General features: G+C 72.8%; 47 protein-coding genes and 2 pseudogenes (2 of these 49 running past the window's edge). 17 read left to right on the top strand and 32 right to left on the bottom strand.

Features of this window, described 5'->3' with window-relative positions:
• Positions 1 to 146, bottom strand: the 5' portion of a protein-coding gene (locus tag NE235_RS29210) for an aminotransferase class V-fold PLP-dependent enzyme (protein ID WP_308206174.1). The gene continues 1,015 nt to the left of window position 1, outside the view; only the first 146 of its 1,161 coding nucleotides appear in the window; it begins with the start codon at positions 144 to 146; its stop codon lies off the left edge, out of view.
• A gap of 52 nt (positions 147 to 198) precedes the next feature.
• On the opposite strand from NE235_RS29210, the gene NE235_RS29205 reads away from it, so the two are divergent.
• On the top strand, positions 199 to 1,272 hold the full coding sequence (locus NE235_RS29205) for a CapA family protein (RefSeq protein ID WP_252808488.1): 1,074 nt from the start codon (positions 199 to 201) through the stop codon (positions 1,270 to 1,272).
• On the opposite strand, the gene NE235_RS29200 is transcribed toward NE235_RS29205, so the two are convergent.
• On the bottom strand, positions 1,273 to 2,565 hold the full coding sequence (locus tag NE235_RS29200) for a GH1 family beta-glucosidase (RefSeq protein ID WP_252808487.1): 1,293 nt from the start codon (positions 2,563 to 2,565) through the stop codon (positions 1,273 to 1,275).
• An 80-nt stretch (positions 2,566 to 2,645) separates the two neighbouring features.
• Here NE235_RS29200 and NE235_RS29195 point away from each other — a divergent pair, with 80 nt between their 5' ends.
• Positions 2,646 to 3,269 (top strand): TetR/AcrR family transcriptional regulator, encoded by a 624-nt coding sequence (locus tag NE235_RS29195; protein WP_252808486.1) that lies wholly within the window; start codon positions 2,646 to 2,648, stop codon positions 3,267 to 3,269.
• A gap of 60 nt (positions 3,270 to 3,329) precedes the next feature.
• Here NE235_RS29195 and NE235_RS29190 read toward each other — a convergent pair whose 3' ends face one another.
• The 13 genes from NE235_RS29190 to NE235_RS29130 form a co-directional block, all read right to left on the bottom strand.
• On the bottom strand, positions 3,330 to 3,908 hold the full coding sequence (locus NE235_RS29190; protein ID WP_252808485.1) for a biotin transporter BioY: 579 nt from the start codon (positions 3,906 to 3,908) through the stop codon (positions 3,330 to 3,332).
• Between the two features lie 116 nt (positions 3,909 to 4,024).
• Positions 4,025 to 5,662 carry an ABC-F family ATP-binding cassette domain-containing protein gene (locus tag NE235_RS29185; RefSeq protein ID WP_252808484.1) on the bottom strand — a complete coding sequence of 546 codons (1,638 nt, stop codon included), beginning with the start codon at positions 5,660 to 5,662 and terminating at the stop codon, positions 4,025 to 4,027.
• A gap of 386 nt (positions 5,663 to 6,048) precedes the next feature.
• Entirely contained in the window at positions 6,049 to 6,654 is a 606-nt protein-coding gene (locus NE235_RS29180) for a response regulator transcription factor (protein WP_252808483.1), read from the bottom strand.
• Between the two features lie 32 nt (positions 6,655 to 6,686).
• A complete protein-coding gene (locus NE235_RS29175) occupies positions 6,687 to 7,844 on the bottom strand; it encodes a sensor histidine kinase (RefSeq protein WP_252808482.1) in 1,158 nt (385 codons plus the stop codon).
• Positions 7,844 to 8,587, bottom strand: coding sequence for an ABC transporter permease (locus NE235_RS29170; RefSeq protein WP_252808481.1), 744 nt, complete (start codon positions 8,585 to 8,587; stop codon positions 7,844 to 7,846). The genes NE235_RS29175 and NE235_RS29170 overlap by 1 nt, the downstream gene beginning before the upstream one ends.
• A 29-nt stretch (positions 8,588 to 8,616) precedes the next feature.
• On the bottom strand, positions 8,617 to 9,498 hold the full coding sequence (locus tag NE235_RS29165; protein WP_252808480.1) for an ABC transporter ATP-binding protein: 882 nt from the start codon (positions 9,496 to 9,498) through the stop codon (positions 8,617 to 8,619).
• A gap of 97 nt (positions 9,499 to 9,595) precedes the next feature.
• Complete coding sequence (locus tag NE235_RS29160) at positions 9,596 to 10,261, bottom strand: response regulator transcription factor (protein WP_252808479.1); 666 nt, start codon at positions 10,259 to 10,261, stop codon at positions 9,596 to 9,598.
• Positions 10,258 to 11,409 (bottom strand): sensor histidine kinase, encoded by a 1,152-nt coding sequence (locus NE235_RS29155; protein WP_252808478.1) that lies wholly within the window; start codon positions 11,407 to 11,409, stop codon positions 10,258 to 10,260. The genes NE235_RS29160 and NE235_RS29155 overlap by 4 nt, the downstream gene beginning before the upstream one ends.
• A 339-nt stretch (positions 11,410 to 11,748) precedes the next feature.
• Positions 11,749 to 12,336: a septal ring lytic transglycosylase RlpA family protein gene (locus NE235_RS37790; RefSeq protein ID WP_308206173.1), complete on the bottom strand. Its 588-nt coding sequence runs from the start codon at positions 12,334 to 12,336 to the stop codon at positions 11,749 to 11,751.
• A gap of 166 nt (positions 12,337 to 12,502) precedes the next feature.
• On the bottom strand, positions 12,503 to 13,642 hold the full coding sequence (locus NE235_RS29145) for a ferritin-like domain-containing protein (protein WP_252808477.1): 1,140 nt from the start codon (positions 13,640 to 13,642) through the stop codon (positions 12,503 to 12,505).
• Positions 13,643 to 13,731: 89 nt separating this feature from the next.
• Positions 13,732 to 14,598 carry an NAD(P)-dependent oxidoreductase gene (locus NE235_RS29140; protein WP_252808476.1) on the bottom strand — a complete coding sequence of 289 codons (867 nt, stop codon included), beginning with the start codon at positions 14,596 to 14,598 and terminating at the stop codon, positions 13,732 to 13,734.
• 64 nt (positions 14,599 to 14,662) lie between these two features.
• Positions 14,663 to 15,391 (bottom strand): IclR family transcriptional regulator, encoded by a 729-nt coding sequence (locus tag NE235_RS29135; RefSeq protein WP_308206175.1) that lies wholly within the window; start codon positions 15,389 to 15,391, stop codon positions 14,663 to 14,665.
• Between the two features lie 1,328 nt (positions 15,392 to 16,719).
• Positions 16,720 to 17,205: a hypothetical protein gene (locus tag NE235_RS29130; protein ID WP_252808505.1), complete on the bottom strand. Its 486-nt coding sequence runs from the start codon at positions 17,203 to 17,205 to the stop codon at positions 16,720 to 16,722.
• Between the two features lie 243 nt (positions 17,206 to 17,448).
• Between NE235_RS29130 and NE235_RS29125 the strand changes: the two genes are divergently transcribed.
• Complete coding sequence (locus NE235_RS29125; protein ID WP_308206172.1) at positions 17,449 to 17,796, top strand: TFIIB-type zinc ribbon-containing protein; 348 nt, start codon at positions 17,449 to 17,451, stop codon at positions 17,794 to 17,796.
• Here the strand turns inward: NE235_RS29125 and cydC are convergent.
• From cydC to NE235_RS29095, 6 genes and pseudogenes are all read right to left on the bottom strand, one after another.
• Positions 17,774 to 19,477: pseudogene (cydC, locus tag NE235_RS29120) on the bottom strand (thiol reductant ABC exporter subunit CydC); the annotation flags it as partial. The gene NE235_RS29125 and the pseudogene cydC sit on opposite strands and share 23 nt — an antisense overlap.
• Before the next feature lie 80 nt (positions 19,478 to 19,557).
• Entirely contained in the window at positions 19,558 to 19,950 is a 393-nt protein-coding gene (locus tag NE235_RS29115) for an ATP-binding cassette domain-containing protein (RefSeq protein ID WP_252808500.1), read from the bottom strand.
• 337 nt (positions 19,951 to 20,287) lie between these two features.
• A pseudogene (locus NE235_RS29110) lies at positions 20,288 to 20,797 on the bottom strand (ABC transporter transmembrane domain-containing protein); the annotation flags it as partial.
• A 149-nt stretch (positions 20,798 to 20,946) separates the two neighbouring features.
• Positions 20,947 to 21,894: a cytochrome d ubiquinol oxidase subunit II gene (locus tag NE235_RS29105; RefSeq protein ID WP_252808474.1), complete on the bottom strand. Its 948-nt coding sequence runs from the start codon at positions 21,892 to 21,894 to the stop codon at positions 20,947 to 20,949.
• A gap of 14 nt (positions 21,895 to 21,908) precedes the next feature.
• Positions 21,909 to 23,075 carry a cytochrome ubiquinol oxidase subunit I gene (locus NE235_RS29100; protein ID WP_252808473.1) on the bottom strand — a complete coding sequence of 389 codons (1,167 nt, stop codon included), beginning with the start codon at positions 23,073 to 23,075 and terminating at the stop codon, positions 21,909 to 21,911.
• Between the two features lie 210 nt (positions 23,076 to 23,285).
• On the bottom strand, positions 23,286 to 23,960 hold the full coding sequence (locus tag NE235_RS29095) for a response regulator (RefSeq protein WP_252808472.1): 675 nt from the start codon (positions 23,958 to 23,960) through the stop codon (positions 23,286 to 23,288).
• A 123-nt stretch (positions 23,961 to 24,083) separates the two neighbouring features.
• Here NE235_RS29095 and NE235_RS29090 point away from each other — a divergent pair, with 123 nt between their 5' ends.
• The 5 genes from NE235_RS29090 (at position 24,084) to NE235_RS29070 (ending at position 32,111) form a co-directional block, all read left to right on the top strand.
• The gene (locus tag NE235_RS29090; RefSeq protein ID WP_252808471.1) at positions 24,084 to 24,482 is read left to right on the top strand and encodes a VOC family protein; all 399 of its coding nucleotides are present in this window, start codon (positions 24,084 to 24,086) and stop codon (positions 24,480 to 24,482) included.
• Between the two features lie 184 nt (positions 24,483 to 24,666).
• Positions 24,667 to 26,607 (top strand): substrate-binding and VWA domain-containing protein, encoded by a 1,941-nt coding sequence (locus NE235_RS29085; protein WP_252808470.1) that lies wholly within the window; start codon positions 24,667 to 24,669, stop codon positions 26,605 to 26,607.
• Positions 26,608 to 26,769: 162 nt separating this feature from the next.
• Entirely contained in the window at positions 26,770 to 28,509 is a 1,740-nt protein-coding gene (locus NE235_RS29080) for a fatty acyl-AMP ligase (RefSeq protein ID WP_308206171.1), read from the top strand.
• Positions 28,510 to 28,521: 12 nt separating this feature from the next.
• On the top strand, positions 28,522 to 31,074 hold the full coding sequence (locus NE235_RS29075) for an MMPL family transporter (protein ID WP_252808469.1): 2,553 nt from the start codon (positions 28,522 to 28,524) through the stop codon (positions 31,072 to 31,074).
• Between the two features lie 2 nt (positions 31,075 to 31,076).
• A complete protein-coding gene (locus tag NE235_RS29070) occupies positions 31,077 to 32,111 on the top strand; it encodes an alpha/beta hydrolase (protein ID WP_252808468.1) in 1,035 nt (344 codons plus the stop codon).
• A gap of 48 nt (positions 32,112 to 32,159) precedes the next feature.
• On the opposite strand, the gene NE235_RS29065 is transcribed toward NE235_RS29070, so the two are convergent.
• From NE235_RS29065 to NE235_RS29055, 3 genes are all read right to left on the bottom strand, one after another.
• The gene (locus tag NE235_RS29065; protein ID WP_252808467.1) at positions 32,160 to 32,702 is read right to left on the bottom strand and encodes a DUF4240 domain-containing protein; all 543 of its coding nucleotides are present in this window, start codon (positions 32,700 to 32,702) and stop codon (positions 32,160 to 32,162) included.
• Between the two features lie 190 nt (positions 32,703 to 32,892).
• Complete coding sequence (locus NE235_RS29060; protein WP_252808466.1) at positions 32,893 to 33,162, bottom strand: hypothetical protein; 270 nt, start codon at positions 33,160 to 33,162, stop codon at positions 32,893 to 32,895.
• Positions 33,159 to 33,455 (bottom strand): hypothetical protein, encoded by a 297-nt coding sequence (locus NE235_RS29055; RefSeq protein WP_252808465.1) that lies wholly within the window; start codon positions 33,453 to 33,455, stop codon positions 33,159 to 33,161. The genes NE235_RS29060 and NE235_RS29055 overlap by 4 nt, the downstream gene beginning before the upstream one ends.
• 128 nt (positions 33,456 to 33,583) lie before the next feature.
• Between NE235_RS29055 and NE235_RS29050 the strand changes: the two genes are divergently transcribed.
• A complete protein-coding gene (locus NE235_RS29050) occupies positions 33,584 to 34,825 on the top strand; it encodes a helix-turn-helix domain-containing protein (RefSeq protein WP_252808464.1) in 1,242 nt (413 codons plus the stop codon).
• A gap of 141 nt (positions 34,826 to 34,966) precedes the next feature.
• Positions 34,967 to 36,415 (top strand): sialidase family protein, encoded by a 1,449-nt coding sequence (locus NE235_RS29045; RefSeq protein WP_252808463.1) that lies wholly within the window; start codon positions 34,967 to 34,969, stop codon positions 36,413 to 36,415.
• A gap of 159 nt (positions 36,416 to 36,574) precedes the next feature.
• Here the strand turns inward: NE235_RS29045 and NE235_RS29040 are convergent, their stop codons facing one another.
• From NE235_RS29040 to NE235_RS29025, 4 genes are all read right to left on the bottom strand, one after another.
• Positions 36,575 to 37,357 (bottom strand): thioesterase II family protein, encoded by a 783-nt coding sequence (locus NE235_RS29040; RefSeq protein WP_252808462.1) that lies wholly within the window; start codon positions 37,355 to 37,357, stop codon positions 36,575 to 36,577.
• A gap of 134 nt (positions 37,358 to 37,491) precedes the next feature.
• Positions 37,492 to 37,659, bottom strand: a complete 168-nt coding sequence (locus tag NE235_RS29035; protein ID WP_252808461.1) for a hypothetical protein — start codon at positions 37,657 to 37,659, stop codon at positions 37,492 to 37,494.
• Positions 37,656 to 38,936, bottom strand: coding sequence for a glycosyltransferase (locus NE235_RS29030; protein WP_252808460.1), 1,281 nt, complete (start codon positions 38,934 to 38,936; stop codon positions 37,656 to 37,658). Before NE235_RS29030 ends, NE235_RS29035 begins: the two co-directional genes overlap by 4 nt.
• Positions 38,933 to 40,501, bottom strand: coding sequence for an MFS transporter (locus tag NE235_RS29025; protein WP_252808459.1), 1,569 nt, complete (start codon positions 40,499 to 40,501; stop codon positions 38,933 to 38,935). The genes NE235_RS29030 and NE235_RS29025 overlap by 4 nt, the downstream gene beginning before the upstream one ends.
• A gap of 166 nt (positions 40,502 to 40,667) precedes the next feature.
• Between NE235_RS29025 and NE235_RS29020 the strand changes: the two genes are divergently transcribed.
• A complete protein-coding gene (locus NE235_RS29020) occupies positions 40,668 to 47,288 on the top strand; it encodes a type I polyketide synthase (protein ID WP_252808458.1) in 6,621 nt (2,206 codons plus the stop codon).
• Positions 47,289 to 47,299: 11 nt separating this feature from the next.
• Positions 47,300 to 48,613, top strand: a complete 1,314-nt coding sequence (gene ccrA, locus NE235_RS29015) for a crotonyl-CoA carboxylase/reductase (RefSeq protein ID WP_252808457.1) — start codon at positions 47,300 to 47,302, stop codon at positions 48,611 to 48,613.
• Positions 48,614 to 48,689: 76 nt separating this feature from the next.
• On the opposite strand, the gene NE235_RS29010 is transcribed toward ccrA, so the two are convergent.
• Positions 48,690 to 49,568, bottom strand: coding sequence for an SDR family oxidoreductase (locus tag NE235_RS29010; RefSeq protein ID WP_252808456.1), 879 nt, complete (start codon positions 49,566 to 49,568; stop codon positions 48,690 to 48,692).
• A 77-nt stretch (positions 49,569 to 49,645) separates the two neighbouring features.
• Here NE235_RS29010 and NE235_RS29005 point away from each other — a divergent pair, with 77 nt between their 5' ends.
• A complete protein-coding gene (locus NE235_RS29005; protein ID WP_252808455.1) occupies positions 49,646 to 50,113 on the top strand; it encodes a MerR family transcriptional regulator in 468 nt (155 codons plus the stop codon).
• Positions 50,114 to 50,153: 40 nt separating this feature from the next.
• On the opposite strand, the gene NE235_RS29000 is transcribed toward NE235_RS29005, so the two are convergent.
• From NE235_RS29000 to NE235_RS28990, 3 genes are all read right to left on the bottom strand, one after another.
• Positions 50,154 to 51,059: an NADP-dependent oxidoreductase gene (locus NE235_RS29000; RefSeq protein WP_252808454.1), complete on the bottom strand. Its 906-nt coding sequence runs from the start codon at positions 51,057 to 51,059 to the stop codon at positions 50,154 to 50,156.
• A 420-nt stretch (positions 51,060 to 51,479) separates the two neighbouring features.
• Positions 51,480 to 51,911, bottom strand: coding sequence for an Rrf2 family transcriptional regulator (locus NE235_RS28995; RefSeq protein ID WP_252808453.1), 432 nt, complete (start codon positions 51,909 to 51,911; stop codon positions 51,480 to 51,482).
• A 420-nt stretch (positions 51,912 to 52,331) separates the two neighbouring features.
• Positions 52,332 to 53,366, bottom strand: coding sequence for a LacI family DNA-binding transcriptional regulator (locus NE235_RS28990; protein ID WP_252808452.1), 1,035 nt, complete (start codon positions 53,364 to 53,366; stop codon positions 52,332 to 52,334).
• 284 nt (positions 53,367 to 53,650) lie between these two features.
• Here NE235_RS28990 and NE235_RS28985 point away from each other — a divergent pair, with 284 nt between their 5' ends.
• The 4 genes in view from NE235_RS28985 to NE235_RS28970 are tightly spaced (at most 34 nt apart) and all read left to right on the top strand, a layout consistent with a single transcriptional unit that may run on beyond the window.
• Positions 53,651 to 54,571, top strand: coding sequence for a nitrilase family protein (locus NE235_RS28985; protein ID WP_252808451.1), 921 nt, complete (start codon positions 53,651 to 53,653; stop codon positions 54,569 to 54,571).
• 12 nt (positions 54,572 to 54,583) lie between these two features.
• Positions 54,584 to 55,786 (top strand): hypothetical protein, encoded by a 1,203-nt coding sequence (locus NE235_RS28980; protein WP_252808450.1) that lies wholly within the window; start codon positions 54,584 to 54,586, stop codon positions 55,784 to 55,786.
• A gap of 34 nt (positions 55,787 to 55,820) precedes the next feature.
• Positions 55,821 to 57,212, top strand: a complete 1,392-nt coding sequence (locus NE235_RS28975; protein ID WP_252808449.1) for an amidase — start codon at positions 55,821 to 55,823, stop codon at positions 57,210 to 57,212.
• On the top strand, positions 57,202 to 57,671 hold the beginning of the coding sequence (locus NE235_RS28970; protein ID WP_252808448.1) for an alpha/beta fold hydrolase. It continues 562 nt past the right edge of the window; the window shows 470 of its 1,032 coding nt (coding positions 1–470); the start codon lies at positions 57,202 to 57,204; its stop codon lies beyond the right edge, outside the window. Before NE235_RS28975 ends, NE235_RS28970 begins: the two co-directional genes overlap by 11 nt.

The following is a 57,671-nucleotide window of genomic DNA, read 5'->3' as shown; positions in this document are numbered from 1 at the left end:
CCGGCGAGGGCCTCGCGGTCGAGGTGGTCGCGCATCGTGTCGAGGACGACCCGTGGGGGGAGGGCCGATCCGGCGGCGTTCAGGTGCACCATCTCCCGGCAGCCGGGGGTCTCGGCGCGGATGCCCGCGATGTCGAGCAAGATCACTCCATTTATCCGTAATGCGGGAAATATGCCATCCTGGTGATCTTTCCCGGAGATGGTGGGTGTGATGCGGCGGATGATGCTGGCGGCCGCGATGGCCGGTGTCGCGGCCACCGCGGCGGCCTGCGGCGGAGGCGGAGGCGGAGCGGCGAAGAGCCCGCCCCGCGCCACGTCGTCCGGGCGGGCTCCGGGCGGCGCCGCGGACGGGCCGATCACGGTGGCGTTCGCCGGGGACGTTCACTTCAACGGGCGGCTCGCCCGGCGCCTGGCCGACCCGGCCACCGCCCTCGGCCCGACCATCCCCGAGCTGAAGCGCGCCGACCTCGCGATGGTCAACCTGGAGACGGCCGTCACCACGCGGGGGACGAAGGCGCCGAAGCAGTTCACCTTCCGTGCGCCGCCGAGCGCGTTCGGCGCGCTGCGGTCCGCCGGCGTCGACGTGGTGACCATGGCCAACAACCACGCCATGGACTACGGAACGGTCGGCCTGCGCGACTCGCTCGCCGCCATCAGGAAATCGGGCTTCCCCACCGTCGGCATCGGCGCGAACGCCGCCCGGGCCTTCCGCCCGTACTACGTGACGGTCAAGGGGAACCGCCTCGCGATCATCGGGGCCACGCAGGTCCTGGACGACAACCTCATCACCGCCTGGACGGCCACCGCCAAGAAGGGCGGCCTGGCCTCGGCCAAGGACGTCCCGCGCCTGGTCGGGGAGGTACGCGCGGCACGGCGCCACGCCGACACCGTCATCGTCTACCTGCACTGGGGGCAGGAGAAGAACCCCTGCCCACTGTCCCGCCAGAAGGCGCTGGCCCGCGCGCTCGTCCAGGCCGGCGCCGACGTGATCGTCGGCGGGCACGCCCACATCCCCCTCGGCGGCGGGTACCTGAAGGGCCGGTACGTCGACTACGGCATCGGCAACTACTTCTTCACCGCCCCCGGCCGCAACGACCCCGACTCCGGCATCCTCGAGCTCACCCTGCGCAAGCGGAAGGTCCTGCGGGCCGAGTGGAAGCCGGTGTACATCACGAAGGGCGTACCGCGGCTCCTGCAGGGCACGCCGGCGACCCAGGCGCACGCGAAGTGGGAACGGCTGCGCCGATGCACAGACCTCAAGGCCACGCCCTGATCACGGCGTGGCCGCCGCGATGAGGTCGCGGTACCACGCGTACGACGCGCGGGGCGTGCGCCGCTGGGTGGCGTAGTCGACGTGGACGAGGCCGAAGCGCGGCCCGTAGCCTTCGGCCCACTCGAAATTGTCGAGCAGTGACCAGACGTAGTACCCGCGCACGTCGACGCCGTCGTTCATCGCCGCCTGCACGGCCCCGACGTGCGCGGTCAGGAAGCCGATGCGAGCGGAGTCGTCGAGCGACTCGTCGTAGGAGCAGCCGCTCTCGGTGATGTACACCGGCGGCAGCGCGGCGCCGTACCGGTCGCGCAGGTCGACCAGGAGCCGGTGCAGCCCGTCGGGGACGACCGGCCAGCCCATTCCCGTCGTCGGGTACCCGGTCAGGTCCCGCATCGTGAACGGAAGCGCGTCACCGGCCGGGGCGGTGACCCCGGTCGGGTGGTAGTAGTTCACGCCGAGCGCGTCGATCGGCGCGGCGATCAGCTCGAGGTCGCCGTCGCGGACGTGGGCCAGGTCCAGGCCGAGGTCAGGGTAGCGGCCGCGCAGGATCGGGTCGGTGAACTGCCAGTTCAGCAGGTCGTCGAAAGCGGCGGCGGCCGTGGCGTCCTCGGCGGTGTCACCGAGCGGCCAGGCCGGGGTGTGGTGGTTGGCGATCCCGATCCGCCGGGCGCCGGCGGCGCGCAGGGCGGCGGTGGCGAGCCCGTGGCCGAGGAGCTGGTGGTGGGCGGTGGGCAGCGCGCCGAGCATCAGGGTCTTCCCCGGAGCGTAGATCCCGAAGGCGTAGCCGTACGCCATCACGACCATCGGCTCGTTCAGCGTGATCCACAGGTCGACGCGGTCGGCGAGCCGGTCGGCGACGAGCGCGGCGTACTCGGCGAACCGGTGGGCCGTGTCGCGGTTCATCCAGCCGCCGGCGTCCTCCAGGGGCTGCGGCAGGTCCCAGTGGTACAGCGTGGGCACGGCCGCGATCCCGCGTTCGGCGAGGCCGTCGATGAGGCGGTCGTAGAAGTCCAGTCCCTTGGGGTTGGCCGCGCCGTCCCCGGCCGGCTGGACGCGGGGCCAGGCGATGGAGAAGCGGTATGCCCGGGCGCCCAGGTCGGCGACGAGGTCGAGGTCCTCGGCCCAGCGGTGGTAGTGGTCGCAGGCGACGTCGGCGCTGTGCCCGTCGCGTACGCGGCCGGGCTGCCGGCAGAAGGTGTCCCACGTGGACGGGCCCCGGCCGTCCTCCTCCGTCGCGCCCTCGATCTGGTACGCCGAGGTCGCGACGCCCCACTGGAAGTCAGGAGGGAACACGGCCCACCTCCACCGAAAACGTGAATAGGTCTCGGATGTTACGCGCCGAGATCTCCGTCAGAAAAGGCATGATTGGACGTGTGACGACGGATAGCTCGGCGCTGCGCCGCCGACCTGCGCAACGACGGAGTACCGAACGCGTCCAGCGCATGCTCGACGCGTGTGCGGAGATCCTCGACGAGTCCGGGTACGACGGCCTGTCCACCACCAAGATCGCCCAGCGGGCCGAGGTCGCGATCGGCTCGGTCTACCAGTTCTTCCCCGACAAGAAGGCGATCGCGCAGCAGCTCGCGCTCCGCAACCTGGACATGTTCGGCGAGCGGGTGGGCCGGGCGCTCGCCGAGCGGGACTACGCGCACTGGTACGACGCCGTCGGCACGGTCATCGAGATCTTCGTCGACCTGCACCGTACGGTCCCGGGCTTCCGGGTACTCCGCTTCGGGGACATCGCCGACGTTCACCTGCTGGACGTCGCGGCCGAGAACAACGCCGTCGTCGCGGACCGGCTGAAGACGCTCCTCGTCTCGGTGTTCGACCTGCCCGACGACGGGGACTTCGCCCGCGCGCTCGCCGTCTCCGTCGAGGCGGCCGACGCGGTGCTCAAGCTCGCCTTCCGCAACGACCCGAACGGCGATCCGGCGCTGCTCGCCGAGGTCGAGCGGCTGATCCACGGGTACCTGGCCGACCACCTCGGCGACCGATGACAGGGCGAGGGCCCGGCCCCCTCGGAAGGGGAACCGGGCCCTCGACGCCTGCGGTGCGCGTCAGCGGCGGAGGAGCCGCCACGCGCCGGGCAGCAGGCCCGCGGCGAGCGCGGTCTTGATCGCGTCGCCCACCAGGAACGGCCGGACGCCCATCGAGAGGGCGCTGCCCAGGCCGCTGTGCGTCCAGGCCATCAGCCACGGCACCCCGGCGGCGTAGATCACCGCGAGGCCGAGGGCCATCGTGCCCGCGGTCCGCACCGGCGACCGGTCACCGCCCCGGGCGGCCAGGGCGCCCACGACCGCGCCCGCCAGCATGAAGCCGATGACGTAGCCGAACGACGCCATCCGCCAGCCCGACGCGCCGTCGGCGAACCACGGCACGCCCACCATGCCCGCGAGGGCGTACAGCGCCATCGACAGGGCGCCACGGCGGAAGCCGAGCGCCGCACCCGACAGCAGGACCGCGAACGTCTGACCGGTCACCGGCACCGGCGTTCCCGGAATCGGCACGCTGACCTGCGCGGCCAGTCCGACGAAGACCGCCGCGCCCACGACGAGCGCGACGTCGCGGACCAGCCGGCCCGGCACCAGGTCACCGAGGACGGCCGGACGGGCCACCACAGCCTGCGAGTTGGACACCTAGAACCTCCCTTTCAAGGGTTATCGCGCTCATTGTCCCTTCCAAGGTCGATGATGAGCGCGCGGCGGCCCCGCCAAAAGATGGCCCCCCGGCTTTGTAACGGCGCGGTCTGGCCTCATTCCTCCTCGGGCGCGCCGGTCTCCAGCAGCCGGCCCTCCGCCAGGCGCAGCCACCGGTCCACCCCGATCTCGGCGAGGAACCGTTCGTCGTGGCTGACCACGACGAAGGCGCCCTCGTAGGCGTCGAGCGCGCTCTCCAGCCGGCCGATGCTCACGAGGTCGAGGTTGTTGGTCGGCTCGTCCAGCAGCAGCAACTGCGGCGCCGGCTCGGCGAACAGGACACAGGCGAGCGTGGCGCGCAGCCGTTCCCCACCGGACAGCACCCCGACCGGGAGCTGCCCGCGCGCACCCCGGAACAGGAAGCGCGCCAGGAGGTGCATCCGCTGCGACTCCGGCATCCCCGGCGCGTACGCGGCGAGGTTCTCCGCCACGGTGCGCTCCGGATCCAGCAGGTCGAGCCGCTGGGACAGGTACGCGACCCGGCCGTCGGCCCGCCGGGTCGTGCCGCCGTCCGGCCGCAGCTCGCCGTGGATCAGGCGCAGCAGCGTCGACTTTCCGCCGCCGTTCGGCCCGGTCAGCGCGATCCGCTCGGGACCCCGGATGACGAGGTCGACGCCGTCCCCGGCGAAGACCGCGCGCTCGCCGTGGCGGATCTGCATCCGCTCGCCGGTGAACACCGTGCGCCCGGCCGGAACGTTCGTCCCGGGCAGCTCCAGCGTGATCTTCTGGTCGTCGCGCAGGGCCCGGCTCGCCTCGTCGAGCCGGGCCCTGGCGTCGGCGACCCGCGCGGCGTGCGTCTCGTCCGCCCGGCCCGCCGACTCCTGCGCACGCCGCTTCCGCGCACCGGCGAGGATCTTGGGCAGCCCGGCGTTCTGCACGTTCCGCGCGGCGTTGGAGGCCCGGCGTTCGGCGCGCTCCCGCGCCTGCTGCATCTCCCGCCTCTCCCGCTTGACCTCCTGCTCGGCGCTGCGGATGTTCCGCTCGGCGACCTCGCGCTCGGCGCGTACGGCCTCTTCGTAGGCGGTGAAGTTCCCGCCGTAGAAACGGACCTCGCCACGGTCGAGCTCGGCGATGCGGTCCATGTGGTCGAGCAGCGCCCGGTCGTGGCCGACCACCAGCAGGCAGCCCTTCCAGTCGTCCAGGACCGCGTGCAACCTGCGGCGCGCGTCGAGGTCGAGGTTGTTGGTCGGCTCGTCGAGCAGTAGCACGTCGGGCCGCTTCAGCAGCTGCGCGGCGAGCCCGAGCGAGACGATCTGGCCGCCGCTGAGCGTGCGCAGGCACCGGGCCAGGTCGACGTCCCCGAGGCCGAGCCGGTCGAGCTGCGCCCGGGTGCGCTCCTCGATGTCCCAGTCGTCACCGACGATCGCGAAGTTCTCCTCGCTCGCGTCGCCGGCCTCGATGGCGTCGATCGCACGGATCACCGGCGCGACCTCCAGGACCTCCGCCACGGTCAGGTCACCGGTGAGCGGCAGCGTCTGCGGGAGGTACCCGACCACCCCCTCGACGGACACGGTGCCGCCGCCGGGCCGGTGCTCTCCGGCGATCAGCTTGAGCAGGGTGCTCTTCCCGGCGCCGTTCGGCGCGACGAGGCCCGTACGGCCACCGCCCACGGAGAAGGACAGGTCCTGGAAGACGGGCGTGCCGTCGGGCCAGGAGAAGGACAGGTTCGAGCAGACGACGAAAGCGTCGGACATGACAGAGCCCTCAGGTTCGAGCGCGGGGACACGACACCCGCAAAGGATTGGTGAGAACGACCGAATGGCCACGTCGGCGGCGCTCCGCGCGCCGGTGGCCGTCACATCCGGGTATCAGCCGGAGATGTCGTCGTCACCGATCACATCTGTCTCCCTGGTCCGGGGCTACTCGGCCCTCACCCTACCAGCGACCGCGGCAGCGCCCCTGGCATGAACTGGCGGTGTCTCGTCCAGGACGGCGCCGTCGGGGAGGTCAGTAGGTCGGCTGGACCCAGAGTTCGTACTGGCCACCGCCGAGCGGATCGCAGTGCCAGCCGACCCAGCGGTGCTGCGGGAAGCCCGCGTTGCCGGCGTCCGCGGTTCACGCCGTCAAGGGAAAGGTCGATCTAGAGCCAGCCCTGGCGCTGGGCGGCGCGGACGGCCTCGATGCGGTTGCGGGCGCCGGTCTTGCGGATCGCCGCGGACAGGTAGTTGCGGACCGTCCCCTCCGACAGGTGCAGCTTCCGCGCCACGTCGCCGATGGTGGAGCCGTCGGCGGCCGCGGTCAGCGCCTCGCGTTCGCGGGGGGACAGAGGGTTCGGGCCGGCGCTCAGCGCGGCGGCGGCGAGCGCCGGGTCGATGACGCGTTCACCCGCCAGCACCCGCCGGATCGCGGCCGCCAGTTCGCGGGCCGGGCTGTCCTTGACCAGGAAGGCCGACGCGCCCGCCTCCATGGCGCTGCGCAGGTAGCCCGGGCGGCCGAACGTCGTCAGGATGATCACCCGGCAGTCCGGCAGGGTCCTGCGCAGTTCGGCGGCCGTGTCGATGCCGTTCCGGCGGGGCATCTCGATGTCGAGCAGCGCCACGTCGGGACGCGTCCGCTCGGCCACGACCAGGGCCTCCTCGCCGTCGGCGGCCTCGCCGACCACTTCGATGTCCTCCTCCAGGCCGAGCAGGGTGGCGAGCGCGCCGCGGACCATGCCCTGGTCCTCGGCCAGAAGTACGCGAATCATGCGGTGATCCTCTTCGACATCCGATGACGTTGTCACGCCGCCGGCGTCGGCGCGTTGAGCGGGGCGCGCACGACCAGCCGGTAACCGCCGTCCGGGCCGGGGCCGGACTCGACCGACCCGCCGGCCTGCGCGACCCGCTCGCCGAGCCCGGTGAGGCCGTTGCCGCCGACGCCCGGGGGGTTCTCGTTCGCCACCGGGCCCGCCCCGTCGTCGGTGATCTCGAGGACGGCTCCGGTGCCGAGGCGGGTGACCGAGATGCCGGCGGTACGGGCGCGGGAGTGCCGGACGATGTTGGTGACGCCCTCGCGGACGGCCCAGGCGAACAGGTCGTCGACCGCGTCCGGCAGGGGCGTCCCGGAGGTGCTGATCGCCGGCTCGATGTCGGCGGCGACCAGCACCTCGCGGGCGTTGTCGAGTTCCTCGGCGAGGTCGCGCCGCCGGTAGCCGCTGACCGCGGCCCGTACGTCCGTCAGCGCCTGCCGGGCGACGGTCTCGATGTCCTTCATCTCGTCCAGGCTCTTGGCCGGGTCGCGGTCGGCGATGCGCACCGCGACCTCGCTTTTCAAGACGATGAGCGACAGCGTGTGGCCGAGGAGGTCGTGCAGGTCACGGGCGATGCGCAGTCGTTCCTCGTTCGCGGCCAGCCGGGCGACCTCGCTGCGCGCCTCCTGCAGCTGCGCGATGAGTATCCGGCTGCCGCGGAAGCTCAGCATGATCAGGCTGATGGTGAACGTCTGGAAGGTCAGCAGGAACGTCGTGCCGCCGGAGACGTGGGTGACTTCGCACAGCGCGAAGGTCAGCGCGGTCGCGGCGAGGACGCCGCGCATCGCCCACGCGGGCGGCAGCGTCATCGCGTACGCGACGCCCAGGTAGATCGGCATGCCCGCCCACTCCTGGCCGAACAGGAGCGGGTAGCCGGCCGCCATCGCCGTGACGATTCCGAGCAGGACCCACGTGCGGCGCGTCGTGGTCCCGGACCAGACCCGGTTGCCGACGGCCAGTACGAGGAAGGCGGCCACGAAGCTCAGGAGCGCGGCGGCCGACAGCACGACGCGGGCCGTGGAGCGTTCGTGGCTCACGTCGGCCAGCGGCCAGACGAGCAGGTAGACCAGGCCGAGGGAGATCCCGACGAGACGGCGCCGGCGGGACGGGCTCGTCCCACCGGCGCCTTCGGGGAAGAAGGGGTTCATCAGGACCGAACCGTAGCGCGGCGGTAGGCCGCGACGGCCAGAATCCCGAGGACCAGGGCCCAGCCGGCGAGGACGAGACCGTCGGAGGCGGCCGGGACGTGCCCGCCCGCGGCGCTCCAGCCGAGCCGGGCGAACCGGTTGGACGGCAGCCAGTGGGAGACGGTGCGCAGCGCCGTGGGCAGCGAGTCGACCGGCATCCACAGCCCGCCGAGGATCGACAGGCCGAAGTAGCAGGCCAGGGTGACCGGGTGCGCGGCGTCGGCGCCGACCAGCGAGCCGATCAGGGTGCCGAGCGCGGCGAACGGCAGCGTGCCGAGCCACATGAGGCCGATCATGGCGGCCCACTCGCCGGGCGACAGGTGGACGTGCTGGGTGAGCACGCCCGCGAGCCCGACCAGGATGATCGCCGGGAGCGCCAGGAACATCGACGCGAGCGTCTTGACCACGATCACCGCCCAGGGGCGCAGCGGCGTCACCTGGAGCTGCCGCAGCCAGCCGCTCTGGCGTTCGCCGGCGAGCCGGGCGCCCGTCGTGGTGAGCGCGGCGCCGACCGCGCCGAAGGAGGCCATCGACACGAGGAGGTACGTCCGGGCGTCCAGGCCGGTGCCACCGACCGTGCCGGGGCCCTTGCCGAAGGTGTTGGACCAGAGGAGGTAGAAGACGACGGGGATGGCCATGGTGAAGAAGACGAAGCGCCGGTCACGGAACATGCGCCGGATCTCAACGCCCAGGTAGCGAAGCATCGCAGCTGTCCTTTCGAGGTCCGGGGTGGTCAGCGGTCGTGGGTGAGGGAGAGGAAGGCGTCCTCGAGGTCGGCGCCCTTGACCTCCAGGTCGGCGACCCGGAGGCCCGTCGCGTACAGCGCCCGGACGGTGGCGTCCGGGTCGGTGGTGTGCAGGCGCGCGGTCGAGCCGCGGACGTCGACCGCGCCGACGCCCGGCAGCGCGTCCAGGCCCGCCGTGGGCTGGTCGCCGATCGTGAACCGGACGGTGCCGGTCCCGACCGCCGCCTTGATCTCCTGAGGGGTGCCGTCCGCGACGACCCGGCCCCGGGCGATGACGATGACCCGGTCGGCGTTCTCGTCGGCCTCTTCCAGGTAGTGGGTGGCGAACAGGACGGTCCGCCCGGAGGCTGCGTACTCCCGCATCCTCGCCCAGAACGACCGGCGGGACTCGACGTCCATCGCCGCGGTGGGCTCGTCCAGCACCAGGAGCCGGGGCGCGCCGGCGATGGCGGTCGCGAACCGCACCCGCTGTGCCTGCCCGCCGGAGAGCCGGTCCGCCCGGCGCCCGGCGAGGTCGGTCAGGTTCGCCAGGGTGAGGATCTCCTCCAGCGGCATCGGGTCGGGGTACAGGCCGCGGACGAAGGAGACGACCTCGCGGACGGTCATCCCGGGGACGAGGGCGCCGTCCTGCAGCATCGCGCCGACCCGGCCCTGCTTGACCGCGGCGTCGGGGGTGTCGCCGAAGACGCGGATCTCGCCCGCCGACGGCCGGGTGAGGCCGAGCAGCATCCCGATCGAGGTGGACTTGCCGGCTCCGTTCGGGCCGAGCAGCGCGACGGTACTGCCGGCGTCGATGGTGAGATCCAGCTCCTCGACGGCGCGGACGGATCCGTAGCTCTTGGCGACCCCGGTGAAGGCGATGGCGTTCATGCCAAGAACGTTAGGTTCAGGCTGGTCAGCGCCCTAGTGTGGCCGATCCTGGGTTCGCGATGACTTTTGTCATCACCGATCCGGTGTCATCGGCCATTCAGGGCCGGGGCCGTACGAGTCCCTGGTCGTAGGCGAAGATCACCAACTGCACGCGGTCGCGGGCGTGCAGCTTCGTCATGATCCGGTGGACGTAGGTCTTGGCGGTGGCGGGGCTGAGGTGCAGTTTGGCGGCGATCTCCTCGTTCGTCAGGCCGTACGCGATCTGCAGTAGGACCTCCCGCTCGCGTTCGCTCAGCACATCGAGGTCCTTGCCGCCCGGCTCCGGGTGCTGTGGCTGCGCGACGAGCTCTTTGATCACCCGGCGGGTCAGGCCGCGGCCCAGCAGCGCGTCTCCCGAGGCGACCACCCGGATCGCCTCCAGGAGGTCGTCGGGGTCGGTGTCCTTGAGGAGGAACCCGGCGGCTCCCGCCCGCAGCGCCCCGAAGATGTACTCGTCGTGCTCGAACGTCGTGAGGATCAGGACGTGCACGTCGGGCAGCGTCGGATCGGAGGTGATCCGGCGGGTGGCCTCGATGCCGTCCATGCCCGGCATCCGGATGTCCATGAGGACGACGTCCGGCACGGTGGCGCGGGCCAGCTCGATGGCGCGGATCCCGTTGGCCGCCTCGGCCACGACGTGCATGTCGTCGGTCGAGTCGATGAGCATACGGAACCCGGCCCGTACGGTCGTCTGGTCGTCGGCCAGCAGGACGCGGATCGTCATGCGGATGTCTCCTTCAGCGGCAGACGGGCGTGGACGCGGAAGCCGCCGCCCGGAAGCGCCGTGGTGGTCAGGCGGCCGCCGGTGGCGGTGACGCGTTCGCGCATCCCCTGCAGGCCGATTCCGCCGCCCTCGCTCGGCGTCGCCGGAGCGCCGTCGTTGACGACGGACACGTCCAGGTGACCGTTCGCGGAGGCGATCGCGACGACGACCTTGGTGACGTCCTTCGCGTGCCGGGAGACGTTGGTCAGGGCCTCCTGGACGATCCGGTAGACCGTGAACCCGATGATCGCCGGGACCTGCCGGTCGTCGAGGTAGGACTTGTACGTCACCGGCATGCCCCCGAGCCGGGCCTGTTCGATCAGCGCGCCGAGGTCCTCGATCCCGTGCTCGGGGTTCTTGAGCGGCTCGGTGCCCTCGCGGAGCAGGCTCAGCGTGCTGCGGATCTCCCCGAGGGCCGCGTTGCTGGCCCCGCGGATCTGGTCCATCGCGTCCCGGCAGGCGTCCGGGTTGCGCTCGACGATCCGGGAGCTCACCGATGACAGGATGTTGATCGACATCAGCGCGTGACCGACGATGTCGTGCAGTTCCCGCGCGATGCGCACCCGCTCCTCCGCGACTCTGCGCCGCGCCTCCTCGTCGTGTTCCCGCTCGGCGCGCGCGGCCCGCTCCTCGACATCGCGGACGTAGATCCGCTGGCTGCGCACCCAGGCGCCCGCGAGGACGGCGAAGACCACCCAGCCGAGGTCGCGGACGTTGTGCAGGGTGTAGGAGGGGATCCGTTCGCTCAGCTCGGAGACGGTGAACCCGACGAGTATCGTGCCGGCCGCCGCGGCCAGCGCCGTGGCGCGGCCGCGGTAGCGACCGGCCGCGTACAGGGCGACGACGGTGGCCGGAGTGATCGGGTAGGCGCGCTGCAGCAGCATCGCCCGTACGGCCGCCACCACGAGGACGCCGGCGAGTGTCGCCAGGGGGAGGCGCTTCTTGGCGAGCAGCAGGGTCGCGTTCACCGCGGTGAGGGGGATTACGATGGCCGACTCGCGTGCTCCGTAAACCAACGGAATGGACACGGCGAAGACCCCGGCCGACAAGATGATGTCGGCCAGAGTGACGGACTTTCCGGCCCGCACCGTGGATCCGCTCACAGCCACATTCCGATCATCGGTCGATACATGTCCCGTCAACCCCAAAACACGGCAAAGCCGCAGGTCAACCGGGGGTGTACGGGGAAGTGTCAACCGAGGGTGGACGGAATGCCGTGTCCCTCTCACATAGCGTAGCTAGTGCAAGACCACGGACCACCTTGTACGGCCGGACCGTCGTGATGAATTGGGGGATTCAACGGGGGACACGACGTGACGGCCGGATCCGCAGGCCTTGGATCTGTACCCGTCCAGGCTGCGAAGGTGAACGCCCGCGATGAGTGCTTCTTTGGGGGAAGGGGCCTGTCGCGGGCGTTCACATGTCCGGGATCCGTCAGGCGGCCGGCATCAGACGGCCAGTACCTCGTACCGCACCGGGATCACCCCGGAGAGCATCCCGCCGATGGCCCGCATCGCCGCCGCGGACAGGTCGAGGCACCGGCCGGGGACGAAGGGTCCGCGGTCGTTGACCCGGACGATGACGGAGCGGGTGTTCCGCAGGTTGGTCACCCGGACCCGCGACCCCATCGGCAGCGTACGGTGCGCCGCCGTGAGCGCCTCGGGATCGTACGGTGCGCCGCTCGCGGTCGCCGTGCCCGTCTCGTAGAACGACGCGTCGCACCTGCCGCCGCCCACGACCTCGGTCCTCGGTGCCGGGCGGGCCGATCCCCGGGCCGCCCGGTGCCGTACGGGCCGGGCCCGGACCGGGACGCGGCGGAGCGCACGGGCGGCTCGTGCGGGGAGCTTCGGCGGGGCCGCGGGAACGACCGCCGCCCCGCCGTCCGCCCGCGGCGCGGACCGCCCGGATCCGATCAGGGCCGCGACGGTCGCGGCGGTCGCGACCAGCGTCGCGGCGGCCGGCCCGGCGGCCGCGAGGAGACCGGTGCGAAGGCGTGAGAATCGGTGAACCTGGCGATGCCGGCCGGAACCACCCACAGAGCGTCCTTCGGTAGGGAACAGGACATCGGGCGCCGGCCGGAACCCGGCCACGCGCCCGACCGCGCGCGGAACACCGAGGCTCCGCGCGCGAGTTCCCGACGATAGGCCGCGACCGACCGTGATCGTGGGTGACTCGCCGCTTTCGGCAGGGGTTCCGCCGGGGCTACCCGGCGGCGCCCTCCCCGGCCGCGCCGTCCTGCTCGGCGGCGCCCTCGGCGATCGCCGCGTGCACCTCCGCGCGGCGTTCGGCCAGCTCCTGCTCGTGTCTGGCCCGATCGAGGTCCTCGGCGATCTGCTCGTCCTGCCGCATCAGCTGGACGAGGTCGCCCTTGGCGGCGTCGAGCACGCCCATGTCGGCGTACGCCTTCTGCACCTTGTCGCCCCACAGGCCGATGTCGCGGACGCACGGGACGATCCGGCTGAACAGCAGCGACTGGTAGAGCTGGTAGATCGGGCCGTTGTCGACGTAGGCCATGCACTCCTTGACCGGCATGCCGAGGGTCTCGAAGATCTCCTTGCCCTTGAAACGGTCGCGCATCAGGTAGCAGCCCTCGACGACGAACTCCTCGCGCTCCGCCCGCTCCTTCTCGGTGAGCTCGGCGTAGTAGTCCTTCAGCGCCAGCCGGCCGAACGCGACGTGCCGCGCCTCGTCCTGCATGACGTACGCGAGGAGCTGCTTGACCAGCGGGTTGGTCGACATGTCGCGGTACAGGCCGAAGGACGCCAGGGCGAGGCCCTCGATCAGCACCTGCATGCCGAGATAGGGCAGGTCCCAGCGGCCGTCGGTGAGCGACTCCTCCAGCAGCTTCGCCAGATCCTGGTTGATCGGGTAGTACATGCCGAGCTTCTCGTCGACGAACTTCTTGTACAGCTCGACGTGCCGGGCCTCGTCCATGACCTGGGTCGCGGCGTAGAACTTCGAGTCCAGGTCGGGCACGGACTCGACGATCCGCGCCGAGACGGTCAGCGCGCCCTGCTCACCGTGCAGGAACTGGCTGAACAGCCACGCGCCCTGGTGCCGGCCGAACTCGTCGCGCGCCTTCTGGGGCATCCGCTCCCAGATGTCCGACCCGGTCAGCGGGTTGAACTCATCGGGGAACCCGGCGACGTTGTTGACGTCGACGGGGAGGTCCCAGTCGATGCGCTTCTGGGCGTCCCACTGCTTGTCCTTGCCCTTCTGGTAGAGGGCCAGCAGGCGGTCCCGGCCGTCCTCGTACTCCCAGGTGAACCTTGCCGCGCCTGCGGCGGGCACGTCCCAGGTGCCGTCGGGAACGGGGCTCGTGTAGCGGTCGCGCGTCGTCATCGGGGGAACCTCCCGAGGAACCCAGGGGATCGGCTTTACATTTGTTGGTAGCACGTAAAGCACGCCCCGGGAAGGTCATACCCCGAGATTCACTCCGAACCGGACGCGCGGGCGGCGTAGTAGACGGCGGCCATGTCCTCGTCGCCGTGACCGAGCTCGACCGCCCGCCGCAGCTGGTCCCGTACGGCCTCGGCGACCCGGGGCTGCGCACCCGCCGCCCGGCCGGCGGCCGCGACCAGGCCCGCGTCCTTGGCGGCGCCGACCGCCTTGAAGCTCGCCGGGAGCTCCCCGGACAGGATCGCCTTGCCCTTCAGCTGGGCGTACTGCGAGTCGAGCGACCCGCCCGCGATCGTCTCGAGGAACAGCCGCGGATCCAGCCCGAACGCCTCCGCCAGGGCGATCGCCTCCCCGGTGGCCGTGGTCAGCGCGAGCACCCAGCTGTTGAGGACGAGCTTCAGCCGGGACGCCTCGGTGCCCTCGCCCACCCGGACCGTACGGGAGCCGATCGCGTCGAAGACCCGGTCGGCGCGCTCGTCCCGGGCCCCGGCGGCAAGGACGGTGAGCGCCGCGTCCTCCGCGGGCTTGCGGGTGCCCAGCACGGGACAGTCGATGAAACGGACGTCGCGCTTACGGGCCAGGTCCGCGAGACGGTCGGCGGCCTCGGCCCCGACCGTGCTCATCTGCGCCCAGACCGCGTCCTCCTCCATCGCCGGGAGCACACCGGCCATGACGTTCTCGACGGCCTCGCCGTCGTGCAGCATCGTGATGACGACCTCGGCGCCGTCGGCGGCCTCGGCGGGCTCGTCGCACACGCGGGCGCCGTCGGCCGCGAGCGGCTCCGCCTTGGCGCGGGTCCGGTTCCACACGCGTACGGCGAATCCGGCGCGCAGCAGGTTGCGGGCGATCGGCTCGCCCATGATCCCGGTTCCGAGTACGGCGACGGTGAGCTGATCCATGGCGACTCCCTTACCCAGGCCGTGACACACGATCCGAATTCGACCAGTGTTTCCGATTACAGCACTACGCGGAGAGGCGCCGGGCGAGCTGCCCGGCGGCACGGCGCATGATCGGCACGACCTCCTCGATCACCTCGTTGGTGAGCCGGCCGTGCGGCCCGGACACTGAGATCGCGGCCAGCGCCGGGGTGTCCGTCACCGGCACGGCGACACACCGCACCCCGATCTCCTGCTCCTGCTCGTCCAGGGCGTACCCGCGCTGCCGGATGCGCGTCAGCTCCTCCAGCAGCGCCGCCGGATCGGTGATCGTGTGCGGCGTGTACGCGGGCATGCCGGTACGGCCGATGATCTCCCGGACCATCGGCTCGGGCAGCTGCGCCAGCAGGGCCTTGCCCACCCCCGTGCAGTGCGGCAGGACCCGCCGCCCGACCTCGGTGAACATCCGCATCGAGTGCCGGGACGGGACCTGCGCGACGTACACCGCCTCGTCGCCCTCCAGCAGCGCCATGTTGGCCGTCTCACCGACCTCGTCGACGAGCTCCGCGAGCGCCGGGCGCGCCCACGAGCCGAGCAGGCGCTCCGAGGTCTCCCCGAGCCGGATCAGCCGCGGCCCGAGGGCGTACCGCTTCGACGGCCCCTGCCGCACGTACCCGCGGTTCACCAGCGTCCGCATCAGCCGGTAGATGGTCGGCATCGGCAGCCCGGACACCTCGGCGAGCTCGGTGAGGGCCAGCTGGCCGCCCGCGTCGGCCAGATGCTCCAGCAGCTCGAAGGCGCGCTCCAGTGAGCGCACGCCCGACGCGGACCGCTCCACCGGCGCCTCGGCGGGCCGCTCCCCGGCGGCTCGTTCCCCGGCGGGGAGCGCGGCCGGCGGCTGAGCGGACGGCACCCCCGGATCCTCGGTCGCCACGCGGACTCCTCTCGACACCTGACGGAAGTGTAGAAACAACGTTCGGCTTCGCCGAAACGCGCGACGGCCCTGGTTACGCTCCGCGATCGTGCGGTAGTAGTGGAAACGATTGCCTCGCGGGCTCCTGGCCCGTCCCCCCGGAGGCCGACACGCGTTCGTGGGGGTACAGCTGTGCAGCCGGTGTCCAGGACGGTGCTGACCGCCGTCGGTACGGCCGCGGTGACCGTTCCGGCGGTCGCGTGGCACATCCCGCTTCCGGAGCCGGCCCTGCCGGCGTCGGCGCTCGTCGCGCCCGCGCCGACCGGGTCGGCGTTCGCCAGGCCGGCGGCGCCCGTACGGGACGTGCGCGTCGACGCCACGGTCGCGGTCGCCGCGGTGACGCCCGAAGCGGTGGAGTACGCCGTCCGGGTACGGCCGGTCGGCGGCACCGCGACCGGCGTGCGGCTGGTGCTGACGACGGAGGGACCCGCGGCCTGGGAGCCCTCCGCGGCGCCCTGCGCGACGAGCGGGCCGGCGACCGTGCTCCGCTGCGACCTCGGCGACCTGGCCACGGCGCGAACCCTTCGCGTGCGGCTACGGACGGGCGGGTTCGTCCGCGGTGAGCCGCCCGTGACGGTGGAGGCGAGCGCGGCCGGCTCTCCGTATCGGTCCGTGGCCCTGCTCCGGACCGTCCGGCCCGGCCAGGCCCTCACCCGGCCGGCTCCGGCATCGGCGGCGCCCCCGGGCCCGGCGAACTCCGCATCGGCGGCCCCAGGCCCGGCGAGCTCCGCTCCGGTGGCCTCCGTCCAGGTGAGCTCCGCTCCGGTGGCCTCTGTGCCGGTGGGCTCCGCGCCGGCGACCTCGGCGGAGGGCGCCCCGGCTGCGAGCCCGTACCCGGCCGCCGCGCCATCGGCACACGCCGCTTCACCGGCCGCGTCCGCGCCGGCCGGGTCGTCCGGGTCCCCGTCTCTCGGAACGGCGTCCGGGTCCCCGTCTCTCGGCATGGCGTCCGGCTCCGCGGTCCCATCGACCGCCGGGTCACCGGCAGGGCCGGGAACCGCCGTGCCGCCGCATGGCACGGCGAGTGCCAGGCCCTCGAACGGTGCGGGAGGCACCGGACCGGCCCGAGGCACGGGGGCGGGGAGCGCCGCTCCGGCGACGGCCCCGCAGCGGACGCCCCATGGGCCGGGTGCGGCGAGTCCGCACGCCCGGCCTCCGGCTCACGTCCGGCCTCAGAACGGCCCGTCCGCGTTCGGGTGGGTGTGGCCTTCCGCCGGGGGCGATCCGTCCTCGGCCGCGGGAACACGGCCCTCCGCCAGGCGCGACCCGTCCGTGACCGGTGTGGCGCGGCCCGCCGCCAAGAGCGGTTCGTCCGCGACCGGTGCGGCGCGGCCGTCGCCGAGGGGCGGTCCGGCCGCCGGATCTCCCCGGCCTGCCGAGCACGCGCGACCGGCGGCACCGGCCGGAGCGGCGGCGGTCCCGCCGGTTCCGCCCGCCCCACCGGCTCCGCATGCTCGTCCGGCCACACCGGCTCCGCCGGCCGCACCCGCCGGGCCGGTCGGCGCGGCGGGTGCGGAGACGGGAGCCGGGCCCGTGCCCCTGCCCGGCTCGGCCGCTGCCGCCGCTCCCGTCGTTCCGGGGGCGGGCGCCTCCGGGCGGCCGTCGGCGAGCCCGACCGGGCCGGTGCTGCCGAGCGTCGCGCTGGGTCCGGCGTCCATGCCACCGCGGCCGGAGGGAGGGTCCGAGCTGACCGCCGTGACACCGGCGAGTTCGCTCCGGGACGGTCGGCGGTCCTGGACGGCCGCCCTCGGGATCGCCGTGGCAGCCGAGACGCTCCTCCTGTGGCTCGCGAGTCTGGTGATCCTGCGGCGGAACCGGACCGCGCTGCCGTTCCGGAGGCGGATGCGGTCGGTCAGGCCCAAGACGCCGGGCCCCACCCGTGGAGGCCTTCCGAAGCCCTCATGATCAAAGAAGTGTCGCGCCGAAAACGTTCCCTCTTACGGCGATCGTTATTAGTCTTACTGATCGCCGAATTCGTTCACAGGGGAGCCGCAATGGCTGCGACGGGGATGACGTGTCCGAAGTGTTCCGGCGAATGGGACGTTCGGGAACGTAATGGGGTAATGATCGAGGAATGCGCCGGCTGCCACGGCGTCTTCCTCGACCGCGGGGAGCTGGAGCGACTGATCGACGCCGAGAGCGACTACCTGGCCGAACTCGATGCCGACACCGACGACGTCGGTTCCTACCACGGCCGCCACCGGCGGGGGATCATGCATCAGATCTTCACGCCCGCGGACGCGGAATAGCGGGGACGGTGCCGGGGCGGCTTTCCGTCGCCCAGAGATCTCGATAAGGGCCGGGAACTCCCGCGAGGTCGCGGTGGGGGCCGCGTTGGACGACCCGGCCACGGTCGAGTACGACGATCTCATCGGCCGCCGCGAGGGGCGCGAGCCGGTGGGTCACGAGCACGACCGTGCGCCGGTCGGTGAGCAGGTCCGTGACCAGCCGGTCCGCGGTCGCCAGGTCGAGGCCCTCGGTGGGCTCGTCGAGGACGAGCACCGGCGGGTCGGCCAGCAGCGCGCGGGCGAGCAGCAGCCGTTGCCGCTGCCCGCCGGACAGCCGGCTGTCGCCGACGAGGGTGTCCCAGCCGCCGGGCAGCGCCTCGATCCAGTCGAGCAGCCCGGCCCGGCATGCGGCGTCGGTCGCCTCGGCGTCGGTGGCGCCGGGCCGGGCCAGCGTCACATTGGCCCGGATCGAGGCGTTGAAGACGTGCGCGTCCTGGGTGAGGCCGCGCACGGTCGCCCGGACGTCGCGCGGGTCGTACGCGCCCAGTGGCGCGTCGCCCAGCAGGACCGCGCCCTCGGGCCTGACCTCACCGGTCAGGACGCCGAGGAGGGTGCTCTTGCCCGCGCCGCTCGCGCCGACCACCGCGACCTTGCGCCCGGCGGGGAGACGCAGGTCGACGCCGTCCAGCGCCGGGACGGAGCCGCCTCCGTCGCGCGCGTACGCCACGCGGACGCCGCGCAGTTCGAGTGACGGGCGCGGGTCTGGCGCCGGGACGAACGCCCGGTGGGGGCGGGGCCGCCCGCCGGCCCGCAGGAGGCCGAGCACCCGGTGGGCGGCGGGCCGGACCTCCGACAGCCGCCGGGCGGCCTCGGCGACGGGCAGCACCGCGTCGAGCGCGGCCAGGGCGGTCAGCGTGAGCACCGTGACCAGGACGCCGTCCGCGCCGCTCCGGCGGGCCGTCCAGAGCACGGCGAGCACGGTGCCGCCCTGGAGGGCCGCGCCGAGGGCCGCGACCGCCGCCTCGATCGCCCCGGCCCGCCGCTCCAGCCGGGCGAGCCGGGCCGCCGCCGTCTCCGCGCGGGCGGCGAAGCGCCCGGTCGCGCCGAACGCCGCGAGGTCCGCCGCGCCGCGCCGTACGTCGAGGGCGCACACCGCGAGGTCCGCGCGGGCCCCGGCGGCGCGGCGGGCGTCCGACCGCGCGGCGCGGGCGGCGAGGGCGGGCAGCGCCACTCCGCTGAGCACGACACCACCGGCCAGGACCGCGCCGGCCGCGGGCAGCAGGACGGCCGCCACCGCGACCGCGGCCAGGCCCGTGAGCCACGCGACCGAGGCGGGCAGGAGGCAGCGCAGCAGGAGATCCTGCACGGACTCGACGTCGGCGACCATCCGCTGCACCGCCTCCGCGTCCCGCGGCGTCCTCGGCGGCGCGCCCGCCGCCGGGTCGGCGGAACGACGCAGCGCCTCGTAGACGCGGACGCGCAGACCGGCGAGGACGCGCAGGGCCGCGTCGTGACCGACGAGCCGTTCCGCGTAACGGAGGACGCCACGGAACAGCGCGAACGCGCGGACGCCCACGATCGCCAGGGCCAGCGCGGACAGCGGCGGATGCTGTCCCGCCCGCGCGACGAGCCAGGCGGCGGTCGCGGTCAGCGCGACGGCGCAGAGTTCGGCGCTCGTACCGGCGGCCACCGCCCCGGTCAGGCGGAGCACTTCCCGGCCCTCGATCGGCCGCCTCATCCCGCCCCCTTCGGCCGGTCCGGCCGGCTTCATGGACGGTCTCATCAGGCGTACGCCTCCCGCCCGCTCAGGTGGACGACGCGGTCGGCGATGTCCAGCAGCGCCGGGCGGTGGGCGACGAGCAGGGCGGTACGCCCGTCGAGCAGCCGGGCGGCCGCGGCGGCGACCGCCGCCTCGGCCGCCAGGTCGAGCCGCGCCGTCGGCTCGTCCAGCACCACGATCGGCGCGTCCATCAGGTGCGCGCGGGCGATCGCGATGCGCTGCCGCTGCCCGGTGGACAGGCCGAGCCCGCGTTCGCCGAGCGGCGCGTCGTACCCGCCCGGCAGTTCGGCGATGAAGTCGTGGGCGGCGGCGGCCTCCGCGGCGGCGCGTACGGCGTCGTTCTCCGCGTCGGGGCGGCCGAGGCGGATGTTGTCGGCGACCGTGCCCGCGAACAGGTGGGGGTGCTGCGGAACGTACGCGACGCGGCGGCGCCCGCGGCGCCGCCCGCCGATCCGCCGCCGGTCCGGCGCGCCGGCCGGTCACGGCCGGGCGCGGGCCGCCCCGGTCCCGTCGCTCCGCCGGTCCGGTCCCTGGCCGCCACCCGTGCGGACACGGACCGCCCGGCTCGGCGAGCATCTCCGTCACCTGGTCGAGGACGGCGCGTCCCTCGGCGGCGGCGTGGAACCGGGTCCCCAGCAGTCGCAGCGGCAGGTACGCCTCCGGCGCCAGGAGAAGGACCAGCAGGGCCGTCCGCAGGTCGAGCGAGCCGTTCAGCAGCCGGAGCCCCGCGGGTACGGCCACCAGCGCGACCGACAGCGTGCCGGCGACCTCCAGCACGAACGACGACAGGAAGGCGATGCGGAGCGTGCGCACGGTCGCCCGCCGGTGGCCGTCGGCCATGGCGCGGACCACCGCCGCCTGCGCCTCGTCCCGGCCGTACGCGCGAAGCGTCGGCAGCCCGGCGACCACGTCGAGGAAGTGACCGCCCAGCCGGTGCAGCAGGCCCCACTGCCGCCGGGTCGCCTCCCTGGTCCGCCATCCCACGAGCGCCCCGAAGACCGGGATGAGCGGCAGCGTCACGGTGATGACCAGGGCCGACGGCCAGTCCGCCACCGCGAGCCGCGCGAGCACCGCGAGGGGGACGATCGCGGCGGCGTACCGCTGCGGGAGGTACCCGGCGTAGAAGGGGTCGAGGGCGTCGAGCCCCCGGCCGAGCAGCGTGACGTCCGCGGCCGGGCCGCCGGCGCGGAGCAGCCGGCGGCGCAGCTCCTCCTTGCGCCGGGCCGCCGTCCACCGGAACACGCCGCCCTGTCCCGCGAGGAGGACGGCGCGGCCGGCCAGGACCGCCGTCAGCGGCAGGAGCGCCGCGCTCCCGGCCAGGACCCGGGACAGCAGGTCGGCCTGGGCGACGACGAGCACGCCCTGCGCGAGCGCGAACAGCAGGTAGGCCGTCACAGGTACGACGGCCGTTCGACCCGGCCGCGGAAGGTCCACCACACCCACGCCTGGGCCGCGAGCAGGACCGGGATCAGCGGGCCGGCGACCGCGAGTGTCGGGGTGGCGTCGTCCGCCAGGGAGGCGTGCGGCAGGTTGAGCCCGCCGAGGAGCGGCACGGCGGTGATGGCGAGCGCGGACGCCGCCAGCGCCCACCCCTCCCGCGCCCGGCCGCCCGCGCCGTCCGTTCCGCCTACCCCGTCCGTTCCGCCCGCGCTGGCCGTTCTTCCCGCGCCGTTCTCTCCGCCCGTGCCGTCCCGTCGCGCGATCGTGATCCATGCGACGGCCAGCACCGCGGCGAGCGAGAGCGCGACGGGCACGGTCGTGGCGAGGTCGCCGGTGCCGGCCCCGACGGTGCAGGGCACTCCGGCGAGGAGTGTCGCCCGGATCACCCACCGTGCCACCGCGCGCGGGGCGCCGGTGCCGAGCCGTACGACGGCGAAGACCGCGCCGTGCAGGGCGAACAGGCCGCACGTCGTCACGGTGAACAGGAGTCCGCCGCCGCCCATCAGGACGCCGATCGTCAGGCCCCAGGACGCGGCGACGCCCCAGCTGCCCGCGACGATCGCCCCGTCCCAGAGCCGCCGCCAGGCCCGTCCCGTACGACGTCCGCGCAGCCACAGCCCCGTGTCGCGGAGGATCCACGCGAGGATGAGGACGATCAGCGCGCCCCAGGCGCGGCCGAACAGGTCGGCCTCCAGGGTGGGGGACAGCGCGGTCAGCAGGCCGGCGGCGGCGACCAGCCACACCTCGTTGCCGAGGAAGAACGGGGCGATCGCCGCGAGGGTAAGCCGGCGGTCGCGGCCGAGGAACGGCAGCAGCATGCCCACGCCGATGTCGGCGCCGGCCAGCAGGAAGTACCCGACGACGAAGAAGCCGAGCAGGAAGAACGCGAAGGTGTCCACGAGTGCGCTCCGGATCAGAAGGAGGGGACGGGCTCGGGCCGGGCCGGGAGCTCGGCGTGGCCGAGTGCGGCGCCGTCCGGGCCGAGCCGCGCGTACCGCCGGAGCAGCGTGACGTTCACGAGGACGAGGGCCGCGAACAGCACCGTCACGCCGGTGGACGCCGCGAGCATCGCCCCGTGGCCGATCGGGCGTACGGCGTCCTCGGTCCGCAGCACGCCGTAGATCATCCAGGGCTGGCGTCCGGTCTCGCGGTAGATCCAGCCGGCGAGCATGGCCACGTACGGCAGGGGCAGCGTCGCCGGCAGGACGCGCAGGAAGATGCGCCCGCGCAGGAGCCAGGCTCGGAACGGCAGTTTCACCAGCGCGACGAGCGCCACGACCGCCATCCACGCCCAGGCCGCCATCATGAGGTTCGCGCTCAGCCCGGTCAGGGGCCGTACGCCTCCGTCGTTGTGCGCGTACGGGAACTGCACGCCGCCGAACGCCGCCGTCGGCAGGACGGCGAGGGCGGCGGCGCTCAGGCCGATCCGCAGCGACCGCCGGTAGAGGTCCGGTTCATGCCCGCGCAGCAGGTGCCAGGCGCTCACCCCGGCCATGAAGAACCCGGCGGTCAGGAACGCGCCGGAGACGACGTGCGCGAGCGGCAGCAGCGCCGCCGGGTTCGTGAACAGCGCGGCGGTGGAGTCGACGCGCAGCGCGCCGCCGATCCGTACGTATCCGACGGGGTGGTTCAGGAAGCCGTTCGCGACGAGGACGAAGTACGCCGAGGCGTACGCGGTCAGGGTGACGATCCAGATCAGCGCCAGGTGGGCGTGGCGGTTGAGCCGGTCCCACCCGAAGATCCACAGGCCGAGGAAGGTCGCTTCGACGAAGAAGGCGACCAGCGTCTCGAGGGCGAGCGGTGCCCCGAAGACGCCCGGGGCCCGATCCGCCAGGCCCGGCCAGGCCAGGCCGAACTGGAACTCCATCAGCAGCCCGGTGACGATGCCCACCGCGTAGTTGATGACGTACAGCTGCCCCCAGAACCGCACCATCCGCAGGTGCGCGTCCCCGCCTCCGAACACCGCCCTGGTTTGGACGATCGCGACGATCGTCGCGAGGCCGAGCGTCAGCGCGACGAACAGGAAATGGGTGCCCGCCGTGAGGGCGAACAACGATCGGGCGAGCGCCAGGGTGCTCAACGGTCCTCCAGGTCCGGCCGCGGTCTGCGTGCGACGGGGCCCGGGGGAGTTCCCGCGGGCCGGGCACCCTGGTAGCAAAGTCGATCACGCGGTCGTCCGGCGTCCGGCTACGCGTGTCATTCGCCGTACATCCGGCGATGCAGCCCTGATCGACGCCCTACCGCACGCGCTGTAGGCCTTCCTCCGGAAGGAGGAGACGCGGTCCGAGGCTCAGCCGAGCCAGCCGGGGCGGATCAGGCCCGACTCGTACGCCAGGACGACGAGCTGCGCCCGGTCGCGGGCGCGCAGCTTGGTGAGGACGCGGCTCACGTGCGTCTTCGCCGTCGCCGGGCTGACGACGAGCCGTTCGGCGATCTCGTCGTTGGACAGTCCCGCCCCGATGAGCTCGAGGACCTCGCGTTCGCGGTCGGTCAGGGCGTTCAGCTCGACGGACGGCGGCGGTTCCTTGAGGCGCGCGGCGAACTCCCCGATCAGGCGGCGGGTCACCGACGGCGCGAGGAGCGCGTCGCCGCGCGCCACGACCCGTACGGCGTGGATCAGCTCGAGCGGCTCGGTGTCCTTCACCATGAAGCCGCTGGCCCCGGCCTTCAGCGCGCCGTAGACGTAGTCGTCGTGCTCGAACGTCGTGAGGATCACGACCCTGACGTCGCGGAGGCGTTCGTCGGCGACGATCCGGCGGGTGGCCTCCAGCCCGTCGAGGACGGGCATCCGGATGTCCATCAGGACGACGTCCGGGCGTTCGGCCGCCGCGAGCCGCACCGCCTCGGCCCCGTCACCGGCCTCGGCGATCACGCTGATGTCGTCCTCGTTGTCGAGGATCGACCGGAACCCGGCCCGTACGAGCCTCTGGTCGTCGGCCAGGACGACCCTGATGGGGGAACGCACGTGCCCATCATCACACCGGCGGGCCCGATCGCCTTCACGATCGTTCTCGAATACCGGGCGGATTCTGCCCGGTATGCCGCCTAGAGTCTGCGTCACCACAGGTCAGACTCATGGGAGATCGCCATGCACTTCGCTTCGATTCGCGTCATCACCGAGGACGTCGCCCGGCTCGCCGACTTTTACGAGAAGGCGACGGGCCAGGTGGCGGACCGCCCCACGGACGAGTTCGCCGAGATCATCACCCCGGTCGGAAGGCTCGCCATCGGGAGCACCCGCACGGTGCAGGGCCTCGGCGCGAACGCGCCCCGCCCGGCGGCCAATCAGAGCGTGATCGTCGAGTTCCGCGTCGAGGACGTCGACGCGGAGTTCGAGAGGCTCAAGGGCTTCGACATCGACTTCGTGGGTGAGCCCGTCACGCAGCCCTGGGGCAACCGGTCGCTGCTGTTCCGCGACCCGGACGGCAACCTGGTCAACTTCTTCACCCCGGTCACTCCGGAGGCCTTGCAGCGTTACGGGCAGTAGGAGGAGAAACCGCCCGGCGGCGCTTCCCTTCTTCTGAGTGTTATGTCGGTGACTCAGGGTTGAATTTCCTTTAGCGTGTTTTGCCGCACTTATCCCAGGTACTACAGTTCCGCGTCGTATCCCGACAGTCGAAATGAGGACGGTCGTGCGCGGAAACCGCCGCAAGAATCCTGATCGTGGCGGCATGTCGGAATATGTGCGATTCGAAGAGTCACCGCCGGTCAGCGGTGAGTCGCCGTCGAAGGCGACCAGCCCCGACCTGTTCGGGCACGACGACGCCGCCGGTGGCGCCGGGCGTTCGACCACCGGACCCCGCGCGCACCCGGCGGTCTCCGCCGGGCTGGGCGCGACCGGTGCCGGGATCCGCCCGCCGGACCCCTGGGACCTCGGCCCCGGTCACCTGGGACACCAGCGGGCGGCGCGGCACCGGAGGAGGCGCCTGCTGATCGGTCTGCTGGCGGGGGTCACCGGCGTGGTGCTCCTGGCCGGGGTGGCCGTGTACGCGCTGTCCGGCGGGTCGGGGTGCGGCGATGACCCGCTGACGCTGAACGTCGTCGCGGCGCCGGACATCGCGCCGGCCGTCACACGGATCAGCCGGACGTTCAACGAGGAACACCACTCGATCGACGGCAGGTGCGTCCGCGCCGGCGTGCAGGCGGCGGAGCCGGCCGGAGTGGCCAGAACGCTCTCCGGCGCGGTGCCGGCCCCGGGGACGGCCAAGCCGGACGTCTGGATCCCCGACTCCTCCATCTGGCTCGCCCAGGCGCACGTCTCGCCGGGCGCGGCCGGGGGCGGCCCGGTTCCGTTCTCCGTGGCCAGGACCCCGGTCGTCGTCGCGATGCCGCGCTCGCTCGCCACCGCGATGTCCGGGCAGAAGACTCCGCCGAGCTGGGAGACGCTGCTCAAATCGGCGGCGGCGCCCTCCGGCGCCGGTGAGAAGGGCGCGAAGCCCGTCCGGCTGCACATCCTCGACCCGGCGAGTCAGGCGGCCGGCATCGGCACGATCGTCATGACCCGCGTCCTGCTCCAGCACGACCCGAACGCGCTGCCGGTCTTCAGCCGGCTCGTCCAGGACGTGCGGAAGAACGTGTCGCCGACCACCCAGGCGTTGCTCGCCCGCCTGTCACGGAACCAGGACGGCAAGGCCCCCGTGCTGATCGCCCCCGAGCAGGCGGTGTGGAAGTACAACCACGCCACGACCGACCCGGCGGCCGCGATCTACCCCCGCGAGGGACTCCTCAGCCTCGACTACCCGTTCACGGTGACCACCGGCGACCGTACCCGCGCCGGCGCCACGTCCCTACTGGCGCAGGCGATGAACACCGGACAGGCGCGGGCCGCCGTCCAGGCGCTCGGTTTCCGCACCCCGGACGGCCGTCCCGGCAAGGACTTCGCCGCCGGCGGGCTGAACCCCCAGGTCCCGCGGGCGCTGCCGACCCCGTCGGCCGGCGACGTGACGCAGGCGATGCAGGTCTGGAGCAGGCTGTCGCTGACCGCCCGCGCGCTGTGCGTGCTCGACGTGTCGGGGTCGATGGCCGAGCCGGTCCACGGCGGGGTGAGCCGCCTGGAGGCGACCGCGAAGATCGGAACGGGCGCTCTGGCGACGCTGCCCGACGACACCGATGTGGGCCTGTGGACCTTCTCCACGAACCTGGTCGGCAAGCGGGACTACCGCATCGACGTGCCGATCGGGCCGCTCTCGGCCCGATCGGGGTCGGGCACCCGCCGTCAGGCGATCCTCGGCGTCCTCGGCCGGATACGGCCGAAGCCGGACGGCGACACCGGCCTGTACGACACGGTGCTCGCGGCGGTCCGCTCGCTGCGGAAGACCTACAAGCAGGGCTACTACAACAACGTCCTCCTGCTCACCGACGGTAAGAACGACGACTCCTCCGGCATCTCCCTCAGCGAACTGCGGCGCGCGCTCGCGAAGGAGAACGACCCGGACCGGCCGATCCCGGTCCTGGCCATCGGCTTCGGCCCGTCCGTCGACATGAAGACCATGCAGAGCATCGCCGAGGAGACCAACGGCGCCGCGTATCACGCGATGAACTCATCGGACGTCCAGCGGATCCTCCAGGAGATCATCGAACAGCGAATCTGCTCCACGCGAAAGTGCGGCTGAGCCCATCGGCTCATCCGGTTGTCACTGGGGTGACAAGGGCGGTGGGGCGAATGTGGGTGCGGGGGCAAGTAGCGCCTCCGCGTCCTGCGATAGCTTCGCGCGGTCACGATGATCACGGGTGGTGTCGGCCGTGCGGCCGGTGGCGAGGCAGGGAGTGCGGACGTGGCACTGAGCGGTCGGCCGCTGGAACCCGGAGCCCTGGACGAGCCGCTCGTCGCGGCGGTGGCGCGCCGGGCGGCCGAGATGCCGTCCGCGCCGGCCCTGACGTTCGTCGACTACGCCACCGATCCGGCGGGCGAGCGGCAGGAGCTCACCTGGGGGCAGCTGCATCGGCGGGCGCGGGCGATCGCCGCCCGGCTGCGCGAGGTCGCCGAACCCGGTGAGCGCGTCGCGCTGCTGATGCCGCAGAGCCTGGAGTACCTCACCACGATGGTCGGCGCGCTGTACGCCCGGCTCATCGCCGTGCCGCTTTTCTCCCCGGACCTGCCCGGGCACGCCGACCGGCTGATCCGCTCGTACGGCGACGCGGACCCGTCCGTGGTCGTGACCGTGACGTCCGCGCTCCCGCAGGTGGAGCGGTTCCTGGACGAGCAGAGCGCGCCCCGGCCGAAGGACATCGTCCTGGCCGACACGGTGAACGTCTCGCTCGCCGCCTCCTGGCAGGGCGAGGAGCTCGCCCCGGACGACGTCGCGTACCTGCAGTACACCTCCGGGTCGACCCGCGCGCCCGCCGGCGTGCAGATCACCCACCGGAACCTCACCGCGAACGCGCTGCAGGTGTGGGCCGCGTACGAGGCGCGGCCACGGGTGACGGTCGGCGTGAGCTGGCTGCCGCTGTTCCACGACATGGGGCTGATCCTGGCGCTGGCCCTGCCGCTGGTGCACGGCAACCACCTCGTTCTGACCGACCCGGTGGCGTTCGTGATGGAGCCGCTGCGGTGGCTGGAGCTGCTGTCCGAGCACGACGACGTGATCACGGCGGGGCCGAACTTCGCGTACGAGTACTGCGCGGCCCGGGTCACCGAGGAGGAGAAGGCGCGGCTGCGGCTCGACGGCCTGTGGGTCGCGCTGAACGGCGCGGAGCCGATCCGGCCGGACACCGTGCGCGGGTTCGCCGAGGCGTTCGCGCCGGCGGGGCTGCGGCCCGCCGCGCAGTCACCGGGGTACGGCCTGGCCGAGGCGACCGTGTACGTCTCCAGCAAGACGCGGGGCGAGCCGCGGTTCACCGCGTTCGACCGGGTGGCGCTGGGCGAGGGCGAGGCGCGGCCGGGCGGCGACACCGTCCTGGTGTCCTGCGGCACGCCGACCGGCCAGCACGTGGCCATCGTCGACCCGGAGTCACGGGCCGAGCTGCCGGACGGCCGGGTGGGGGAGATCTGGGTACACGGCCCGAACGTCTCACCCGGCTACTGGCGCAACCCGGACAAGACCGCCGAGGTGTTCGGCGCGGTCCTGGCGGACCCGGCCGGCGGGCTGCCCGCCGGGGGCTGGTTGCGCACCGGCGACCTCGGCGTCGTCCACGGCGGCGAGCTGTACGTCACCGGCCGGATCAAGGACCTCATCATCGTCGACGGCCGCAACCACTATCCCCAGGATGTGGAGGTCAGCGCGCAGGAGGCGCACGAGGGGATCCGGCGCGACCATGTGGCGGCGTTCGCGCTCGCCGGTGCGGACGGTGAGGGGGTCGTGGTCGTCGCCGAACGCGGCCGGCGCGGCGAGGGCGTCCCCGCCGGTGACATCGCCCGCGCCGTACGTCGCGCCGTGGGCGCCGCCCACGAGCTGCGGCTGGACGACTTCGTGCTCGTCGAGCCGGGCGGGGTCCCCCGTACGTCCAGCGGAAAGATCGCGCGCAGTGCCTGCCGGGAGCGGTACCTCGCCGGGACGCTGCCCGTGATCCGGTAACGAAGGGCAGCGATGTTCGCCGGGCTGGGACGTCTCGTCCATCGACGACGGCTGAGCTGTCTCGCCCTGTGCCTGGCGTTCGCGGTCCTGTCCGGCATGTGGGGGTCGGGTGCGGTCGCGCGGCTCAAGAGCGGCGGCTTCGACGACCCGCACTCCTCGTCCTCGCTCGTCGCGAAGCTGTCCGCGCAGTACTTCAGCAACTCCACGCCCGACGTCTTCGTCATCTACCGCAGCGACCGGCTGACCATCGACGACCCGCGCTTCCGCGGCGCGGTCACCACGACCCTCGCCCGCCTGCCGCGGAACCGGATCCGCAACGTCCTGACGTACTGGAGCCAGACCCCGCGCGTCACCGAGCTCGCGTCCAAGGACCGGCACGCGACGTTCGCCGCCGTGCAGCTCGCCGGCGACGACCCGGCCAAGGCCGCGTCGTACGACGTCATCAAGGACCGGTTCGGCGCGCCGGGCCTGAGCGTACGGGTCGGCGGGGGCGTGGCGCTGGCCAAGGAGTTCAACACCCGGACGCAGGGCGACCTGGCTCGCGCCGAGACGATCTCCTTCCCGGTGCTGCTCGTGCTGATGCTCGTGGTGTTCGGCAGCCTCGGGGCATTCTGGCTGCCGCTCGTCGTCGGCGCGTTCTCCATCGTCGGGGCGTTCACGGTCCTGCGGCTGCTGACGATGGTCACCGACGTCTCGTCGTTCAGCGCCGAGGTCATCACGATGATGGGCCTCGGCCTGGCGATCGACTACTCCCTCTTCGTCGTCAACCGGTTCCGGGAGGAGCTCGCGGGCGGCGCCGACCGGCCGTCGGCCCTGGCGAACACGATGGCGACCGCCGGCCGCACGATCGCCTTCTCCGGCATCACGGTGACGACCGCGCTCAGCGGCCTGCTGCTGTTCCCGCAGATGTTCCTGCGCTCGGTCGGCCTCGGCGGGATGGCGGTCGTCGCGGTCGCGGTCGCCGGCGCGCTCGTCCTGCTGCCCGCGCTGCTCGCCCTGCTCGGCCCCCGGGTGGAGTTCGGCCGGATGCCCTGGCGCCGCCGGACGCGGACGGAGCGGCGCGACAGCGGCCCGTGGTACCGCCTGGCGACCGGCGTCATGCGCCACCCGGTCCTGTTCTTCGTCGGCGTCATGGCCGTCCTCGGCGTGCTCACGACGCCGTTCCTGCACGTACGGTTCGGCCTGACCGACGTGCGCGTGCTGCCGGCGAGCAGCCCGAACCGCCAGCTGTACGAGGCGTTCCAGCGGGAGTTCCCCACCGGCTCGAAGGACCCGATCGACGTCGTCCTGTCCGGCGACCTCATCCCGAAGAACTTCGTACCGTCGAAGAAGCGGCCGGTGCCGTCGTTCATCACCGGCTATGAGGACCGCCTGCGGCACCTGCCCGGCGTCACCAGCGTGGGGATCACCGGGTACGCCGACAAGTACGCCGCGGTGCGCATCTCCGTCCGCCACCGGTACGGCGCGATGAGCGACGAGGCCCGCGACCTCGTGCGCCGTATCCGTGCCGTCCCGCTGCGGCGGGAGGCCCTGTACGCCGACGTCGGCGGCCCGACGGCCGCCCAGATGGACATGATGAACAGCCTGCGGCGCCGCCTGCCCGCGGTCGGCGCGGTGATCGGGCTGGTCACGTTCCTGCTGCTGTTCCTGGCGTTCGGGTCGATCGTGCTGCCGCTCAAGGCCGTCGCCATGAACCTGCTGTCCCTCGGCGCGTCGTTCGGCGCGATCGTGTGGGGGTTCCAGGACGGCCACCTCGCGGGCCTGCTGCGCTTCACCCCGACCGGTACGACCGAGCCGACGACCCTCATCCTCGTCCTGCTCACCGTCTTCGGCCTGTCGATGGACTACGAGGTCTTCCTGCTCAGCCGCGTCCGCGAAGAGTGGGACCGGACCCGGGACAACGCCCGGTCCGTCGCCATCGGCCTGCAGCGTACGGGCGGCATCATCTCCAGCGCGGCGCTGCTGTTCCTCGTCGTGATCGCGGTGTTCTCCACTGCGGAGATCACCCTGGTCAAACTCATCGGCGTCGGCATGTTCACGGCGATCGTCGTCGACGCCTCCCTCGTCCGGATGCTGCTCGTCCCGGCGACGATGCGCTTCCTCGGCCCGGCGAACTGGTGGCTGCCCCGTCCCCTGCGCGCCCTCCACTCCCGCGTCGACCTCGGTGAACACGACGAACCGCCACCGGCCGCGGACACCGCCACGGTCGAGGAGGACCCACCCGCCGTGGACGAGGCCCTCCGGGAACCCGCGCTCGTCGCGGCGGCCCCCGTACCCCGGACACGGCAGGCACAGCGACTGGCCGAACTGAGAGCGGAACGGCGCGCACGGCGACCCGTCCCGCAGCGCCCGGCGCCGGCCGGGCCGCCGATCACGGGTGAGCAGGCCGAGGCGACGCTCGCCGACGAGATCCTGCGCCGGGTCGCGGCCGTCAACGGCCAGGCCCTGGCGTCCCGTGAGACACCCGAGGAGGCGGACGGCGGCCGGAACGCCCCCCGCCCTCAGCGAGAGATCGTTCCCAACCCGGATGGACCCGGGTGGCACTGGAAGACACCGGAGGATTGAGCATGCCAGGTACTCCGCTCCGCCGCGCCGTCGCGTCGACCGTGGGCGCGGCCCTGGCCGTCGCCATGGTGGGCGCGGCACCCGCCGACGCGGCGAGCAAGCCGAGCAACAAGGTCCCGAAGAGCGCCAAGGCGAGCGACGGGGCGCGCGTCACGTCGCAGAAGTGGCTGACGAGTCATGAGGTCGATCTGACGATCAAGTCCGTCGCGCTCGGCCAGTCGGTCAAGGTGCGGATCCTGGTGCCGAAGGGCTGGAAGACCTCGACCACCAAGCGGTACCCGGTGGTGTACGCGCTGCACGGCGGCCGCGACCACTACCAGTCGTGGACCCGCAGCACCGACATCGAGACCTACGCGTACAAGTACAACGTCATGGTCGTCATGCCGGAGGGCGGCGTGAACGGCTCCTACACGAATTGGTACAACTACGGGAAGTACGGCACCCCGCAGTGGGAGACCTTCCACAACTTCGAGGTCCGGGAGATCGCGGAGCGCGCCTACCACGCCGGGACCTCGCGCGCCGTCATGGGCAACTCCTCCGGTGGCGAGGGCGCGATCACGTACGCCGAGCGCTACCCGGGCCTGTACCGGTACGCAGCCTCGTACAGCGGGGTGCTCTCGCTGCGATCACCGGGTGTGCCGGCGCTGCTGATGTTCACGATCGTCGGCGCCGGCGACGGCACGGATCCGTTCCGCATCTGGGGCGTGCCGGGCGCCGACGACGTCAACTGGCGCCAGCACGACCCGCTGTACCTCATCCAGCGCCTCGAGGGCACCGGCGTCTACATCTCCTCGGGCACGACGGGCAAGCCCGGCCCGGGCGACGACCCGAACACCGCGCCGTGGGACATCGGCCTGCTCAGCGAGCGGATGGTCGGCGCCACGAACGTGACCTTCCTCCAGAAGGCCCAGCAGCTCGGCGTCCCGGTCACCTCGCACATCTACGGCGCCGGCCGGCACTCCTGGCCCGCCTGGAAGCGGGAGATGCACACCGCCTGGCCCAAGCTGATGTCCGCCATCGGCGCCAAGCGCGTCTGACCTCACCCCGCCCCGGCCGGGGCGGGGACTCGCGTTCGGCGGGTCGGGTCAGGAGTGCCAGCCTGCGGGATTCGAACACGACTCGCGGGAGATGCCCGAACCGGTCGCCGGGAAGTCACCGAACCGCTCGTGGTGCAGCTGCGCGAAGAAGTAGCACATCTCCTGGCAGTCCGCGTCCAGCACGGCCTTCTCGGGATCGCGGACCACCGCGGCGTAGTAGTCACGCCCGAGGGCGACGATGAAGCCCCGCGCGTACAGGAAGCCGTCGTCGGAGCCGTCGGTGACGGCGTGGATGTCCGCGCGGTCGATGTCGAAGAGCTTCCGCTCCAGGACCCGATCGAGATCGATCAGCTCCGCCGCCGACAGGTCCCGGCTCTGCTCCGTCAGATTGTGCACGAAGCCTTCGAAGGCACCCTCGAGGACGGAGAGAAGCGCGGAGTCGCCGTCATCGTCCGGACCGCGGGTCGCCAGTGCCCGCCGCGCCTGCTCGACGTCGTCACCCAACGGCGCCCACGCCGCTTCGAGCAGCTCCCAGAAGCGCGCTTCCTCATCAGCCGTGGGAAGGCGCTGATCACCCTGATCGACAGTCATTCGCGGATGCTATTGACCCCCTCCGACAAACACGCCGACCATCGACCAGCGGCTCGCCGCCCCCGCCTCCTGATGCTCGCCGCCGGTGTTGCCGGCATGGGGGACACAAGCGGGACGAAACCCAGTCCCCTGCGACGGCAACGAAGCAGCTGAGACGGCAAAGAGGCAAGAGCGGCGGCCGAGTCCCGAATCACGTGGTCCCGGGCCACGGCCAGGTGTGCGCATCGAGAACCGCTCGGGTGAGCTCGTCGGCGTCGGCGGCCTCGACCAGCCGCCACCCGGCCGGAGTCCGCACGAGCGCCCACCACGACCGGGTGCACCGTCCGAACCAGAAGATGAGGCCCGGGAACCGCTGGGAGATCACCCAGGCAGGGTCAGGGCTCGCCCACGAGCCGCTGGAAGGCTCGCGGGACGTGACCGCCGGAGGAACACGCCGGTCCGCCGCAGCCGCCTCCGTCATGGCGCACCGTCCTCACCGCGTGCCTTGAGGTAGGTGGCGATCCGGTGCGCGGCCCCGACCACATCGTCGGCCGCGTGCCGGTCCAGGTCGTCGCGCCGCCACACGAAAGCACCGTCGACCATCTGAACCGACAAACGCGGCGTCGTCAGGCTGAGCCGCACCGCCAAGGCCGGACGTGCGTCGCTCATCTCGACGCGGACCCCGCGCTTGATCAGCTCCCGGCACAGCGCGGTCAGCCGATCGACCTTGTCCGCATGGCTCCAGGTCGTGTGGGCGGGGCTCTCCTCTCCCATTCGATCCTCCTTGCCTTACGTGTTCGCTCGGTCACCGTGTGTCTCATCTCACCTCCGCTGAGGCATGATGGGAGGAGCCCCGACCGTGGGCCGGTGACAGGCCCACAGCAGCTGACGAAAGCCGCCGCATGAATGAGCAGACGCGACTCCCCATCGCCCTACTCCTCACGCGTCTACGCGCCGAGGCGCGGTTGTCCCAAGCCGACCTGGCCGCGCGGGTCAACGGGATCTCGCGAGCCAACCTGACGCGGTGGGACATCTCGCGGTACGAGCGCGGGGGGCGGATTCCGACCGTTCATCTCCCCGCTTTAGCCGTCGCGCTCGGCGTGGAGCTGAGCATGCTGGAGGAGGCGGCCTCGATCACGAGGGCGGTCCGCCGTGGCGAGGTTTCGGCCGTGAGCGGGGGAGGCGGCGGCCGACGGCACACCCCGGACGATGAGGAGCGGTTGATCCAGGCCGCGCGCCGTCCATCGCGCGTCGACACCGCCGTCGTCGCCGACCTGAGTGGGACCCTCGCGGGTCAGCGTCGTATCGAGGACGTGATCGGGTCTGCGGCGATCATCGAACCGGCCGGGGAACAGCTCAAGCTGACCATTCGGATCCTCCGCGAGACGCGCGGTCGTCTGGCCGACGACCTGGCGGCCGTCGCCTCTGGAGCGTCCCAGTTCAGCGGCTGGCTCCATACCGCCACCGGCCGCCACGAGGCCGCCGGAGCCCTGTACGACCAGGCGCTGCGGCTCGGCATCCAGGCGGGTGACGCGGACCTGGCGGCCACCGCCCTGTCCATGCAGGGCCACCTGGCATGGGTGACAGGCGATATCGGCTCCATGGTCGCCCTGTCGGAGGCAGCCGCGGAGACGGCCACGGCCACCGGAACCCGTACCGTCGCGATCCAGCAACGAGGCCGCGCGCTCGCGATCATGGGTGACAGGGACGGCGCGCTTCAGGCCCTAGGTGAGGCCGAACAGGTCCTCGCCGGTGGGTCGTCCGGTGGCGGCCCGGACTCCCTTTACTTTTATGGGCCGGAGATTCTCCGGATGCAGCGGGGGCTCATCCTGGCGTACCTGGCGGACGGCTCGCCCGCTCTCGTTCGCGCGGCGAACACCATCTCGGACGCGATCGAGGCCCTGGCTCCTGCCGTACGCGATTCCGAGTGGGTCGCCTGGTACCGGGTCCGAGCCGCTGCGGCCTTCGCGGCCGGGGGCGAACCCGACGCCGCGGCGGCGGAGTTGCGGCATGCCCATGCGATCGCCTCGGTGACCGGAGGTGCCAAGACCCTCGGAGAGATCGCCCGCGTTCACGCACGCATGGCCGCCACGTGGCCTGCGCATCCTTGCGTGGTGGAGCTCGAAGAACGGCTCGCCCACTGAACACCCGGTCGGCCGAGTTAAACGATCTTGAGGCGAAGATGATCTTGGAGCTGTAGCGTCGGGCGTGCCGTTCGGCGCCTCTCGGGAACACGCTGCCCCGCCGGGCGGCGGCGTCCCCTGTCGAGGATGAGGAAGGCACCGTTGAAACGACGTTCCAGGTCAGTGCTGATCGCGGCGGCCACCGTGGCCGCCTGCGCCATGGCGGCTCAGGCCGCGTACGCGGATGGTTCCGACCCTGCCAGTGTGGTGCCGGTCTCGGGGACCAGCGCACTGCCGGCGGGGTGTGGGTCGCCCGAGGGCGACGGGTACGTGCTGAACCCGAACACCGAGGTCCAGCCCATGGTGGCGCGGGACCCGAAGCGACCCGGGCACCTCGTCGCGGTCTACCAGCAGGACCGGTGGAACCGGTACGGCAGTAACGGGGCCGTCACGGCCGTGTCCGACGACAACGGCGCGACCTGGCACCGGTCGGCGAACCAGCCCGCCTTCTCCCGCTGCAACGGCGGCACCGCGGCGAACGGCGGGGACTACGACGTCACGACGGACCACTGGGTCACGGTCACGCCGTCCGGTGTGGCGGTGGCCGCGTCGTTCTCGCTGTCGAGGACCGGTGAGGTCACGGCGATGCTGGTGTCGCGGTCCGCGGACGGCGGCGAGCACTGGGACGCCCCGGTGACCCTGCAGCGGGACGACGACCCGGAGTTCTTCAACGACCGCCCGGCGGTCACCGCCGACCCCTACCACCCGGGCGTGGTCTACGCGGTGTGGGACCGGGTCGACACCCGGGCGGACGGCAGCTGGGTGCAGCCGGTCTACCTGGCGAAGTCGACCGACGACGGGCGCACCTGGACGACGAAGAAGGCGTACGACGTTCCGACGAACAGCGGCGCCATCGGCACCGAGCTGGTGCCGATGGCCGACGGGACGCTGCTGATCGGCATGCACCAAGAGACCGACACCACCGCCGCCACCCAGGTCATCCGCTCGACGGACGGCGGTGCCACGTGGTCGGCGCCGACGCTGAACGTGGCGGCCCCGTTCGCCGTGGGCACCAAGATCCCGGACCCGGACGGCTCGGGCGACCCGGTGCGCAACGCGACGCTGCCGCTGCTGGCGGCCCAGCCGAACAGCAAGGTGGTGAACGCGGTCTGGCAGAGTCAGGACGCCGACGGCACGTTCCACGTCGCGTACGCGCGGTCCGCCGACGACGGGAAGACCTGGTCCACGCCGGTGCGCGTGGACAAGACGCCCACCGGTTCGGCCGCGGTGCCCGCGATCGCCGTGTCCCCCGGCGGCACCGTGGCGGTCACGTACTACGACTTCCGGCACAACACGTCCGCCGCCACCCTGCCCACCGACTTCTGGGCCGTGACCTGCGCGGCGGACTGCACGAAGTCCGGGTCGTGGCGCGAGCGGCACGTGGAGGGCCCGTTCGACGCGCGGAAGGTGCCGTCGACGAGCTCCGGCCGGATGCTCGGTGACTACACCGGCCTGGTCTCGACCGGCTCGGCCTTCGTGGCCGTGTACGGCGTGGCCACCGGCGACGGCGCCAACCCGGTCGACGTCCACAGCGCGACCTTCTACAACTGACCGGGCCGGTGCGGCCCGCCGGCGCTTCCGGCGGGTCGCACCGCTCACGGCCTCCGGCCGGACGGCGACGGCGCGCACGAGGTTCGTGTGAAAACGATCACCGCGCCTCGACCGCGGCGGCGTCGCCCACCGGCCGCTGATCGGTGGAGTCAGACCGGATCAGTCGTGGGCACGGTCTCTCCTCGGGAGGGGCGGTGGTCCGGGTCGGTCGGCGATTCGTTCCCGGATCGCCGCCAGCAGCGCGTCCTGGTGGGGGACCAGGTAGAAGTGGTCGCCGGGGTAGACCCGCAGCGTGAACGCGCCGGTGGTCAGCTCGGCCCAGCGTCCGGCCTGCGCGGATGTGACGACCGGGTCGGCGTCCGCGGTGAAGGCGGTGATCGGGACGTCGAGGAGCGGGCCGGGCTCGTGCCGGTAGCACTCGAGGAGCCGGAAGTCGCTCCGGACGTACGGGAGGACGAGTTCGCGCAGCTGCGGGTCGGCGAGGGTCTCCGTGTCCGTGCCGCCGAGCCGGACGAGGCCGGCGACGAGGATGTCGTCGGGCTTGTCGTGAAGGACCTCCTCCGGCGATCCGCCCGGACGGTCGTGCGGGGCGCGGGAGGCGGAGACGAACAGGTGCGCCGGCGGAGTTCCGCGCGCGGCCAGGAGGCGGGCCGTCTCGTAGGCGATGGTCGCCCCCATGCTGTGCCCGAACAGCGCGACCGGCCGGTCCAGGAGAGGCCCGAGCGCCTCGGTGACGGCACGGGCGACCTCGCGGGCGTCGTCGACGAGGGGCTCGAACAGGCGATCCGCCCGGCCGGGGTACTCCGCGATGCGGACGTCGACGTCCGTGGCCGCCTGCGCCCAGGGCCGGTAGAACGCCGCCGACCCGCCGGCATGGGGGAAGCAGATCAGCCGCGTGGCCGCGGCGGGCCGGGCCTGGAAGGTGCGGATCCAGCCCGGCACCTCAGCCCCTCTCCTGCTGTTCCATGGCCGCGATGAGGCTCTTCGGGCGCATGTCGGTCCAGTGCTCGTTGACGTGGTCGAGGCAGCGGCCGTCGGGGTCTTCGAACGGGTCGGTCATGGCTTCAGACTCTCCTTCAATTTCGCGGCGACGTGGGCCGGTGGGCCGGGATCGGCCATCTCGGTGTGCGCGCAGTCGACCGGTACGCCTCGACTTCGCCCTGGTGCTCGTCGACCAGCGCGTACGAGCGGTCGTCGCCGAAGCGCGCGACCTGAGTGCGCAGGTGGTGCACGAAGCCCGTCATCGATCGTCCCCGTCTCCCTTTTCCCCGGCCGCGCGGATCCGCCTGGCCCACCGGGCGTCCTCCAGCGCGGCGCAGGCACGGCCGACGCCGTCCTCCGCCGCGATCCGCCGGCCCAGCTCCGCCGCCCGGCGGCGCATCCTCTCGTCCCCGGCGGCGGCCGTGATCCGCGCGGTCAGCGGCTCCGGCGCCAGCCGCTTGATCGGCAGCGGGGCCGGCCCGGCGCCGAGCGCCGCCACCCGGCCGCCCCAGAACCCCTGGTCGCCGAAGAACGGGCAGACGACGGCCGGGATCCCGGCCCGCAGCGCGGCGGCCGTGGTGCCCGCGCCGCCGTGGTGCACGGCCGCCAGCGTCCGGGGCAGCAGCCATGAGTGCGGCACGTCCCCGACCGTCAGGACGTCGTCGTCCGCCCCGTCCTCCCCGAACGCGAGGATCCCGCGCAGGCCCGCGGCGCGCAGCGCCGCCCGTACCGTCGCGACCATCGCCTCCGGGCGCGGCGGCGTCATGCTGCCGAACCCCACGTAGACCGGGGGCGGGCCGGCGGCGAGGAAGTCGGTGAGCCGCGGGTCCGGCGTCCACGCGGGTTCGTCCAGGAACCAGTACCCGGTGACGTGGACGTGCGGGGGCCAGTCCGGTGGCCGGGGCACGACGGCCTCGCTGAAGCAGGCCAGCACCGGGACGTCCCGTACGGTGCGGACCGGGCCGCCGAGGGGTGGCTTCGGCAGCGCGAGCGTGTCGCGCCGCCAGGTGCTCAGGATGGGCCGGATGAGCTGCCAGGCGAGCTGTTCCACCAGGTGGTAGCTCAGCCGGTTCGCGCCGCACGCCCGCGATACCAGGGGGTGCCGGAAGGCGCTCGTCGGCTGGCTGGGCTGGAAGTGGATCAGGGCGTGGTCGATGCCGAGGTACTCGGCGAGGTGGTGCCCGACGAAGCCCAGCGTCGGGAAGACGAGCAGGTCGGCGTCCTTACAGCCGGCGAGGATCTCGCCGAGCAGCATCTCGGCCATCGGCCGGATCACGCGGCGGAACCCGGCGACGAAGGTGAGCGGGTTGTGGCCGCGCCGCAGCCATTCGCGGACCTCGTCGGTCTCCAGGAGCCGGGCCGGGTCGACGGACAGGACGGTGGTGTCCAGCCCGGCGGCGAGCGGTTCCTGCCCGGTCGCGATGATGAGCCGGACGCCGTGGCCGCGCTCGGCCAGGCCCCGGCCGAGCGCGACGCAGGGCTGGACGTCGCCTCGCGAACCGGCGGCGAAGATGACGATGTCGCGCCGCACCCCGGTCACCGCACGCCCCCGGCCGACGGCGACCAGGCCCGCAACGGCGCCGCCCCGGGCGCGTCCGGCACGTCGGCGACCTCACCCCGGCTCCCGCTCCGGCTCTCACCCGAACTCTCACCCGGCGTCTCGCCCCGGCCTCCGTCCCGGATCTCGCCCTGGGGCGGGCCGTACGGCCGGGCGTGCCGGGCGCGGCGCGGGCGGGGCTGCAGCGTGAGCAGGGCGATGAGCGCGCCGAGGCAGACCAGGCCAGCGCCGCACAGCAGCCCGGCGGAGGTGGCGTGCTCGAACGCGGCGGCGCGGCTCGTCCCGGACGCCATCTCGGACCGCTGCCGCGCGGAGATGATCACGCCGATGACGGCGATGCCGAAGGCTCCGGAGACCTCGCGGCCGACGCTGAGGATGCCGCCCGCGACGCCGGAACGTTCCTCAGGGATGGAGGTCAGGACGTAGCCGGCGAGCGGCATGTTCAGCGCGGAGCCGGCGCCGATGAGGGCGACGCCGGGCAGCAGGTCGGCGTAGCCGTCGCCGGGCCGCAGCAACGCGAACGCCGCCATCCCGGCGGCCATGAGGAACAGGCCCCAGGCGATGGTGGAGCGGGCGCCGATCCTGCGGCCCACCCAGAACGACACGGGCGTCAGGGCGGCGATGACCACGGCCGGCGGCAGGAACACCGCGCCGGTCTCCGTGGGGGAGAACCGCAGCACCTGCTGCAGGAACAGCGAGGCGTAGAACAGCACGCCGTTGAAGCCGACGCCCCACAGGACCTGCACGGCGATCCCGCCCGCGAACGCCCGGCTGCGGAAGAACACCAGGTCGATCATGGGCGAGGCGGCCCACCGCTCGACCGTGACGAGCGCGGCGAGCGCCACGGCGGCCAGCGCGAACGCCCCGATCACCACGCCGCCGCCCCAGCCGTGCGCGGCGACATCGTTCAGCGCGTACGTTACGGCGAACAGCATGGTCCCGGAGGCGAGCATGCCGGGCAGGTCGACGCCGTCCGCGCCCGTGTCGCGCGACTCGGGGATCACGAAGACGCCCAGGAGCACGACGGCGAGGCCGGGCGCCAGGTTGACCAGGAAGATCCAGTTCCAGGCCCAGTGCTGGGCGATGTACCCGCCGGCCAGGGGCCCGAGGGCGAGCGCCAGCGCGGCGGAGCCGACCCAGACGACGGTGCCCCGCGCCTGCTCGCGTTCGGTACGGCCGACGGTGACGAGCGCGAGTCCCGCCGGGATGACCAGCGCGCCGCCGGCGCCCTGGACGACGCGGGCGGCGATCAGCGTCCCGGCGCTTCCGGCCAGCCCGGCGAGTCCGGACGCCGCCGTGAAGACGGCCAGGCCAATCAGGAAGACGCGCTTGCGGCCGTACACGTCGGCCAGCCGGCCGCCGGCGAGCATGACGCTCGCGAAGATCAGGATGTACGAGGTCGCGACCCATTCCAGGGCGGACAGGGAGATGTGCAGGTCACGCTGGATCGACGGTAGCGCGACGTTCACGACCGTGTTGTCCAGGGTGGTCATGAACCCGGCGACCGCGATCACAGTGAGCGTCCATCCATGTCGCGTGCGGGCCATTCGACCTATAAGGCCATATTCACTCCGGTGAGTCTTGTCATCGCGGTGATAACGCAGTTGAGAGAAAAGTGGCGTTTGTGCGCATCGGGACTCATGCCCGATAAGACACGGTGTTCACTTCTTCGCGTTGTTTCATCAGTGACCCTGCGTAATGGGGGTAGCACGAATGGCGGCCACCGAGCCGGACGTACCCGGCCCCCGCCGACCGGGAAAGCCGGCGATTCGCCGTTTCCTCGTCGACGCCGTGGCGAGCCGGTGCAAGGTGCCCGCCACCGAGGTCGACCCCGACCGCCCCCTGGACGAACTGGGCCTGACCTCGCGCGACGCGGTCGCCATCGCCGGCGAACTCGAAAAACTCGTCGGCGCGCGACTGCCCGCCACCCTCCTCTACGAACACCGCACCATCGCCCGCCTCGCCCACGTGATCGCCCAGGGTGAATTCTTCGCTCCGCACGGTGATTCGGCGAATGACGCGCCGCAACTTTCGGCCAATTCGGAGGAGCCCATCGCCGTCATCGGAATCGGCTGCCGATTCCCCGGTGGCGTCTCCGGTCCCGAGTCCTACTGGCGTTTACTGCTCGACGGCGGCGACGGGATCCGGGAGGTGCCCGACGGCCGCTGGGACCCCTTCGACGACGGCACCCTGGAGGACGTCACCCGGTTCGGCGGGTTCCTCGACGACGTCACCGGCTTCGACGCCCGCTTCTTCGGCATCACCCCCGACGAGGCCGACGTCATGGACCCCCAGCAGCGGCTGATGCTCGAGGTCGCCTGGGAGGCGTTCCAGCACGCGGGCGTCGCGCCGCCGAGCCTGCGCGGCAGCCGCACCGGCGTGTTCGTCGGCGTCTCCGCCCCCGAGTACGGCTACCTCACCGGCACCGCGCCCCTGCGGCCCTACACCGCCACCGGCGCCGCGCTGAGCATCGTCGCGAACCGCCTGTCCTACCTCCTCGACCTGCGCGGCCCCTCCCTGATCGTCGACACGGCCTGCTCGTCGTCGCTGGTCGCGACGCACCTGGCCGTACGATCCCTGCGCGCCGGGGAGAGCAACCTCGTCGTCGCCGGCGGCGTGAACGTCCTGCTCTCCCCGCTGATCACCAAGACGTTCGACCTGGGCGGCGCGACCGCCCCGGACGGCCGCTGCAAGCCGTTCGACGCGTCGGCGGACGGCATGGTCCGCGCCGAGGGCTGCGGCGCCGTCGTCCTCAAGCGCCTGTCCGACGCCCGGCGCGACGGCGACCGCGTGCTCGCGGTGATCCGCGGGTCGGCGGTCAACTCCGACGGCCGCTCCACCGGCCTCGTCGCCCCGAACGCCGAGGCACAGGTCGCCGTCCTCCGCGCCGCGTACGCCGGGCTCGGCCGCCCCGACTACGTCGAGGCGCACGGCACCGGAACCCTCCTCGGCGACCCCATCGAGGCCCGCGCCCTCGGCGCCGCCCTGCACGCCCCGGCTCCCGGCGGCCCAGTCCCTGGCAGCTCGGCCCCCGGCGGGCCGGATTCCGGCACCCCGGCTCCCGACGGCCCGAACACCGACGGCTGGGCTCCCGGCGGCCGGCCGACGCTCATCGGGTCGGTCAAGGCGAACCTCGGCCACCTGGAGGCCGCCGCCGGCGTCGCCGGACTGATCAAGGTCGTGCTCGCGCTCGCGCACCGGTGGATCCCGCCGACCCCGCACTACCGCGCGCCGAACCCGCACATCGACTTCGGCGGGCTCGGCCTCGCCGTCGCCGCCGAAGGAACACCCTGGCCCGAGACCCGCAACCGACCCGCCCTGGCCGGGGTCTCGGGCTTCGGGTTCGGCGGCACCAACGCGCATGTCGTCCTCGAAGCCGCACACGCCGAGGAGAGGGGCCCGCGCCGCCGCGAACCGGCCGTGCACACCCTCCTCCTCTCCGACGTGGAGGCCGGCCGGATCGGCCCGTACGCCGCCCGCCTCGCCGACTGGCTGGAGACCGGCGACGCGGCACTGCCCGACGTCGCCCGCACGCTGAGCCGCCGTTTCGGTCGCGGTCGAGCCGCCGCCGCCGTCGTGGGCCGCGACCGTACGGCGCTCGCCGCCGCCCTCCGCGCGCCCCGCATCACCGGCGTCACCACGGTCCGCGACGCCCCGCCGGTCTGGGTCTTCTCCGGGTACGGCGCGCAGCGACCCGGCATGGGCCGCCGCCTCCTCGCCGACGAACCCGCGTTCGCCGCCGCGATCGACGCGCTCGACGGGCCGTTCGCCGCGCAGGCGGGCTTCTCGCTGTGGGACACCCTGGAGAGCGGCGAACGCGTCACCGGCGTGTACCGCACGATGACCACACTGTTCGGCCTGCAGCTCGGCCTCGCCACGCTGCTGCGCTCGTACGGCGCCGAACCCGGCGCGGTGATCGGCCACTCGATGGGCGAGGTCGCCGCGGCCGTCGTCGCCGGCGCGCTGTCCCCGGAGGACGGCGTCACGGTCATCACCGGCCGGGCGCGGCTGCTCGACGGCATCGCCGGGGAGGGCGGCGGCGCGATGCTCGTCCTGGGCTGCGCCGCCGACGACGCCCTCGCCTACGTACGGACCGGCGCGGACGTGCACGTCGCGGTCCGGTCCTCGCCCCGGCAGACCGTCCTCACCGGCGACGCCGGCGAACTGGAGCGGGTCGCGGCCCGGGCGACCGCCGACGGCCTGCTCGCCCGCGTCGTCCAGGCGGAGGGCGCCGGCCACTCGCCCGCCGTCGACCCCATCCTCGACCCGCTGCGCGCCCGGCTCACGGACGTCCACGGCCGCCCCGCGGAGGTGCCGTTCTACTCCACCGTGCTGGAGGACCCCCGCGAGGCCCCGGCCTTCGACGGCGACTACTGGGCCGCGAACACCCGCCGCACCGTACGCCTCACCGACGCGGTCGCCGCCGCGGCCGAGGACGGATTCACGGCGTTCGTCGAGGTGAACGCCCATCCGCTGCTCGCCCAGGCGATCACCGAGACCGCCGGTGACGTGCTCGTCGTCCCCACCCTGCGCCGCCCGCCCCGTCGTCCCGATCGGGAACGGCCGCCCGAGGCCGACGACACCGTGACCTTCCACGAGGCCCTGGCCGCGCTGACCGTCCACGGCCACCTGCCCGCGCCCTCACCGGACGGCCGCGTCATCGACGTGCCCGCCCCCGCCTGGGAGCACCGCCGGCACTGGATCGACACGCCACCGCGCGGCACGACCGGCCTGCACCCCCTGCTCGGCGCGCACGTCGAACTCCCCGGCGAGGACCGCCACGTCTGGAGCGCCGACGTGGGCGCGGCGGCGTCCCCGTGGGCGGACCGGCCGTTCGGCCACCCCCTGCTGCCCGCCCCCGTCTTCGCCGAGATCGCCCTGGCCGCGGGCGCGGAGCTGCTCGGCCCGGACGTCACGGTCTCCGGCCTGCGCCTGCATCGGCCCGTGCCCCTGGAGGAGCACACGACCCTCACGACCTCCGTCACCCTCGCCGACGACGAGGCGACCGTCGAGGTCCACGCCCGCACCCCCGCCGCCACCTGGACCCCGGTCGCCTCCGCCACACTCTCACCGGCCACCGGCGCGTCCGCCACGATCTCAGCGGCCACCGACCACCCCGCCGGTGCCTCCGGCGCGCCCGCCACGATTCCAGTGGTCGCCGATCGCCCCGCCGGTGCCTCCGGCGCGCCCGCCACCGCCTCACTGGGCGACGGAGCGCCGGCCGGTGACACGGGCGTGGTCACCGAGGTCGAGATCGCACCGGCGGCGGAGGTGAACCGGCACTTCCGCCTCCACCCGGAGGTCTTCGGCCGCTGCCTGACCGCCGCCGCCGACCTGCTCGGCGACGGCGTCTGGCTGCCGGAGTCGATCGGCGCCCTGCGGGTGCGCGGCCCGGTGCGGCACGGCGGTCGCTGCCTCATCCGCGTCACCCCGGCCGACGAGGGGTACCTGGTCGCCCTCCGCCTGATCGGAGAAGGCGGACGGCTCCTCGCCGAGGCCACCGACATCCGGATGCGCCCGTACGGGCGCACGGATTCGCCCGTCCCGCTGGCCGTGAAACTCGCCGAGCTCACCTGGGAACCGGCCGAGGCGCTGGTGGCGGCGGGTGGCGGCGACCCGTTCGCGGACGCCGTCGTGCTGGCCGCTCCCGGCGACCCGATCGCCGGGGAACTGCCCGGCGGGGCGGTCCGCGAGATCGGCGACTGGACCGGCGCCGAGCGGTGGGCCCGCGACCTGGTGACCGCGCCGCGGGTCCCGGCCCACGTCGTCACCCTGCCGCCCGCCGACCTGACCGGCGAACGCCTCGTCCTCGCCGTGTCCGGCCTGGTCCGCGGCCTGACCAGCGGGTCCGTGGCGCCGCGCCTGTGGCTGGTCACCCGGGGCGCGCTGCGCCCGGCCGGGACCGGCGAGGGCGACCCGGGCCAGGCGTTCGCCGGCGCGATGGTCCGGGTGCTCGGGTTCGAGACACCGGCCCTGCGCGCCACCCACCTCGACCTCGACCCGGACGCCGCACCGGACGCGGCCGCCGAGGCGGTCGCCGCCGAGCTGCGCGCCCGCCCCGCCGACACCGAGATCGCCCGGCGCGGCGGCAAGCGGTACGTCGCCCGCCTCGCCGCCGCACGCCTCAACGACGACCCCGCCGGCGGCCGGACGCGCGCGGTGGTGCGGCGCAGGGCCGCGTACGTGATCAGTGGTGGGTACGGCGGGCTCGGCCTCGTGACCGCACGGCTGCTGGCCGAACGCGGCGCGGGCCGGATCGTGCTGTCCGGGCGGCACGGCCCGCCGCCCGAGGCGGAGAAGGCCATCAGCGAGCTGCGGGAGAGCGGTGTCGAGGTCGAGGTGGTCCTCGGGGACGTCGCCGCTCCCGGGGTGGCCGAGCGGATGGTCGCCGCCGCGGGGGACCGGCTGCGCGGTGTCGTGCACGCGGCGGGCGGGCTGGCCGACCGGATCTTCACCGACATTCAGGCCGCCGACCTGCGCCGGGTCTGGGGGCCGAAGGTCGACGGGGCGCACCGGCTGTACGCGGCGACGCGCGGCCGGGATCTCGACTGGTGGGTGGTGTACTCCTCGGCCGCCGCGCTGCTCGGCTCGCCCGGTCAGGGCGCGTACGCCGCCGCGAACGCCGCCGTCGACGCCTTCACCGGGTCGCTCCGCGAGCGGGGCGTGCCCGCGTACACGATCAACTGGGGCACCTGGTCGCGGGTCGGCGGCGCGGCGAACCTGCGCGGTGGTCCCGCGAGCGGCATCGACCCGATCACGCCGGAGGAGGGGGCGGAGGCGTTCGAGGCGCTGCTCGCCTCCGGCCGGGCGGCCACGGGCGTGCTCCGTTTCGACCCGCGGCAGGCCGTCGCGGCGTTTCCCGAGCTCGGTCGGATGCCGTACTTCTCCGCGCTGGTCGAGACGCTCCCCGAGGCCGCGGACGACTGGCCGGGCCCGGAGGCGCTGCGCGCGGCCGAGCCGTCCGCGGCCCGCGCGCTGGTGCGAGGCCGGATCGCCGAGCGCGTCGCGACGGTTCTGGGCTTCGCCCCCGACCCGGCGCAGTCGCTGACGGACCTGGGCTTGGACTCGCTCGTCGCGGTCCGCATCAAGAGCGCGCTCGAGACCGACCTGGGGCTGACCGTGCCCGCCACCGTCCTGCTCCAGGGCGGCAGCGTGAACGTCCTGACCACCTGGGCCCTCACGGAGCTGGGCCTGTCCGACTCCGGCCCGGCGGTCAGCAAGCCGCTCGTCCCCGAGTCGGCCGCCCCCGAGGCGCCCGTCCGGGAGTCGGCCGTCCGGGAGGCGGCCGTCCCGGCGGGGAGGCGCCCGGGGTTCGTCGACGCGCGTGACGCGGCCGAACGGCTCGTCGTCCGCGTGTTCCAGCGTGTCCTCGGCACGGAGCGCGTATCGGCGACCGACGACTTCTTCGCCCTGGGCGGGCGCGAGGACCAGGCCCGTACGGTGCTGGAGATCCTCGAGCTGGAGCTGGGCCGCCCGATCGACCACGCGGAACCGTTCGCCCGTCCGACGGTGGAGCAGCTCGCCTCGGTGATCCGCGCCGGCGAGGAGGAGGCCGCGCGGAGCGTCGTCCGGCCGCTCACCTCGGCGACCCGGGGCCGGCCGTTCTTCTGCGCGCATCCGGCGGGCGGGACGACGGGCGTGTACCGGCAGCTCGCGACGCTCGTCGGCGGCCCGTTCTTCGGGCTGGAGCGGTTCGCGGACGCGCCGAGTGTCGAGGAGCGGGCCGCGCGTTACGCCGGGCTGATCCGTGCGGCGCGGCCCGAGGGCCCGTACCGGCTGGGCGGCTGGTCCTTCGGCGGCGTCGTCGCGTACGAGACGGCCCGGATCCTCGGTGACGTGGAGCTGCTCGCGCTGATCGACGCGGGGATTCCGCGCCGCGCCGACGACCCGGCCGAGGCCGCGGCGCGCCGGTACGCCGACTTCGCGGCCTATCTGAACGAGACGTACGGCCTCGGCGTGGTGCTCGACGTCGAGGAGCTGCGGCGGCTGGACGAGGACGCGCAGCTCGGCCTTGTGATGGAGCGCGCCGCGCCGCTCATGGAGCGGTTGCCGCCCGCGATCCTTCAGCACCAGGTGACGTCGCACGAGGACACGCGGTCCCTGGAGGCGTACCGGCCGGGGCCGTACGGCGGGCGGGTGATGCTGTACCGCGCGACCGAGCCGACGCCCTGGACCGTACGGGACGCCCGCTACGAGCTCGATGAGACGAACGGCTTCGGTGACCTGTGCCCGCGGCTGGAGGTCGTGCCGATCCGGGGCGCCCACCACTTGAACCTGCTCGATCCGCCTGCCGTGCACGCCCTCGCCGGACATCTGGGGGCACTGCTCACCTAGTAGGAGGTTCCATGTCCGATCTGCTCGAAGCGGTCCGCGCGGGTGCCGGGCCCGCCGACCTGCTCGCCTGCGAGCTGCCGACGCGGTTCCGTGCCGCGCACACGCGCAAGGACGAGGTGGGCATCTTCGACGGCGAGACGGACAAGGACGTCCGGCGCTCGATCCACGTCGGTGAGGTCGAGATGCCCGAGCCTGCCCCGGACGAGGCCGTCGTCGCGGTGATGGCGGCGGCGATCAACTACAACACGGTCTGGTCGGCGATCTTCGAGCCGATCCCGACGTTCGCGTTCCTGGAGAAGCTGGGCCGTACCGGCCCGTGGGGTGCCCGGCACGATCAGCCGTGGCACATCCTCGGCTCGGACGCGGCGGGCGTCGTCGTACGGGTCGGTGACGGCGTGCACAACTTCAGGGTCGGTGACCGGGTCGTCGTCCACGCCGGTGTGATCGACGACCAGGAGCCCGCCAGCCAGGAGGACGGGGTGTCGAGCCACGCGCTCGCCTGGGGGTTCGAGAACAACTTCGGGGCGTTCGGGGAGTTCACGGTCGTCAAGGCGAACCAGCTGATCCGCAAGCCCGCGCACCTGACGTGGGAGGAGGCGGCGGCGAACACGCTGTGCGCCGCGACGGCGTACCGCATGCTGGTCGGCGCGCACGGCGCCCGGATGAAGCAGGGCGACGTCGTGCTGGTCTGGGGCGGCACGGGCGGCCTCGGCTCGTACGCCGTGCAATTGGTGAAGAACGGCGGCGGCATCCCGGTCGCGGTCGTCAGCTCGGAGGAGAAGGCCGACCTGGTCCGCCGGCAGGGATGCGAGCACATCATCAACCGCACGGAGCTGGAGCTCGGTGACGAGGGGCTGCGCAGCCCGAAGGCGTGGCGGCGGCTCGGCGAGCGGATCCGGTCCCTCACCGGCGAGGACCCGCACATCGTGTTCGAGTACCTCGGCGCGGAGACGTTCGGGGCGTCGGTGTACGTCGCCCGGCGCGGCGGCAAGATCGTCACCTGTGGTTCGTCGACGGGCTACCGGCACGAGTACGACAACCGGTTCCTGTGGATGAACATCAAGAGCATCGTCGGCAGCCACGGCTTCAATTACCACGAGGCGGTGGAGACCAACCGCCTGATCGGCCTCGGCATGCTCCATCCGACGCTGTCCACGGTGTACCCCCTGGAGGAGGCGGGCGAGGCGACCCGGGCGGTCCAGACGAACCGGCACATCGGCAAGGTCGGCCTCCTCGTCGCCGCCGAGCGGGAGGGCCTCGGCGTCGAGGACTCCGCCCTGCGTGACCGCGTCGGCGAGGAGAACCTGACCTTGTACCGCCGCTGACCGCCGCACCGACCCTCACCGCCGAGGATTCTTCTCGTCCGGCGACCGGAATCCTCGGCGCGAGGGACCGTACGGCTCACGAGGCGGTCTGGTCACCGGCTTCGAATGCCGGCTCGGGGCGCGTGAGGTCGTCCCTGGTGACGGAGAACGCGACAGCGCGGTGCGCATCGTGTTCGGCGAGCCGGGCGACGAGCGATGCCCGCACGTCGTCGTAGGTGTCGGACCCGAGGGGAAGGCGCAACGGCGTCTCACCGGAGTCGACGAGGTTGATCATCGCGTCGGCGATCTTCTGTGGATCGTTGGGAAGGTCGAAGGAACCGTCGGCGAGCGCGCGGCGCACCTCGGCCGCCGGAGTGTTCTCGTACTCCGGCATGATGGGTGCGGCTTCGAGGGCACTGCCGAATCCGGTCGGCGTCGCGCCGGGCTCGACGATGGTGAGGCCGATTCCGAACGGCGCGATTTCGCGTGCCGCCGTCTCGCAGAAGCCTTCGATCCCCCACTTTGAGGCGTGGTAGTAGCTGAAGTTCGGGTAGGTGGTCTGACCCCCGGCGCTCGAAACCTGCAGGATGCGTCCGCGTCCTTGAGCGCGCAGATGTGGCAGCGCGGCGCGGATGACGCGGATCGATCCGAGCAGGTTGGTGTCGATCACCCGCCGGATCTGCTCGTCGCTCGTCTCCTCGACGGAGGCGAATACGCCATGGCCGGCGTTGCTGACGATGACATCGATGCCGCCGAGCGTCTCGAAGGCTTCGGTGACGACCCGCTGCACCTGTTCGGGATCGGTCACGTCGAGCTGCGCGAGCCAGAGGCGGTCGCCGTACCGGGCCCGCAGGTCCGTCAGCGCCTCGGGTCGGCGCAGGGTCGCTGCGACGCGGTCGCCGCGTGCCAGCAGCCGCTCGGTGAGCAGACGGCCGAAGCCGGAGGACGTGCCGGTGATGAACCAGGTAGTGGACACGATCTTCCTTTCGTCGATGTCGTCTTCGACGCTAGGAGTTCAAGTCGACTTGAAGTCAAATTCGTATAGTGGCGTGCATGGCGAACACCGAGAAGGTCGCGCTCAGCATCGGCGAGGTCAGTGCGCGGACCGGCCTGACCACCCCCACCCTGCGCTTCTACGAACAAGAGGGGCTGCTCCCTCCCGTGCGGCGCAACGCCGCAGGACGGCGCGTGTTCACCGAGGGGGACGTGGCCTGGCTGGAGGTGTGCGCGAAGTTGCGCTCGTCGGGGATGCCGTTGCCGGAGATCCGGCGTTACGCGGACTTGGTGCGGGAGGGTGCCGGCAACGAGGCGGAGCGCTTCGAGATCCTGCGCCGGCACGAGGAGAGGGTGCAGCAGCAGGTCACCGACCTGCAGGAGGCTCTCAGCGTCATCCACGCGAAGGTCGAGATCTATGCCCGGCATCTCGTCGCGGGCACGGCCGACGAGCTGTGGCGCAACGGCCCTGAATGCGATCGGGTTCCCGACTGGTCCGCTGACTCCGCGCAGCTGGGTGAGGCTTAGCGGGAACCCGAGCGCAGGACGACGATGAGCGGCCAGGAGCTCAGATGCGGATCACGATCTTCCCCCGCGTGCGTCCGAGCTCGGCGTACGCGTGCGCTTCCGCGATCTGTTCGAGCGGGTAGGTCCGCTCGATGCGCGGTGTGTAGCGGCCCTGCCGGCCGAGTTCGCCCGCTTCGGCGAGGAGCGCGGGGTCGTTCTCCGCGTTGGCCAGATGCACACCCAGGCGATGCGCGCTGGCGTAGTCGGCGATCGTCGACACGCGAGCGGGGTCGCCCACGATCGCGACGAGGTCGGCCAGAGACCCGGAGGCCGCGGTGTCGAGCGCGAGGTCGACACCGTCCGGAGCCAGGGTGGCGAGGCGCTCCGCGAGGCCGGTGCCGTAGGTGGTGGGAACGGCGCCGAGAGAGGTGAGGAACTCGTGGTTGCGCTCGCTGGCCGTCCCGATCACGGTGGCGCCCTGAGCCACCGCGATCTCGACCGCGGCACTGCCCACGCCTCCGGCGGCGCCCTCGATGAGAAGGCTGCGCCCCTGTAGGGGACCGAGCGCCTTCAGCCCGCCCATCGCGGTCACGGATGCCAGACCGGCGCCGGCGGCCTCCTCGTCGGTCCACGTCGTGGGTGCGTGCGCCCAGGCCGAGAGCACGGCCAGCTCCGCCGTCGCGCCGGTGACGCCGCCCAGCCCGAAGACACGGTCGCCGACGCTCACCCCCTGCACGCCCTCCCCGATCTCGTCGACCACGCCGGCGGCGTCACGGCCGGGAATCGCCGGCAGGTCCACGGGGAGCACCTCGCGCACCGCACCGGAACGCACTTTCCAGTCGACCGGATTGACGCCGGCCGCCGCGACGCGGATGCGGATCTCGCCGGGCCCGGGATGAGGGTCCGGTACCTGCTCGACCACGAGGGTCTCCACACCGCCGTACTCGTGATAGCGGGCTGCGCGCATGACGTTCTGCCTTTCCACACACGGCTTGACCCGGCCGTCCGTGAGATCAGAGGGGTGAAACGCTCGGTGAACGCCGACGCTCACCACGCTAAGACCTCACATTGGTGTCAGATGCAAATCCGCCGGTCCGTCACCCGCCCGGGCCGCTGGTGGCTCAGCGCAGGAGAGACCGTGCGGTCGGGGCCAGCGTCAGGTGCTGAGGCGCGCTCGTGAGGACCGCCGACAGCCGCGGCAGCACATCCTCGCGCCACCCCCGGGAACGCTCCAGTCGCCGTTGGTGCGCGGTGGCGTCGGCGTGGCCGGCGAACCGGGCGAACCATACGAAGAAGTTCTCGCCGGTCCGTACGGGCAGCGCGGGGTAGGTGTTCTCGGCGTGCTCGGTCTGCAGGTACGCCAGCGGCGACGCGCCGGCGTGGCCGCTCAGCTCACCTGCAAGGTCTGCCGGAGCACGTCTGCGATCGACGTACGGCCCAGCTCCCGTCGCAGGGCCTGCTGGGCTCCGCTGTAGATCGACCCCAGCGCCGGGCGAATGCCCTTGCCGACCGGGCACTCGAGGTTCGGCTCGGTGTGGTGCATCCCGAAGACCGGATCGCCCTCGACCGCGTCGTAGACCTCCGCGAGGGAGATCTCTTCGGGCGGCCGGGCGAGGCTCCAGCCGGCCCCCGGCCCGTGGCGAACGCTGACGAGACCCGCCCGGCGAAGGTCGCCGAGGCTGCGACGAATGATGACCGGGTTGGTGTTGACGCTGGCGGCGACCTGGTCCGACGTGAGCTGCTCCCGTCCCTGCCGCCGCGCCAGCGCGAGCCAGGCGAGAGCGTGCACGGCGATCGTGAGCCGACTGTTGGCCGCCATGAACCACCTCCTGTAACAGAAAAGGTTACAGCGAGTCCGTCCGCGATCGAGGGGGTGCACGAAACACTCGGTCAAGGTGTCCATCCCGGCAGCAGGGTGGCGACAGGGACCCCCGAGCGGTGCGGTGGCTGAGCGATGTGACGGAGCCCTGATCGAGGTCGGGGTGTGGGACCCCGACGGCGCGACGATGCCGCGGGTCATCGATCCGGAGCAGGCTGACGAGACCGGGCGTGAGCTGTTCCTGATCCGGGAGCTGACGAACGGACGCCTTGGCTGGCAGGCGTCCCGCACCGGGGAAAGGTCGTCTGGGCCCGGTTCGGTCCTTGAACTCCCCGCCTGGGCGAGGCGCCATCCTCAACCTCGCTTACGCCCGTGTGAGCGGCTGCCGGGTTACCGGCGCGCCGTACCCGACGAACCCGGTCAAGGGCCCGTTCGTCGGGGGCCCGTCGAGGCGCGGGGGGCCAAGACCGGCCGCAGGCGTTCCGAATCGACGTTCTCGCCCGCCAGCAGGCGGGTCAGGAGTTCGAGGGCGCGGCGGCCGATCTCGCGCATCGGGACGGCGACGCTGGTGAGGGGGATCGGCAGCTCGGCGGCCAGCGGGGTGTCGTTGTATCCCATGATCGCGATATCCGTTCCGACGTGGAGGCCGTGATCACGGGCGGCGCCCAAGGCGCCGATCGCCGCGAAGTCGTTCACGGCGAAGATTGCGGTGGGCCGGTTCGGCGACCTGAGCAGCCGGTCGGCGACGGCTCGCCCGCCGGAGGTGTCGAACGGGGAGTGCAGCACCCGATCGTCCGGGACGCGGATGCCGTGCTCCCGGTAGTGGCCGACGAAGCCGGCGGTGCGGTCGGCGCCGGTGCTGGCGAACGGCGGGCCCGCGATGACGGCGACGTCGGTGTGGCCCAGGCCGAGAAGGTGCTCGGCGGCCAACCGGCCGCCGAGCCGGTCGTCGGGCGTCACCGAAGGGTGATTCCCGGCCCTGCGGTTGACCAGGACGAACCGCACCCCGTCGGTGGCCAGTCGGTCGAGGAACGCGTCGTCGAGGCGGGCGTCGCCGAAGATCAGGCCATCGACGCGACGGGCGAGGAGCATCTTCGTCCGCGTTCGCCGGGTCTCGTCGTCGTCCAGGCTGTTGGCGGCGATGGTGGTGAGCCCGCGTTCGCCGGCGGCCTCATCGATGCCCTCGTAGATCGTCGACAGCACGAGGTCGGAGAGCCGGGGGACGAGGACCCCGACGAGCCTGCTGCGCCCGGTGCGCAGACCGCTGCCGTGGGGGTCGGGCTGATAGCCGAGTTCGGCGGCCAGGCGGCGGATGCGCTCGGCGGTATCGCCGGAGGCCGCGCGCGCACCGCCCTCGGAGGGACCGTTCAGCACGCGGGAGACGGTGGAGACGTGCAGCCCGAGCTGGTCGGCGATGGACCGCAGAGTCACCGGGCGAGCCTTCGGGTCCGCCACGAACCCCTCACCTCCTTCGGCACCGGCTCACCCTACGCCGGTGGCCGAGTCCCGGGGCAACCGTTGAGCCGCCCACCCGTACCCTGCGAGTAACCGGTGAGCCGTCCACCCCGTACGGGAGGCGGGTGAGCCCCCCGTCCCGTACTCCGTGGGAGACCGGTGAGACCGCCCCCCGTACCACGGGTGAAATGGATCACGTCGTACCTCTTGACGGCCTCCGGTAGTGGCGTCCATGCTAACCCAAACGTTTGGCCCAAACGTTTGGGTTACGGAAAGGACCCGCGATGACGACCACCCCTTCGCACGGACCATCGGCGCCCGACTCGGCCGTCAGCCCGGCGCGGGTCGCCGTGATCCAGTTCGACCCCCAGGTCGGCCTAGAGAACCGCGCCGCCAACTCCGAACGGGCCCTCGCCCTGGTGGCCCGCGCCGCCGAGGACGGCGCCACGCTGATCGTCCTGCCGGAGCTGGCGACGACGGGCTACAGCTTCCGCGACCGCGCGGAGGCGTACGACCACGCGGAGAGCGTCCCAGGCGGTGAGACGGTCCGGGCCTGGGAGTCCTTCGCTCGGCAGCGCGGGGTGTACCTGGTCGGCGGCCTGGCCGAGCGCGACGGCGTGCGTCTCTACGACACGGCCGTCCTCGTCGGGCCGGACGGCTACGTCGGCCGTTATCGCAAGGCCCACCTGTGGAACGAGGAGAAGCTGTGGTTCACCCCGGGTGACGTGGGCTTCCCGGTGTTCGAGACGCGGATCGGGCGGATCGGCCTGCTGATCTGCTGGGACATCTGGTTCCCCAAGGTGCCCCGGCTACTGGCCCAGCAGGGCGCCGACATCATCTGCAGCGTCAACAACTGGGTGTGGACACCACCGCCGATCTTCGACGAGAGCGGCCGGTGCATGGCCTCGTACCTGACCATGACCGCCGCGCACGTCAACAACGTGTTCATCGCCGCCGCCAACCGGGTCGGGACCGACCGGGACGCCCGTTTCTTGGGCTGTTCGCTGATCGCCGGGACCAATGGCTGGCCCATCGGGCGCGTCGCGGGCGCCGATGAGGAGACGATCCTGGCGGCCGACATCGACGTCGTCTCCGCGCGTAGCGCACCGATCTGGACTCCGCTGAACGACCTGATCCGTGACCGGCGCACCGACCTGTACGACCCGATGCTCGGTTACACCCTGAACCCCGCGGCCCCGCGCTGAGGACGGGTTCCGATGACCACGACGACGCTCCGCGCGTCCGGGCGTCCGCACCCCCTCCGGCTCTGGGCCACCGCCGCCACGGTGGTCGCCCTGGCGTCATCGCTGGCGGTGGCGCTCACCCTCCTGCGGCCCGCGCTCCCGGAGCTCGTGCCCGGTTACAGCTCCTGGCGGCTCGGCTACGCCCATCCCGCCTGGTACCTCTACTGGATCCTCGGCGACACCACCGAGGCGACGCTGGCCAAGTCCGCTCTCGGGGGTCTCCTCATGATCGGCGGCGCGGCGTTCGCACACGCGGCCCGGCGGCGGGGAGCCCGCTACCAGGGCTTCACGCAGGCGTGCGGCACGGGGATGTGGCCGTGGGTCGCCCTGAGCGGCGGCCTGGGGGTGGTGGCGAGCAACCTGATGTGGGGGTGGACGCTGTCGACGCCGGGCGGCTGGCAGCCGACGTTCGCGCCGTTCGTGTCGGTGCCGCCCGCGGTGGTGATCCTGTATGGCGAGGGCTGGCTGGTCGCCGTGACCGGGGCCGCGCTGGGCGCCACCCTCGTGACACCCATCGCCGTGGTGGCGGTGAACGACGTGTGCGTGCCGCTGGGCCTGTCACCGGTGGTGGGCAGCGTGCTCGCCATGTCCCTCGGCGGCCTCATCGCCTGCTCGATCTGTATGAGGCTGCCCTGGATGCCACCCCTCCGGGCGAGCCTCACCCCCGTCGAGCCGACGCCGCCGGCCCAGGTACGCCACGGCCCCTCCTGGGTGCCGCGCCGGATCCTCGCGGACTTCACCGAGGCCCACTTCTACGGCAATGAGTGGGCCGGCGCCGGGCTGCTGCTGGGCTGCGTGCTGCACTACCTCTTGAACCCCGCCGCCCCCGCGTACGGCAGCGGCCTGCTGCCGCACCTGCTCGCCGCACAGATCCTGACGGCGGCCTGTGGCGTGCTGGTCTGGCGCGGGGGCCACGCGGCGCACGGCTGGTACCCGACCTTCGTCCCGGTCGTGTCGGTCGCCCCGGCCACTGTGCTGGCCTTCGGTGGAACGCTCCCGGCGATCATCTCGGGCGCCGTGCTCGGCGCGCTCGTCGCACCCCCGCTCGGTGCGGCGCTGGCCCGGCGGCTGCCGCCGCACCTGCCGCCGATGGTCGCCTACACCGCCACCATGGCACTGTGCACGGCGACGATCATCCCGCTGCTCGACCTGCTCGCCGGCTTCCGGCACGTGTGACGACGGCCGGTGCTCCGACCTCTAGGAACCACCCATGATCTCCTCCCCTACGAGCGCCGCACCCCGCGGCCACTTCGCCGGCCGGTCGCTCGGTGACCTCGCCGCCGACCTGCGGCGGCGCCGCACCACGGCCACCGACCTCGCGCGGCACGCGCTGGACGCCGTCGCCCGGCTCGACCCCCTCGTCAACGCCTTCACGACCGTGTCCGCCGACGAGGCACTGGCCGCCGCCCGGCAGGCGGACCGCGAACTCGCCGACGGCCTCGACCGGGGTCCCCTGCACGGCATACCGGTGGCGGTCAAGGACGTCATCATGGTCGCGGGCCGTCCCGTGACCATGGGCTCACGGCACTTCGCCGGCCACGTGCCCACCACCGACGCCGACTGCGTCCGGCGGCTGAAGGAGGCGGGCGCGGTCCTGGTCGGCCAGACGACCACGCACGAGTTCGCCTACGGCCCCACGGGGGACCGCTCCGCGACCGGTCCCTCCCGCAACCCGCGTGATCCCGGACGGATGTCCGGCGGTTCCAGTGGCGGAAGCGCCGTGGCCGTCGCGGCGGGCATGGTCCCCCTGGCGATCGGCACCGACACCGGCGGCTCCGTCCGCATCCCGGCGGCGCTGTGCGGGACGGCCGGGTTCAAGCCCGCGTACGGCGTACTGCCGACCGGCGGCGTGTTCCCGCTGTCCAAGACGTACGACCACGTCGGCCTGCTCGCCGCGAGCGCGGAAGACTGCCGGATCGCCTACCACGCCCTCGTCACCGGCGGCCGGCCGTCGGCGGAGCACGCGTCCCGAGTCGGCTGGCTCGACCCCCGCACGCTGTTCCCCGTCGACGCCCGCGTGCTGCGCTCGGCGCGTACGGTGCTGGAGTCCTCGACCGGCCCGCTCGACGAACTTCGCGTTCCGCAGCGGGTCGCCGAGGAGCTTCGCGAGGCGTACACCGCGATCCAGAGCGGCGAGGCGGCGGCCGTTCACGCCGAACGCCTGGCCGAACGACCCGACCTGTTCGACCCGGAGGTCCTCGACCGCCTCCGGGCGGCCGCCACCGTGCCCGCCTGGCGGTACGTGCGGGGGCTGAAGGCACGTCCGCGCCTCGCCGACGCCGTCGACGCGCTGTTCGAGCGGCACGACGTCCTGGCGCTGCCGACCGTGCCGATCGTCGCGCCGCTCATCGACCGGAGGGAGGTCGACCTGGACGGCGGGCGGGTGGGCGTACGGGACGCCCTGCTCGCGCTGACCAGCCCGTGGAACGTGCTGGGCCTGCCCGCGCTCACCGTTCCGGCCGGGACGGTCGACGGCCTGCCCACCGGGCTGCAGCTCATCTGCCGGATCGGCGAGGAGCACCGGCTCTTCGAGACCGCCGCCCGCGCCGTCCCCCGAACCGACCACGAGAGTCCCCTGATTGGAGAGTCACATGTCCACTGACCACGAGATCCTTGAACTCCCCGACTTCGCGCTGGAGCAAGGGGGCACCCTGCGGCCGGCCCGGCTCGCCTACAAGACGTACGGCCGGTTGAACGCCGACCGGACCAACGCCGTCCTGTTCCCCACCTGGTTCGCCGGGGACCACCGCTCCAACGAGTGGCTGATCGGGGAGGACCGCGCACTCGACCCGCGGAAGTACTTCGTCATCGTGCCGAACCTGTTCGGCAACGGCGTGTCCTCGTCCCCCTCCAACACCCCGGCGCCGCACGACGCCGCCGACTTCCCGAACGTCACCATCCGCGACAACGTCCGGGCCCAGCACGTCCTGGTCACCGAGCACCTCGGCATCGAACGACTCGAACTCGTCCTCGGATGTTCCATGGGCGCCCTGCAGACCTACCAGTGGGCGGTCACCCATCCGGAGATGGTGGCGCGTGCCCTGCCGTTCTGTGGCGCGCC

It is taken from the genome of Actinoallomurus spadix (genome assembly GCF_024055725.1).
GTDB lineage: Bacteria > Actinomycetota > Actinomycetes > Streptosporangiales > Streptosporangiaceae > Actinoallomurus > Actinoallomurus spadix.
This window is presented reverse-complemented; position numbering and strand designations above follow the sequence as displayed.

Coding starts and splice junctions, on each gene's coding strand:
- NE235_RS29055 (WP_252808465.1), bottom strand. CDS start 33,455: ATGGGAGAGGAGAGCCCCGCCCACACGACCTGGAGCCATGCGGACAAG.
- NE235_RS29000 (WP_252808454.1), bottom strand. CDS start 51,059: ATGCGCGCAGCCCGCTATCACGAGTACGGCGGTGTGGAGACCCTCGTG.
- NE235_RS29050 (WP_252808464.1), top strand. CDS start 33,584: ATGAATGAGCAGACGCGACTCCCCATCGCCCTACTCCTCACGCGTCTA.
- NE235_RS29180 (WP_252808483.1), bottom strand. CDS start 6,654: ATGATTCGCGTACTTCTGGCCGAGGACCAGGGCATGGTCCGCGGCGCG.
- NE235_RS29125 (WP_308206172.1), top strand. CDS start 17,449: ATGATCAAAGAAGTGTCGCGCCGAAAACGTTCCCTCTTACGGCGATCG.
- NE235_RS29170 (WP_252808481.1), bottom strand. CDS start 8,587: ATGCTTCGCTACCTGGGCGTTGAGATCCGGCGCATGTTCCGTGACCGG.
- NE235_RS28995 (WP_252808453.1), bottom strand. CDS start 51,911: ATGGCGGCCAACAGTCGGCTCACGATCGCCGTGCACGCTCTCGCCTGG.
- NE235_RS29075 (WP_252808469.1), top strand. CDS start 28,522: ATGTTCGCCGGGCTGGGACGTCTCGTCCATCGACGACGGCTGAGCTGT.
- NE235_RS29185 (WP_252808484.1), bottom strand. CDS start 5,662: ATGTCCGACGCTTTCGTCGTCTGCTCGAACCTGTCCTTCTCCTGGCCC.
- NE235_RS28985 (WP_252808451.1), top strand. CDS start 53,651: ATGACGACCACCCCTTCGCACGGACCATCGGCGCCCGACTCGGCCGTC.
- NE235_RS29060 (WP_252808466.1), bottom strand. CDS start 33,162: ATGACGGAGGCGGCTGCGGCGGACCGGCGTGTTCCTCCGGCGGTCACG.
- NE235_RS29145 (WP_252808477.1), bottom strand. CDS start 13,642: ATGACGACGCGCGACCGCTACACGAGCCCCGTTCCCGACGGCACCTGG.
- NE235_RS29065 (WP_252808467.1), bottom strand. CDS start 32,702: ATGACTGTCGATCAGGGTGATCAGCGCCTTCCCACGGCTGATGAGGAA.
- NE235_RS29160 (WP_252808479.1), bottom strand. CDS start 10,261: ATGACGATCCGCGTCCTGCTGGCCGACGACCAGACGACCGTACGGGCC.
- NE235_RS29070 (WP_252808468.1), top strand. CDS start 31,077: ATGCCAGGTACTCCGCTCCGCCGCGCCGTCGCGTCGACCGTGGGCGCG.
- NE235_RS29005 (WP_252808455.1), top strand. CDS start 49,646: ATGGCGAACACCGAGAAGGTCGCGCTCAGCATCGGCGAGGTCAGTGCG.
- NE235_RS29035 (WP_252808461.1), bottom strand. CDS start 37,659: ATGACGGGCTTCGTGCACCACCTGCGCACTCAGGTCGCGCGCTTCGGC.
- NE235_RS29130 (WP_252808505.1), bottom strand. CDS start 17,205: ATGGACGCCGGACCCAGCGCGACGCTCGGCAGCACCGGCCCGGTCGGG.
- NE235_RS28975 (WP_252808449.1), top strand. CDS start 55,821: ATGATCTCCTCCCCTACGAGCGCCGCACCCCGCGGCCACTTCGCCGGC.
- NE235_RS29140 (WP_252808476.1), bottom strand. CDS start 14,598: ATGGATCAGCTCACCGTCGCCGTACTCGGAACCGGGATCATGGGCGAG.
- NE235_RS29165 (WP_252808480.1), bottom strand. CDS start 9,498: ATGAACGCCATCGCCTTCACCGGGGTCGCCAAGAGCTACGGATCCGTC.
- NE235_RS29085 (WP_252808470.1), top strand. CDS start 24,667: ATGTCGGAATATGTGCGATTCGAAGAGTCACCGCCGGTCAGCGGTGAG.
- NE235_RS29175 (WP_252808482.1), bottom strand. CDS start 7,844: ATGAACCCCTTCTTCCCCGAAGGCGCCGGTGGGACGAGCCCGTCCCGC.
- NE235_RS29025 (WP_252808459.1), bottom strand. CDS start 40,501: ATGGCCCGCACGCGACATGGATGGACGCTCACTGTGATCGCGGTCGCC.
- ccrA (WP_252808457.1), top strand. CDS start 47,300: ATGTCCGATCTGCTCGAAGCGGTCCGCGCGGGTGCCGGGCCCGCCGAC.
- NE235_RS28980 (WP_252808450.1), top strand. CDS start 54,584: ATGACCACGACGACGCTCCGCGCGTCCGGGCGTCCGCACCCCCTCCGG.
- NE235_RS29020 (WP_252808458.1), top strand. CDS start 40,668: ATGGCGGCCACCGAGCCGGACGTACCCGGCCCCCGCCGACCGGGAAAG.
- NE235_RS29090 (WP_252808471.1), top strand. CDS start 24,084: ATGCACTTCGCTTCGATTCGCGTCATCACCGAGGACGTCGCCCGGCTC.
- NE235_RS29205 (WP_252808488.1), top strand. CDS start 199: ATGGTGGGTGTGATGCGGCGGATGATGCTGGCGGCCGCGATGGCCGGT.